Raw genomic sequence first — 55,136 nt, 5'->3', positions numbered from 1 at the left:
GCGCGGTTCAGCGTCGAGTTCGCTTTCCTCGCCGTCCTTGGCCTTCACTACATGCGGCACGAGGCGGCCCGCTTCCTTCATCCGCTGCACGATCAGCGCGCGCGCGTCGAAGCGGTCCATCCCGATGAACTCGTCCGGCACCAGCCCGTCCGCCGTCTGCACCACACGCGCTTCGGCATCGAACATGTTGAGCATGTCCGCCGCCTTGATCCCGGCGCGCTTGCCCACTTCGAAGTCGTTGAAATCGTGCCCCGGCGTGATCTTCACCGCGCCCGAACCCAGCTCCGGATCGGCGTGTTCATCCGCCACGATCTGCAAACGCCGCCCCGTCAGCGGCTGCACCACGAACTGGCCGATCACCGCCTTGTAGCGCTCATCCTCGGCGTTCACCGCCACCAGCATATCGGCCAGCATCGTCTCGGGCCGCGTGGTGGCGACTTCGATGAAGTCCAGCCCGTCCGCACGCACCGCGCCATCTGCCAGCGGATACTGGAAGCGCCAGAACGAACCCTTGATCTCGCGCGTCTCGACTTCAAGGTCGGAAATCGCGGTCTTGAGCTTGGGGTCCCAGTTCACCAGCCGCTTGTCGCGGTAGATCAGGCCCTGATTGTAGAGATCAACAAAGACCTTCACCACCGCCTTGGTGAAGTGCGGGTCCATCGTGAACTGCTCGCGGCTCCAATCCATCGAACAGCCCAGCCGCCGCAGCTGGCCAGTGATCGTGCCGCCGCTCTCGCGCTTCCAGTCCCACACCTTGTCGATGAAGGCCTCGCGCGCATAGTTGGTGCGCTTGTCGCCCTGCGCTTCCATCTGCCGCTCGACCACCATCTGCGTGGCGATCCCGGCGTGATCGGTGCCGACCACCCACAGCGCGTCCTTGCCGCGCAGCCGCTCATAGCGGATCACCACGTCCTGCAGCGTGTTGTCCAGCGCGTGGCCGATGTGCAGGCTGCCGGTCACGTTCGGCGGCGGGTTCACGATGGTGAAGGGCGCAGCATCCGGGCGCTCGGGCCGGAACAGGCCGCCCGCTTCCCAGTGGGCATACCACTTGGCCTCGAGCCCGGCAGGCTCGAACGTCTTGGCAAGCCCTGCGGCCTCGCCCTGCTCTTCAATCGTTGCGTCGGTCATGATGGCATGGGCCTTGCCATTCCGCAGGGCGGCCTGCAAGCCCGCGAACGGTTGCATAGGGCTAGCGGCGCGCTTGCGAGCGGGGGCGATTTCCCCCATGAAGCGCCTACCATGCGGGGGACAGCGGATTTTTTCACCGAGACGGGCGCTGATGGCAGCGCCACGCTGGTGCTCACCGGCCCGCTGCTGGTGTCCTCGATTGGCGCGATTGATCGCCGGTTGCGCGCGCTGGACGGGCCGATTGCGGCGATTGATCTGGCCCGCGCGGACAAAGTGGATACCGTTGGCGCGTGGACGGCGTGGAGCCTGTCGAAGCGGTTTGCGGCACCGATCACCGGAGCCTCGCCCGAAGCGGCGCGGCTGATCGCGGCGATCCGCGCGGCGGACGACAACACTGCGCCGATTGAGCACCCGATGCTTCCCATTCTGCTGCGGGTGCCCGAACATATCGGTCTGGTGGTGGCCGGGCTGGGGCGGGGTCTGCTGCTGGTGCTCGGTTTCCTCGGCCAGATCGTGCTGGCCAGCGGCACTTTGCTGCGCCATCCGGGCCGCTTCCGCCTGCGCGCGCTGGTGCACCAGATGGAGCTGATGGGGGTCAACGCCCTCGCCATCATCGCCTTGATGAGCTTCCTCGTCGGCATCGTCATCGCGCAGCAGGGCGCGGTGCAGCTGCGCCAGTTCGGCGCGGAAATCTACACGGTGAACCTCGTCGGCCGGCTCAGTTTGCGCGAGCTGGGCATCCTGATGACCGCGATCATGGTGGCGGGCCGTTCGGGTTCGGCCTTCGCCGCGCAGCTTGGCACGATGAAGCTGACCGAAGAGATCGACGCGATGCGCACCATCGGCGTCTCCCCGGTCGAAGCGCTGGTGATCCCGCGCCTGCTCGCCACGATGATCATGATGCCGCTGCTGGGCATCTATTCCGCCTCCATCGGGATCATCGGCGGCGCGGCGCTCTCCTCGCTCACGCTGGGCATCCCGTTCTTCACCTTCCTCGCGCGTATTCAGGAAGTGGTGCCGCTGCACGATGTGTGGGTGGGGCTGATCAAGGGCCCGGTGTTCGGCCTGATCGTCGCCATATCGGGCTGCTATCAGGGCCTGCAGGTGCGCAGCGATGCGGAGGAAGTCGGCACACGCACGACCGCGGCGGTGGTCATGGCGATCTTCATGGTGATCGTGCTCGATGCCTTCTTTGCGGTGTTCTTCTCGGAGATCGGCTGGGGATGAGCGGCGAGCCCACTTGCGCCGAACCTGCTGCCAGCGGGAGTGAGGCCGATCTCTTCCCGATCCGCGTGCGCGGCCTGCGTAATGCGTTTGGCGAGCATGTCATCCACGAGAACCTCGATCTCGATGTGCGCAAGGGCGAGATTATCGGCGTGGTCGGCGGATCGGGCTCTGGCAAATCGGTGCTGATGCGCTCGATCATCGGGTTGCAGATCCCCGATGCGGGCACGATCGAAGTGCTGGGCAGCGAAATCACCGACGCGCGCGATGATGACGATATCGATATCCGATGCCGCTGGGGCATCCTGTTTCAGGGCGGCGCGCTGTTTTCCACGCTGACCGTGGCGGAGAATGTCGAAGTCCCGCTGCGCGAGTTCTACCCCGAGATCACCGACGAGCTGCGCCACGAGATCGCGCGCTACAAGGTGCTGCTGTCCGGCCTGCCGGCAGAGGCGACGAGCAAGTATCCGAGCGAGCTTTCGGGCGGTATGAAGAAGCGCGCGGGCCTCGCGCGGGCGCTCGCGCTCGATCCCGAACTGCTGTTTCTGGACGAGCCGACTGCCGGGCTTGATCCCATCGGTGCGGCCGGGTTCGATCAGCTGATCCGCAGCCTGCAGCAGACGCTGGGCCTGACCGTGTTCCTCATCACCCACGATCTCGATACGCTCTACGAGATCTGCGACCGGGTGGCGGTGCTGGCAGACAAGCGCGTTATCGCGGTGGGCACGATCCCCGAACTCATCGCCACCGATCACCCGTGGATCACCTCATATTTCAATGGCCCGCGCGGCCGCGCTGCCCAATTGGCCAACGCGCGCAACGCTGCCCTTGGCACTTCAGCGGATGAAGCATAGGAAACGCCGATGGAAACGCGCGCCAATCATGTCTGGGTGGGGGTTGTCACCCTGCTGCTGCTGGCGGGGCTCGCGGCGCTGCTGATCTGGATTGCGCGGCTCAGCCAGCACGAACAGATCGATTACGATATCTTCTTCAAGCAATCGGTCGATGGCGTCGCGAAGGGCTCCGAGGTGTCGTATTCGGGCGTGCCGGTGGGGCAGGTGCGGGACATCGTGCTCTGGGAGAAGGATCCCAGCTTCGTGCGCGTGCGCATCAAGGTCGATCGCAAGGTGCCGATCCTGCAAGGCACCACCGCGAGCCTGCAAGGCAGCTTCACCGGGGTTTCCACGATCCAGCTGGCGGGCGCGATCAAGGGCGCCCCGCCGATCAACGAGCCGGGTCCGGCAGGCGCGCCGGTGATCCCGACCAAGCGCAGCGGGCTGGGCGAAATCCTCTCCAACGCGCCGCTGCTGCTTGAGCGACTGGCCACGCTCAGCGAGCGGTTGACGATGGTGCTTTCCGACGAGAACCAGAAGGCCTTCGCCAATATCCTTGCGCATACCGATCAGCTGACGGGCAATCTGGCAAGCGCTTCGCCCGAAGTGAAGAAATCGCTCGCCGAGCTGCAACTGACGCTGAAGCAGGCGACGACGACGCTGGCGAGCGTGGACAAGCTGGCCAATTCCACCGACGCCTCGATCAACGATCCGGCCAATGGTCTGGTGAAGCAACTGCGGGTCACGCTCAAATCGGCGCAAGCGGCGGCAGATTCGCTGCAGGCGACGATGAACGAGACCAAGCCCGCCGCGAAGCAGTTCAATGACCGCACCTTGCCCGCGTTCGAAGCGGCGCTGCGCGATATCGAGGCAACCTCGCGCTCGATCCGCGCGATGACCGACCAGATCGGCGACCGCGGCATCAGCAGCGTCGTGGGAAGCTCCAAACTGCCGGATTACAAGCCATGAGCGCCAAGATGACCCCTGAACCCAAACCGCTTTCCGGCCTGCGGGCCATCACCCTGCTGGGTCTGGCCGCCGCGCTAGGTGGGTGTGTCAGCATCGGGGCCAAAGTGCCGGCGAGCACCTTGCTCAGCCTGACATCGGAAGCGGCGCCCGCCGTGGGCAGCGGCAGCAGCGGCACGCTGGGCGAAGCGACCGTCGTGCTCGAACCCACGGCCGCGGCGGCGGTTTCGGTGCTGCGCATTCCGGTGCAGATCGATGCGGCCAACATCGCCTATATCAAGGGCACGCAGTGGGTCGAACGGCCTGCCCGCGCCTTCCAGCATTTGCTGGCAGACACGCTGCGCGCGCGCGGCAAGGGGCTGGTGGTCGAGACGGACCGCGCCACCAGCGGCACGCGCATCGGCGGGCAATTGCTGGCCATGGGCTTCGATGCACAGACCCGCAAAGCCATCGTCCGCTTCGATGCAATGAAGTGGCTGCCCGGCGGCCGGATCGAGACGCGGCGCTTTGAAAGCACCGTTTCCGGCGTCGATCCCGTGCCGGACGAGATCGGCCCTGCTCTCAACCGCGCCGCCAACAAGGTGGCGGGCGAAATCGCAGACTGGGTTTCCGCTCAATAGTTCCACTGCACCTGCGCGCGGAGGATATCGCCCTTCGCCCGGCCAGCGCGGCGCTCATCCGCTTCGTTGCGTGTCACGTTGGCGTAGCTGACAGTCAGCTCCAGCTCCTTCAGCGGCAGCCATTCCACGCCCACTTCGGTCTCGTCGGTTTCAAGCCGGGGCGCGTTGATCGCCGCCTTCCAGCCGCCGCGATAGTGCTGCCAGCGCACGAAGGGTATGATCTGGCCGACCGGCGTGTGCGCGGCGCGCAGCATGCCCATCACGTATCCGCCGGTGGTGCGACGGCTGACGATATCATTGATCGCGGGATCCCACTGCGGACCCTTGCCCCAGGTCCATTCGGCCTGAATGCCGAAGGGCTTGGGATAGATCATGCCGTGCACCGCCACGTGATCATCGCGGTAGGCCAGCGTTGAAACACCGCCGCTGCGCACTTCGGGCTTGAACTGGTTGCGCATGCCCGATGCGCCGAACTCCGCCACCTGACCTTCGAAAATGCCACCAAGCCCATCGAGCCGGATCGGGATCGACATCATCGCCACGGTCATCAGGCCGCCGGTTCGCTCGGTGCGATTGGTGCCTTGTCCGTTGAACACGCCCACGCCGAATGCGCCGTAGTTGCCAAACAGCTTCTGCCCATCCGCCGTCAGCGCATCCCAGATCTTCTGCAGCTTCACCGGGGTGAAATAGGCCACCGCGCCGATATCGCGCTCGCCCGGCACCGGGGCGTTGATGGCATCGGTTCGGTCAAGCGGAATGCGATTCGAGGACGACTGCATGTTCTCCCAGCCGAACGGCACTTTGGATTGGCCGAGCCGCAGTCGCAGCGTCTTCGCCTTGTCGAGGAACACATCGGCATAGGCATCGCGCATCTGGAAGAAGTTCTCGCGCCGCTCGGTGCCAGACTGGTTGCTGACCGCCGCCGCCAGATCGCCCTGCATGTAGAGCGAGACGCGGTCCGAAATATCGCCCTGCACGACGAGGCGGGCGCGGCGGATCGAGAAGCTGCCGTTTTCGTTGATCCCCGAATCCTGCACCGAACGCAGGCGCGAAATCCCGGCATCGGCCATCTTCGGTCCCGAGACGATCTCGTTCATGCGCAGCTGCGTATAGCCGCGCAGCATGATCTTCTCGTACCACGCCTTCTTTTTCGGGTGCTCGGAGTGGGCGGGGGCGGGGCTAGGGGCCGGTGCAACGGCTGCCGCCATTTGCACCGGAGCCGCTGCCGGAGCCGCTGCCGGAGCTGACGCTGATACGGGAGCGGCGGACGTTGCAGCAAGTGCGGGCGCGGCGCGGTTCGCGGCCTGCAGCGCCTCGACCATCGCGGTCAGCCGATCGACTTGTGCCTGCAGCGCCGCGATCTTCGCGTCCTGACCTGCCGCATCCGTCTGACCATGCGCAGAACCTGCCGCGCCGATAAGGCTGGTTGCCAGAAGTGCCGCGCGAAATGCCGTTGTGTTCATGCCCTGAGCTGCTCTCTGATCCCCGTTGACGGACCGGCAGCTAGGAGGATGGCATGACAGTTTTATGACATATTTCTTGCAACTATGACGGATTTCAGGCTGTTTTATAGCGCCAAATCATTGAAACATATAAGGCAGATGATCTGTTTGTGACAAATTGTTGCAAAACTTGTCACATATTGGAAGCGATGCCCGCAAGGCAGCTTCAGCCTTGCGCCAATACCGCAAACCTCGCGGCAGCAGCAAAGGCCGCATGGCGGCGGGCGCGGCGTTCCAGCGCTTCGTCGTCCTTGCCCCAGAGTTCGGCTTGCCAGTCCTCTTCCAGATTGGCCGCATCCCACAGCGCATCGATGTCGGCGTCAGGCTCGAAGGCCATCAGCCCCAGCACCAGCGAGGCTGCCAGCGAACTGGTGGTCTTGAGCGCCGCGAGCGCAAATCCGCTGCGCGCGGCGAGGTCTTCGCGCAGCCGGGCGAGCGTCTCGGGCGGCTGCGGGCGGTGCATGATCCCTGCCACGCGCACGAAGCGCACCTGCCAGCGCGCCTCCGCCGCAGTCAGCAGTGGTTCCCACACCGTGCGCTGGCGGATGCCCAGCGCTTCATCCGGCTCCGCGCGGTAGCACAGCGTGTCGGTCTCGGCGTAAGGCAGCAGTTCGTCGATCACCGCCGCCTTGCCGAGGGACACCACGTCGATCGCATAGTCCACCAGATCGCGATAGATGAACCCGGTCGGATCGATCTCCTCGCCCTGCGCCGACCATTCGGCGGCAAGAGCTTCGGCCAGCGGTGCGCTCGGCACGATCTGCGCGCGCCCGCCCACGGTGCGCAAGGGGCGGCCATCGAGCATGACCCGGTAGCCGCCACCGTCGACGGCGACCGTAACGGCCTTGTAGAACCGCTTCACGGCTTGCTCTTCCAGCGCCGCGCGAGGAGCATGGGGGCCACGAAGAAATCGGCAAGCCCCGCCGCGATCAGGACATAGCCCGCCGCTTCGGGCAGCGGCGGCAGCCAACTGACTTTGCCCGCGATGATCAGCACCCCGGCAAAGGCCAGCACCGCCCCCGAAAGGCGCACCATTTGCAGTACGGCAAAGCGCGCGCCCGCTGAAGCTGCGGCTGAATCGGGGGCGGGATCCTGTTTTGCGGCCTCGTTCATTCCATGCCTTTCAGCAGCAGGCGCAATTCGGCCATCGAACCGGCAACCGCCTCGGCCCCTGCCTCGGTCAGTTCGCGGGGGTGGTGATAGCCCCAGTCCACCCCGAGCGCGCGGACCCCGGCGTTGACCGCCATCGCCATGTCGAACGACGTGTCGCCGATCATCACCGCTGCGCTTGCTGCGGCACCGGTGGCGGCAAGGCAGGCCTCGATCATGCTGGGATGCGGCTTGGAAGGGTGGCGGTCGGCGGTCTGCAAGGTGACGAAATGGCCGGAAAGACCATGCGTTTCAAGGCAGTGGATCAGCCCCCGGTCGCTCTTGCCGGTGGCGACGCCGAGCAGCCAGCCCGCGCCTGTCAGCTCCGCGATCAGGTCGGCAATGCCGTCATAGAGCGGCTCCTCCACCTGGCCCGCCATGCGCCGTTCGCGGAAGGCATCGCGGTAAAGCTGGGACAGCATGGCGTGATCGTCGGCGGTGCCATCGGGGCGCAGGCGGCGCATCGCCTCGGGCAGTGAGAGACCGACCACGCGGCGAGTCGCATTGCGGTCAGGCGGCGCGAGCCCGGCAGCGGCAAAGGCCGCGTCCATCGCCGCGCAGATATCGGCCTGGCTATCGACCAGCGTGCCATCGCAATCGAAGATGGCGAGCGGTCCGGATGATGATCGGAGCGTCATGCCGCCAGCCTTTCCATCAGCGTGGCGAGCGCGAGCTTGCCTTCGCCTTTCAGCCCCTCGATCAGCCGCGCGCGTTCCTCGGGCGGCTTGTTTTGCGAAAGCTTCACCGTGGGCCGCCAGGCCTCGACCGTCAGTTCAAACCCCACGATCATGTCCATCATCCGGTCGCGCTTGATCGGGGCCATCTTGTCCATGGTCCACGGCGTGCCCTCGGCCACTTGTGCTTCGTGGTGGACAGACACGTCCTCCAGCAGCGCCAGCAGCTCGGCGCGGTCCATGCGCCGCACCGGGCCTTCCATTTCGAGCGCGAGGTAGTTCCACGTCGGCACCTGATCGGGATCGGCATACCAGCGCGCGGAGATATAGCCGTCCGGCCCATTGACCACAGCCAGCGCCCGCGCCCCATCGAGGTGGCGGGTGAGGGCATTGCCCAGCGCGAGGTGAAAGCGCAGCGTGCCCGCTTCCGTCAGCAACAGCGGCACATGCGCCACGCGCGGGCCATCGGGTGTGGTGAGGAACACCATGCCGAAACCGGTCTCTGCGATCACCGCTGCAAACAGCGCGCGCTCGTCAGGCAGCTGCTTTGGGCGGAAGGCAGGATTGGGATGCATCAGGGCTTCGGCCCTCGGCGCGGCGCTTTTCCTGCGGGCGGTTTCCCGCCGCCGGTCTTGCCCGGTGCAGGCGCGCGGCGCACCGGCTTGCCGCCATTGGCTGCACGCTCTGCGGCATTGCGTTCCGCCGAAGCCCGCCCAGCCGATGCCCGCGCAAGGGCTGTGCCGGTGGGGGCCTTGCTGCCCGGTCCCTTCTTCACGCCGGCGCGCGGTTTCGGCGCGCTGCGGCCGCTCGGCGGCGCATCGGCGCGCTTGCGGCGTTCGCCCCGGCGTTCCTTGCGGTATTCCTTGGCATGGGCCTTGGCTGCGCGCTTCTCGATCACCTTGTCGGGCACGAGCTTGACTTGCTCCAGCGGCAGGTCGCCGTCGGCTTCGTGGAAGCCCAGGTGCACCATGCTTGCCGCGAAGTGATCGGGCAGCGGCGCGGTCACGTCCAGCAGATCGCCCTCGGGATGTTCGATCCGCAGCCGCCGCGCGTGGAGGTGCATCTTACGGCTGATCGCTCCGGTCAGGAACGCGGCCTGCCCGCCATACTTGCCGTCGCCCACGATGGGATGGCCAATCGCCGCCATGTGCACGCGCAGTTGGTGGGTGCGGCCCGTCAGCGGCTGCAGCTCGACCCAGCACGCGGCATTGCCCGCGCGGCCGATCACGCGGTAGCGCGTGCGGGCAGACTGGCCATGCTCGGTCTCGTCGACCATCATCTTCTCGCCGCCCGTGCCCGGCTGCTTGGCCAGCGGCAATTCGATCAGGCCGTCCTTGATCTCGGGCACGCCGGTGATCAGCGCCCAGTAGATCTTGCGCGCGGTCCGCCCGGAAAAGCGCTTGGAGAAGAACGCGGCGCTGCCCGGCGTGCGCGCAATCAGCAGCACGCCCGAGGTGTCCTTGTCGAGCCGGTGGACGAGGCGCGGGCGCGGGCCTTTCTCGTCTGCATAGGCATCAAGCAGGCCGTCGACATGTTCATGCGTGCCGCTGCCGCCTTGCGTGGCAAGGCCCGGCGGCTTGTTGAGCACGATGGCGGCGCGGTCCTGCGTTAGCACCATGCTTTCGGCCAGCGTGATCTGCTCTTCGGTCAGCGGCTTCTTGGGCCGTGCGCTCTTGATCCCTGGCGGCGCAGAGCCACCCGGCGGCACGCGCAGGACTTGCCCTTTTTCCAGCCGCGTATCGACATCGGCGCGCTTGCCATCGACGCGCAGCTGCCCGGTGCGCGCCCAGCGCGAAACGGTGGCAAAGCCGACCGCCGGTAGATTGCGCTTGAACCAGCGGTCCAGCCGCACGCCGTCATCGTCCTTGGTGACGGTGAACTGGCGGACATCGCCATCATCCACGGAAGAGGCCGCGCTCATGCCGCCACCCGCATCAGCCAGAGGCCGCCGAACAGCGCGGCAAAGCCCGCCACCAGCGAAAGCGCAACATAAGAGGCAGCCAATCCCAGCGCGCCGCGTTCTACGAACACCGCAAACTCCAGCGCGAACGAGGAAAAGGTGGTGAAGCCGCCCAGCACGCCGACGCCAAGCAGCAGCCGCCACGGCTCGCCCCCACCGCCATGGCGCGCCAGCCAGCCAACGAGGAGCCCCATCGCGGCGCTGCCCAGAACGTTGACCGTGAGCGTGGCCCAGGGAAATGCGCTGGCCGAGGCAGGGCCGACGGCGGAAAGAAACAGGCGGCTGGTCTGGTGGCGCAGCCATGCGCCCAGCGCACCGCCTGCGGCAACAGCAAGGCCGGGCGGAACGCTGGCAAGCAAAGGCGAGGTTGATGTCATTGGGCAAGCCCCTAACGCAGGCCGATGCCAAATGCACGAGTTTGCTTGCCTTGCCGGGCCTCTTTTGGTAGCGGGCGCCCGGTAAGAGCCGATCCGCTCGGATTCGGCCCGTTTCGTATTTCTGCCATCTCCCGGCAGGGAGTGGTGCAAAATCAAGGCGATCCCCGCATGGGCGGGCTCTCGCCATCAGCATTGAGGTGTAGCGGTTTATGCAGATTCTCGTTCGCGATAACAATGTCGACCAGGCCCTTCGCGCGCTCAAGAAGAAGCTGCAGCGTGAAGGCGTGTATCGCGAGATGAAGCTGCGCCGTCACTTTGAAAAGCCGTCGGAAAAGCGCGCCCGTGAAAAGGCTGCTGCTGTCCGCCGCGCTCGCAAGATGGAGCGCAAGCGGCTTGAGCGCGACGGCGGCAAGTAAGGCGCTGTCCGGGGCGGCTGACACCGCCCTATAGCCTCTTGCGATAAGGGTCCGGCTGGGCCAAGAGGGCGCCGTATTCGCGGCGCCCTTTCGCTTGTCTGGCCCTTGCGGCCGGCCTGAGTCCGGGCTTGGAATCGGAGCCGTCCCGCAGGCTCCGTAAAAGGGGAAGTCATGTCGGAAATCACCCGCGTTCCGCTCCAGCCGGTTGGCAAGGGATCGCTCACCCGCATCTGGATCGGCGTGATCCTTGCGCTGCTGATCGGCGCAACCGCCGCCTGGTCGTCACGCTATCAGGGCCTCGTCGTTGAAACCCTCAAGGCGGGTTCCGGCCCTTCGCCCACGCTCGGCGATGTCGTGCTGGTGAACTATGCCGGGCACCTCGCCAGCGGCAAGGAGTTCGACAAGGGCGAGAAGGTCGCCATGCCGGTCGAGGGCGTGATCCCCGGCTTCAGCAAGGGGCTGCAGAAGATGCAGCGCGGCGGCAAGTACAAGCTCGTGATCCCGGCAGCCATGGCCTACGGCGCGGCCGAACAGAAGAACCCTTCCAGCGGTGAAGTGGTGATTCCGGCGAACAGCGATCTGACGTTCGATGTCGAACTGCTCGATTTCAAGAGCGCGGCAGAGATCGAGCAGCGCCGCCAGATGCTCCAGCAGATGCAGCAGCAGATGGGCAGCGCGCCGAAGGCCGGTGCTGGTGCCGGTGCCAATGCTGGTGCTGGCGCAGCACCTGAAGGCATGCCGCAGCCCTGATCTTCTTCCTGGCCAGCAGCGCGCCTGCTGGCCCCAGACTTTCGAAAGACAGCCATGTCCGTAGACACAGCCACGGTGGCCAAAATCGCCTCGCTGGCCCGCATCAAGGTGACCGATGATGAGATCGCGGCGATGGTGCCCGAACTCAACGGCATTCTCGCGTGGGTCGAACAGCTCGGCGAAGTGAACGTGGAAGGCATCGCGCCGATGACGGCGGTGATCCCCAACCAGCAGCGCCTGCGCGATGATGTGATCGGCGCTGATCCGCTCACCGGCGGCAATGTGCAGGGCAAGGTTCTCTCCAATGCGCCTGCCGGTGAACATGGCTTCTTCGGCGTGCCCAAGGTGATCGAGTAATGACCAATTTGACCGACCTCGGCGTCGCCGCGATCCGCGAGGGCGTGGCGAAGGGCAATTTTACCGCTGTGGAAGTGGCGGGTGCATTCAACACAGCCGTCGCGGAAGCGCAGCCTGCGCTCAACGCCTTCATCACGCTGACGCCCGAGAAGGCGCTCGAAGCGGCCGCCGCCGTCGATGCGGACCGCGCGGCGGGCAAGGCGCTGGGCAAGATGGCCGGCGTGCCGATCGGCATGAAGGACTTGTTCGCGACGACCGGCACCAAGACCACTGCCGCCTCGAACATCCTTGGCAACTTCGTGCCCCCTTACGAATCCACCGTTTCGCAGAAGCTGTGGGATGCGGGCGCGGGCATGCTGGGCAAGCTCAATCTCGATCAGTTCGCGATGGGCTCCTCGAACGAGACGAGCGCATTCGGCAATGTGATCTCGCCGTGGCGCCGCGAAGGCAGCACCGCGGAAATGGCCCCCGGCGGCTCCTCGGGCGGTTCATCGGCTGCGGTTTCCGCCCGCATCGCGCCTGCCGCGACCGGCACTGACACCGGCGGCTCGATCCGCCAGCCCGCCGCCTTCACCGGTATTTCGGGCATCAAGCCGACGTATGGCCGCTGCTCGCGCTGGGGCATCGTTGCGTTCGCCTCCAGCCTCGATCAGGCCGGCCCGATGGCGCGCGATGTGCGCGACTGCGCGATCATGCTGGAAGCGATGGCGGGCTTCGATCCCAAGGATTCGACCAGCCTCGATATGCCGGTGCCGGAGTGGGCTGCGAACTTGAACGCCGACCTACGCGGCAAGAAGGTCGGCATCCCGCGCGAATACCGCATGGACGGGATGGACGCCGACGTTGCCCGCGTGTGGGACGAAGGCATCGCCTGGCTGAAGGACGCGGGTGCCGAGATCGTTGATATCAACCTCGCGCACACCAAGTACGCGCTGCCTGCGTATTACATCATCGCGCCTGCCGAAGCCTCGTCCAACCTCGCGCGCTATGACGGCGTGCGCTATGGCCTGCGCGACCTGCCGCAGGGCGCAGGCCTGCAGGACATGTATGCCGCCACCCGCGCCGCCGGGTTCGGCGCGGAAGTGCGCCGCCGCATCCTGATCGGGACTTACGTGCTCTCGGCAGGCTTCTACGACGCCTACTACACGCAGGCGCAGAAGGTGCGCACCCTGATCAGCCGCGACTTCATGGATGCTTTCCAGACGGTCGATGTGATCCTCGCCCCCACCGCGCCGACCGCCGCCTTCGGCCTTGGCGAGATGGTTAGCGATCCGCTGGCAATGTACCTCAACGACGTGTTCGCGGTGCCCGCCTCGCTGGCCGGCCTGCCTGCGATGTCGGTGCCTGCGGGCCTCGACCGGCAAGGCTTGCCGCTGGGGCTCCAGCTGATCGGCCGTCCGTTCGATGAACAGGGCGTGCTCGATGCGGGTCTGGCAATCGAAGCCCGCGCGGGGTTCACCGCGCGTCCGGCCAAGTGGTGGTAAGATGAGCGACTATCGTATTCAGGGCGCAACCGGGGAATGGGAGGTCGTTGTCGGCCTCGAAGTCCATGCGCAGATCAGCACGCAGTCGAAGCTGTTTTCCGGCGCGGCCACCGCGTTCGGCGCGGAGCCCAACACGCAGGTCAGCCTCGTTGACGCAGCCATGCCCGGTATGCTGCCCGTGCCCAACCGCGAATGCATCCGGCAGGCGGTGCGCACCGGCCTTGCGATCAATGCGCAGATCAACAAGTGGTCGCGATTTGACCGCAAGAACTACTTCTACGCGGACTTGCCGCAGGGCTACCAGATCAGCCAGCTCTACCATCCCATCGTGGGTGAGGGCAGCCTTGAGGTGCAGCTCGACGACAAGAACCCCGAGAGCACCAAGACCATCGGGATCGAGCGCATCCATGTCGAGCAGGATGCGGGTAAGCTGATGCACGATCAGCACCCGACGATGTCCTATGTCGATTTGAACCGTTCGGGCGTGGCGCTGATGGAAATCGTCAGCCGCCCTGACATGCGTTCGCCCGTAGAAGCAGGGGCTTATCTCGCGAAGCTGCGCACGATCCTGCGCTATGTCGGCTCTTGCGATGGCAACATGGATCAGGGCTCGATGCGCGCGGACGTGAACGTGTCCGTCCGCAAGCCGGGCGAGCCGTTTGGCACGCGGACCGAGACGAAGAACGTCAATTCGGTGCGCTTCGTGATGGCCGTGGTCGAGCAGGAAGCCAAGCGCCAGGTCGCGCTGATCGAGGATGGCGGCAAGGTTGTGCAGGAGACCCGGCTCTATGATCCGGACCGCAACGAGACCCGCTCGATGCGCAGCAAGGAAGATGCGCACGATTACCGCTACTTCCCCGATCCCGATCTGCTGCCTATCGAACTCGACGACGCCTTCGTCGAGGAATGCCGCGCGAGCTTGCCCGAACTGCCGGACGCCAAGCGCCACCGCTATGAAACCGCGCTCGGCCTCTCGCCCTACAACGCGGGCGTGCTGACCGCCGAAGTGGAAACCTCGCGCTGGTTCGAGGCGCTGCTGGCGGCAAGCGCCGCGAAGCAGGCCAAGCCGGAAGGCGAAGTGGCCAAGCAGGCGGCCAACTGGCTGACCTCCGAACTGTTCGGCGCGCTGGGCAAGGTGGGCAAGAGCCTGCTTGAAAGCCCCGTCAGCCCCGATGCGGGCGGCGAGCTGCTGGCGCTTGTCGGCAAGGGCACGATTTCGGGCAGCACGGCCAAGCAGGTGCTCGAACTGATGCTCGAAACCGGTGACGCACCGGGCGTGATCGTCGAGCGCGAAGGCCTGACCCAGACGTCTGACACCGGCGCGATCGAAGCCGCTGTCGATGCCGTTCTGGCAGCGAATGCCGACAAGGTGGCGCAGTACAAGGGCGGCAAGGAAGCGCTGTTTGGCTTCTTCGTCGGCCAGACGATGAAGGCCATGCAGGGCAAGGGCAATCCGGGTCTCGTCAACGAGGTGCTGAAGGCGAAGCTGGCCTGAGGCCAGCGTTCGGACCCGGCCTGCTAGGCTCAATCTGGCGGTAATTGGTCTTTCGTTACGCTGCGTGATGTGCTGCAAACCTTCTCTGCAAATGTGTGTGGGGGGATTGTGCTGCGTCGATATGCTCTGACGGCTATGTTGGCTGTCGCCAGTTTTGGTGCTCCGTGCCTTGCGCAAGTTGACCCCGGCGCCGCCACGGCTGCTGCAGCGCCAGCACCTGCCGAGTCTGGTGCGCTGATCCCCTCGCCCGAGGGGCTGGCGATGCCAAAGCTCGATTTCACGGCCACGCCGGAGATCGAGGCGGACTTCGACAAGTACTTCTATTTCCATCGCGCCAACACGACGTTCGCTGAAGCCTATGCCGATATCCACGAGTGCGACGCGCTGGCGAGCGGCAGCAGCATCTATCTTGGCGGGAATGCGGCCACGGCCGGAGCAGTTGCACAGTATGGGGTGCTTCCCGCCGCCATTGGTAGCGCGATTGGCAGCGCGATCGCCGATGCCATTTTCGGGTCTGCGGCGCGGCGTGAACAGCGCCGGGTGAACCTGCGGAACTGCATGGGCTTCAAGGAATACAAGCGCTACGGCCTCGCGCGCGATTTGTGGACCGAGTTCAACTTCGAAGAAGGCATGGGCCGCAAGAAGGAAGACCGGCGCAATGATGCGCTGGCGCGGCAGGCGCTGGTCGCCTCCGGACCTGCACCGACGACCAAGGAGCTTGGGCTGTGACTTTCAATCATGTCAGGCTGACAGCCCTCGCCATCATCCTCGCGGCCACCGCTTCCGGCACGGCGCTCCACGCGCAAGGCTTGCTCGCGGCAGCAGCGAAAATCGAGCCGCGCGCCGTCGAGGAAAAGGACGTCGTCTCGGGCAAGACCAAACTTGACCCCGCCAAGGGCTATATCTTCATCAGCGGGGTAGCCCGCCAGTTCGGCATGTTTCTGCGCGTGCCGGATGAGGCGACGAGAGCGGAGTGGGAGAAGGACCGCGAGAAGGCATTCGGCAAGGCGCTCAAATCCTATCGATCCGAGCTTGCGCTGTGGCAGGCAAATGCGGCGCAGCTCAAAGAGCACAAGATGAAGAGCCCTGATGCGCCAGTCGAACCGGCGCTTGAGACCTTCCAGTTCGATCCGATCGATTTGCGCGATCAGGTCGGCTTCGGGCCCCAGTTTGTCTATGCCAAGGGAGAGACGGTCAGCTACATGCAAGCGGTCAAGCCCGGGACCTACATCTGGTACGGTCCGGTCCTCGGGGGCGCAGGCGTTCCTGCTGGCGGTGTCTGCACGTGCATGGGTACGGTTCGTTTCGACGTGAAGGCCGGAGCGGTGACGGATTTGGGCAACTGGCTGCTCGCCGCGCCCGAACCCGATGAAATCCACCGCCAAGTCATCCAGCAGGCCAATGATAAACGGATTGCCGCAGGCAAGAAGCCGCTACCTCCCGTCGAACGCCCCGAGATCAAGTTCGGCCTTCCGGCCAGCCTCAAGGACTGGCCCTCGGTGCAGGCCGAGTTCCACGCAAACGGCAAGCTGAACAATCTCTTCGGCATCATGATTTCGCGGCTGCTGCCGGTGCCCGGCGTGCTGGGCTATCACCGTGATACGATTGTGGACCTGCGCACCGGACAGGAAATCGAAAGTCCGACCCTGATCAGCCGGGCCAAGATCAAGAAGTGAGGGATCGGGGGAGCCCTTACTCCCCCTTCACCACCTCCACCGGCAGGCCAAGCCCGCCAAGCTGCGGCTTCACCTTGGCGGCATCGCCAACCACGACCCAGACGATGCGCTTGGGATCGATGGTGCTGCGTGCCGCCGCATCGAGATCGGCGGGCGTCATCGCCTTGTAGCGGGCGGCGAGTGTTTCGTACCAGGTGTCCGGCCGCTTGTAGGTTTCGATCTTGGCGACGCCATCGAGGACCGCGCGCGAGGTTTCGAACATGCCGGGCAGTTCGCGCGCGCTGCCTTGGGTGGCGAGGGTGGTTTCTTCGGGCGTTGAGCCCTTGGGGCCGAGGTAGCGGGTCAGCTCGCCGGTGAGTTCGCTGATCGAGGGGCCGGTCTTGTCGGTCTGCACCGGGGCGTAGAGCATGAACAGCAGGCGGTCGGCGCGGTCGTTGATTACGCTGGAGACGCCGTAGGACCAGCCCTTGGTTTCACGCAGGTTGGTGTTCATGCGGCTGAGGAAATCGCCGCCGAGCACATCGTTGGCGGTGCGCAGGGTGACGGTGTCGTCCGTGCCCTTCACCGGGATCACCGCGCCGCCCAGGATCATCGATTGCGGCGAGCCGGGCCGGTCGATCAGGACGACCCGGGGGGTGGGGGTGGGGATCGCGGCGGAGAAATCCTTGACCGGCGGGGCCATGCGGTTGCTCGGCCAATTGCCGAAGCTCTTTTCGAGCAGCGGGACGACATCGGCCAGCGTGGTATCGCCCACGACGTAGATCGCCGCGCGGTCGGGCCGCAGCCAGCGGGCGTGGAAGGCGGCAAGATCGGCGCGGGTCAGCTTGCTGACGACGTCTGCCTCACCCGTGCCGCTGGGGGCATAGCCATAAGGATGCGCGGGGCCATAGACTGCGGGATAGAGCACGCGGCTGGCGAGCGAATAGGGATCGTTGCGTTCGGCCTTGATCGCGGCAAGCTGCTGGGTGCGCACGCGTTCAAGTTCGGCCGGGGCCAGCGCGGGATGGCGCACATAATCCGCCAGCAGATCGAGCGAGGGTGCGAGGTTTGCCTTGAGCGCGCTCAGTTCGAACGCGGTCGAATCGGGCAGACCGATGCCCCGGATCGAAGCGCCCAGCGTTTCTTCGGTGCGGGCGAGCGCGGAGGAATCGAGAGTGGTGGTGCCCTCGTTCATCAGCTTGAGCAGCAGCGCGGTGGTGCCGCGCGCGCCCATGGGATCGGCGGCATAGCCCGCATCGAAGGCAATCCGCACCGAGACCACCGGCACCGCGCTGCGCCGGGCGAAGACGACCTTGATGCCGTTTTTGAGGGTTGTGCGTTCGATGGCGGGAAAATCGAGCGCGGGAACATCGCCCGCAGGCGGCAGCGTGCTGCGATCAGCGTCTGATGCTGCGGCGACAGGTACGGCGGCTTCTGGCGTCGCAGATACCGGGGGAAGGGCCGCATCGCCGCCGCGTTCCTCGCCGCCTGCGGTGCGATTGCCGGGCATCACGGTGAGCGCGAAGACCGGACGCGTGAGCCAGCGCGCCAGCGCATCGCGGACCATGGCGGGCGTGAGCCTGGCGGCGGCTTCGAGATCCTTGCGGTACTGCGCGGGATCGCCGGAATAGAGCAGCCCTTCGGCGAGCGTGGAGGCCTTGCCGCCGCTCGATTCGAGCGAGCGGATTTCGCTGGCGGCGTAGACCGTGGCGGCGCGGGCAAGCTCGTCGGCGGTGGGGCCATCCTTTATCAGGCGCGCGAGCTGGGCATCGAGCGCGGCGCCGACCGCAGCCGGATCGGTGCCGGGCTTCACATCGGCCTGCATGACGAACTGGCCCGCCTGCGCGAACACGCTGGCATTGGCCGAGGCCGCCACCGCGACTTGCGCGCCGCGCACCAGCGCATCATCGAGCCGCGAACTGGCAAGGCCGCCGAGGATCAAGCCGCCGACATTGAGCGGGAGGTTGTCCGGATTATCAAGCCCGGGTATCGCCCATATGCGATACACGCGCGGGGTGGCGATACGGTCCTGCACAGTGCGGACAACAGGGGCAGGCAAAGTCGGCACCGGGGCGCTGACCGGCTGGACGGCGGGGCCGGCCGGGATCGCGCCGAACCACTTTTCGACTTTCGCGCGGGCGGTGGCCGTATCGATATCGCCTGCGAGCACCAGCACGGCGTTGTTGGGGCCATAGTGATCGCGAAACCAGCCCTTCACATCCGCGAGGCTGGCGCTGTCGAGGTCGGCCATCGAGCCGATGGTGCTGTGGTGATAGGGGTGCCCGGCGGGGTAGAGCGTTTCGTACTGCTCGTATTCGATCAGGCCGAAGGGATCGTTGTCCCCTTGGCGCTTCTCGTTCTGGACGACGCTGCGCTGGTTATCGAGCTTCTCCTGCGTGACCGCGCCGAGGAGATGACCCATTCGGTCGCTTTCCATCATCAGCGCGCGGTCCAGCGCAGCGGTCGGCACGGTTTCGTAGTAGTTGGTCCGGTCGAACCAGGTGGTGCCGTTGATGTCGGTCACCCCGATTTCCTTCATCGGGCCGAAATAATCGTTGGGCGCGTTTTCCGAGCCATTGAACATGAGGTGTTCGAACAAGTGGGCAAAGCCGGTCTTGCCGCGCGGTTCGTTCTTCGAGCCGACTTTGTACCACACCGAGACCGCGACAACCGGCGCCTTGCGATCGGTGTGAACCAGCACGGTGAGGCCGTTTGGCAGGGTGAAGCGTTCGTAAGGGATGTTCACCGCATTCACGAGATCGGCGACCGGCGCGGCGGTGATCTGCGGGGCGGCCGGATCGGCCGCGAGCGCGGGCACGGCGGCGAGAAGGACAGGAAGCGCGAGAAGCGTGGCCATCAACGAACGGGGCATGGTGATCCTGCGGCTGGGGCGGCCCGCCGGGTGGCGGCCGCGCGGAGAAGGTTGATCGGGTTGTTTCAGAGCATGGCGCGGCTGAACAGAAGCAAAATCGATTCGCGGGCCGCTTGCCCCGAGGGGCGAGGCTTGCGGCCCTGGGGTTGACACAGTTGACACTGTCCTGAGGAATAATTGAACTCGATGAGTGGCGTTTTTTTGATCGACTGGCTCGATCAAGGGCTGGTGCGGGGAACCGGTGCCTGCGATCATGCCGCCAAGTATAGCGGGAATGGCTGGAGTAGGACACTGCAGGTGCAGGGAAGGGCTCCGGATGCAAGTCTGCGCGGGGATTTTTGATCCATGTCCTTGTGTGGCCGAAATGACACACTACCTTCGGGGCATCAGGAGGACGTTTGCACCATGAACCTCGAAAAATTCACCGACCGCGCCAAGGGCTTTTTGCAGGCGGCGCAGACTGTTGCCATTCGCATGAGCCATCAGCGGATTGGCCCCGAACACGTGCTTAAGGCCTTGCTGGAGGACAGCGAGGGCATGGCATCCGGGCTGATCCAGCGCGCGGGCGGCACGGCTTCCGTGGCGCTGGCCGAAGTGGACAAGGCGCTGGCAAAGATCGCTGCCGTTTCAGGCGGCGGGGCGCAGCAGACGCCTGGCCTCGATAACGATGCCGTGCGCGTGCTCGATTCTGCCGAGCAGATCGCGGCGAAGAGCGGCGATGCCTATGTGACCGTGGAGCGGATGCTCGTGGCGCTGACGCTGGCGACCACGACCACGGCAGGGCAGGCGCTGAAGACCGCGAATGTGACCGCGCAGGCGCTGGAAGCGGCGATTGCGGCCTTGCGCGGCGGGCGCAACGCAGACAGCGCGGGGGCGGAGAACTCCTATGACGCGATGAAGAAGTATGCCCGCGATCTGACCGAGGCAGCGCGCGAGGGCAAGCTCGATCCCGTGATCGGGCGCGACGAGGAAATCCGGCGCACGATCCAGATTCTGGCGCGGCGGACCAAGAACAACCCGGCGCTGATCGGCGAACCCGGCGTGGGCAAGACCGCGATTGCGGAAGGCCTTGCGCTGCGCATCGCCAATGGTGACGTGCCCGACAGCCTCAAGGACCGTCGCCTGATGTCGCTCGACATGGGCAGCCTGATCGCGGGCGCGAAGTATCGCGGCGAGTTCGAGGAGCGGCTCAAGGCTGTGCTCGACGAAGTGAAGGGTGCCGAAGGCGAGATCATCCTGTTCATCGACGAGATGCACACGCTGATCGGCGCGGGCAAAAGCGAAGGCGCGATGGATGCGGGCAACCTGCTGAAGCCGGCGCTGGCGCGCGGCGAACTGCACTGCATCGGCGCGACGACGCTGGATGAGTACCAGAAGTACGTCGAGAAGGACCCCGCGTTGCAGCGGCGGTTCCAGCCGGTGTTCGTGGGCGAGCCGACGGTGGAGGACACCATCTCGATCCTGCGCGGGCTCAAGGAGAAGTATGAACTGCACCACGGCGTGCGGATCACCGACGGTGCCATCGTGGCGGCGGCGACGCTGTCCAACCGCTACATCGCGGACCGCTTCCTGCCGGACAAGGCCATCGATTTGATGGACGAGGCAGCCAGCCGTCTGCGCATGGAAGTGGAGAGCAAGCCCGAGGAAATCGAGAACCTCGACCGGCGGATCATCCAGCTGAAGATCGAGGAAATGGCGCTCGCCAAGGAAAGCGATACGGCTTCGAAGGACCGGCTGGCGGCGCTGCGCGAGGAGCTGGCCAATCTGGAGCAGCAATCTGCCGAGCTGACGACGCGCTGGCAGAACGAGCGCGACAAGATCGCGGCCGAGGGCAAGATCAAGGAAGCGCTCGACGGCGCGCGGATCGAGCTGGAGCAAGCGCAGCGGCAGGGCGATCTCGGCAAGGCGGGAGAGCTCGCCTATGGCCGGATTCCCGAGCTGGAGAAGCAGCTCGCCGAAGCGCAGGGCATGGCCGAGAACGCACTGCTGCGCGAGGAAGTGACCGCAGACGACATCGCCGGTGTGGTCAGCCGCTGGACCGGCGTGCCGGTCGAGCGGATGCTGCAGGGCGAGCGCGAGAAGCTGCTCAAGATGGAAGAGATCATCGGCAAGCGGGTGATCGGGCAGCGCGATGCGGTGGTCGCGGTTTCCAAGGCGGTGCGCCGCGCGCGCGCTGGGCTGCAGGACCCGAACCGGCCTTTGGGCTCGTTCCTGTTCCTTGGCCCCACGGGCGTGGGCAAGACCGAACTGACCAAGGCGCTCGCGGGCTTCCTGTTCGACGACGACAACGCGATGGTGCGCATCGATATGTCCGAGTTCATGGAGAAGCATTCCGTGAGCCGCCTGATCGGCGCGCCTCCGGGCTATGTCGGCTATGACGAAGGCGGCGTGCTGACCGAGGCGGTGCGGCGGCGGCCCTATCAGGTCGTGCTGTTCGACGAAGTGGAGAAGGCGCATCAGGACGTGTTCAACGTGCTGCTGCAAGTGCTCGACGATGGCCGCCTGACGGACGGGCAGGGCCGCGTGGTGGACTTCACCAACACGCTGATCGTGCTGACCTCGAACCTTGGCAGCCAGTATCTGGCGAACCTCGAGGAAGGGCAGGACGTCTCGGTTGTCGAGCCGCAGGTGATGGATGTGGTGCGGGCGCACTTCCGGCCGGAGTTTTTGAACCGGCTGGACGAGATCATCCTGTTTCACCGCCTTGGCCACGAGCATATGGCACCGATCGTCGATCTGCAGGTGGCGCGGGTGCAGCAGCTGCTGAAGGACCGCAAGATCGTGATCGACCTGACCGAGGCAGCGAAGCGCTGGCTGGGCCGGGTGGGCTATGATCCGGTCTACGGCGCAAGGCCGCTGAAGCGCGCGGTGCAGCGCTATGTGCAGGATCCGCTGGCCGAGCGGCTGCTGGCGGGGGAGATTCCCGATGGCGCGGCGGTGCGGATCGACGAGGGGGATGGGGCGCTGACGTTCACGGTGGAGTGACCTCAGCGTTGGGGGAGGGGTGCGGCTTCTGCGGCTGGCGCAGCGCACCCCCACCCAGCCTCCCCCGAACGGGGGAGGGGCAGGTCAGCTTGAGGTGCAGGGGCAGCGTTCGCCCTTGGGCACCGCGCTGCCGCAGGCTTGGCAGAGGGTGTACTCGCCTGTCGCCAGGCCGTGGCCGAGGGCGACGCGTTCGTCGAACACGAAGCATTCGCCTTGCCAGAGGCTGTGTTCGGGCGGCACGTCCTCCAGATAGCGCAGGATGCCGCCCTTGAGGTGGTAGACCTCTTCCACGCCCTCGGCCTTGAGGAAGGCGGTCGATTTTTCGCAGCGGATGCCGCCCGTGCAGAACATGGCGACTTTGGGTTGTTTGCCCTGCCCGAGGAGGCGTTCGCGTTCGCGGCGGAACCATTCCGGAAACTCTCGGAAGGAGCGGGTCTCGGGATTGATCGCGTTCGCGAACGTGCCGATGGCGACCTCGTAGTCGTTGCGGGTGTCGATCACGATAGTATCGGGATCGCTGATGAGCGCGTTCCAGTCGTGCGGAGCGACGTAAGTGCCGACGCTCGCCAGTGGGTCAATTTCAGGCTGCCCCATCGTGACGATCTCGCGCTTCAGCCGTACCTTGAGGCGGCCGAAGGGCATTTCGGCGGCGGTTGAGTACTTTACGTCGAGATCTGCGCAGCCGGGCAAGGCGCGGATGTGGGCGATGACGGCGGCGATGCCCTCTGCGCTGCCGGCAATGGTGCCGTTCACGCCTTCGCGCGCAATAAGGAGCGTGCCCTTGATGGCATGCGCTTCGCCCAGCGCAAGCAGCGGCGCGCGCAGGGCTGGTGGATTATCGAACCGGGCGAACCGGTAGAGCGCGGCGACGGTGATGGGGCTGGCCATGCCGGGGCGCTAGCCGATCAGCCGTGCCGCGCAAAGAGGTGCGCGGCGCTATCCCCCCTTGCGGTCGAGTTCCTCATTCAGCCGCAGAGAGGTGCGCCAGAAGAAGAACGCCGGGACGAAGCCGATCAGCGCGGCTCCATAAAGCACCCAGCGCACGCTTTCGTCGCCTGCCATGGGCTTGATCCAGTCTGACAGCATGCCGAAAAACAGCGGGCCGAGGCCGAGGCCGATGAGGTTCTGGCTGAACAGCAGGACGGCGCTGGCCATGGCGCGGGCTTCGGGCTTGACCAGACCTTGCGCGCTGGAGAAGCACGGGCCGTAGTAGAGCGAATTGAGCATCGTGGGGGCCATCAGCAGCGCGAGCGCCCAGCGCCAGTCGGTCATGAAATAGGCGGCGATGGAGAGCGGCACGGCCAGCGCAAAGCCGACAGCCGGGGCGGTCATCACGTGGCGGCGGTTTACCTGGCCGAAACGGTCGGCCAGCCAGCCCCCGGCATAGGTTCCGATAATGGCTGCAATCCCGCCCCAGATGCCGAACCAGAAGCCAGTTTCGCCTGCGGTGAGGCCGTGGGTGCGCTGGAAGAAGATCGTCGTCCAGGTCGCCTTGCCATAGCTGAGAAAAGCCGCCGCCGATCCCGCCGCAACGAGCAGCACGTATGCGCGCGAGCCAAAAATTTCCGCCAGCGCCTCGCGGTTGGAGAGGGTGCGCGGCGGCTGGGCTGCGGCCCCGGCGCGCAGGGCCTTGGCGCGGCGCGGATCGCGGATCAGCAGCAGGACCGCGCCCGCCAGCAGGATGCCGGGCAGGCCGACCACGACGAACGCCATGCGCCAGCCGTAGCTATCGGCGAGCAGCCCGCCGATCAGCATGCCCAGCAGCGTGCCGATGGGGATACCCAGCGCATAGATAGCCATCGCCGAGGCGCGCTTTTCGGGCGAGGCGAGATCGGCGATCAGCGAATGGGCGGCGGGCGAGCATCCCGCCTCGCCCACGCCGACCCCGATGCGGGCCAGCAGCAACTGCACAAAAGTCTGTGCTTGTCCGCACAGCGCGGTCATGCCCGACCAGATGACGAGCGCGCCGGCAATCAGCCCGACGCGGCTGGTGGAGGGGTGATCGGCATAGCGCGCGATGGGGATGCCGAGGCAGGTGTAGAACGCGGCAAACGCGATGCCGGTCATCAGGCCGATCTGGGTATCGGACAGGCCGAGATCGCGGCGGATCGGTTCGGCAAGGATGTTGACGATCTGGCGATCGAGGAAATTGAAAACGTAGACGACGAGCAGGACCGCGAGGACGAGGCGCAGCGACTGGGGTTTGGGCAAGTGCCCGACCGGTTCTTCCATCCTCGTCCCTTCGCGGGGCTTGTGCCCGCTGCGCTTGGCATAGGGTGGCTTGCCGTGAAACGCCAGAGGGATGGGGGTGGCTGAGCCAGTGCGGATGGGCGGCTCCATCCGCACTGGCTGCTGCCTCAGAGGATCAGATCACCGCCGGAGACGGTGAAGCTGGCTGCGGTGAAGGTGCCGGTAAGCTCCACCGCAAAGTCTGCCCCGGCGGTGCCGTCGAGCCCGACGTGGATCGTTGTCACGCCCAGCGACGAACTAACCTGGACTTCGCCCGCGAGCGCGCCGGCACCGCTGCCGTTGCTGATCGCGCCAAGGGTGATCCCGGAGAGGCGGATGATATCATGATCCGCCGCATTGGCATCGGTGATCCGGTCGCGCCCGTCTGCGCCAGCATTCTCGAACAGGAACACGTCCCGGCCTGCACCGCCGGTCAGCGTGTCGTTGCCAGCAACACCTTGGAGAATGTCGTTGCCTGCCCGGCCCGAGAGGGTGTCGCTGCTGTCGAAGCCGTAGAGCCGGTCGTTGAAGTTGCTGCCCTCGAAGGTCAGGTGTTCGATCCCGGCGAAGTCGGCCTTGTAGGCGCCGGTGGCGGACACCGCCTCGGTCCAGCCGTTTCCGGCATAGAACATGTGGATGCCCGTATCGGCGGAGAGTGCGTCGATCGCGAGGGTATCCGATCCGGCCCCGCCATCGACCCATTCGGTGGTGCCCCGGCCGACATCGATCACGTCGTCTCCGCCAAGGGTGGCGATGTGATCGTTGCCGAGGCTGCTGGTGGCGAGCACTCGGTCGCTGTTGTTGCCGGTCGTCAGCGTGATATTCTCGATCCCGCTGATCTTCGTGAGCACCCCGTCAGTGCTGGTGAGCGAGCCTGCCCCGGTGTTCGAAACGGTGATCGCCATTGCGGCAGTCGAAGCCGAATAGTCGGCCGCCCAAGTGTCGTTGCCATCCCCGCCAGCGATCGTGTCGTTGCCGGAAACGCCATTGAGGACATCGTTGCCAAGCCCGCCGGACAGCACGTCGGCTTCGCCGCCGCCAACGAGGCTGTCGTTGCCCGCGCCGCCGGTGATCGTGAACTTCTCGATGTTGATGTAGTTGACGCGGGTGGTGCCGTCGGCCGTCCCGTACTGGTTCCAGCCGTTGCCGATGTAGGACGTGCCGACATCGGAGGCGAGGGAGCTGTAGTTGAGGACGAGGGTGTCAGTATCGCCCTGGCCATCGACCACATCGCGGCCGAGGCCGGGATTGATCGTGTCATTGCCGGATCCGGCGTTGATCGTATCGTCCAGGGCATAGCCCGCCATGTTGATTTTGTCCGCGCCGACGCCCGTGCTGATCGTGAGGGCTTCGATCCGGGTGACGCTGCTGCCCGAGGCGGTGGCTTGCGCGGTGGTCTGGCTGGCGGCGGCGTTGAACACGATGGCGGTGGTTTCCGCCGAGAGATCCGCCGCCCAACGGTCGTTGCCTGTGCCGCCATCGATCACCGCATCACCTGCAGCGCTATCGAGCCGGTCGTCGCCCGCGCCGCCGATCAGCCGGTCTCCCCCGCTACCGCCGAAGAGGCTGTCGCTGCCCGAGCCGCCGGTGACATCGAACTTGTCGATGTTGATGTAGTTGACGTGAGTCGTGCCATCGGCGGAGCCATACTGGTTCCAGCCATTGCCGATGTAGACGCTGGTGATCGGCGAGGAGAGCGCGGCATAGTCGAGGACGAGAGTGTCGGTCCCGATTCCACCATCGACGGTATCGACCCCGAGCCCGGACCTGATCGTATCGCGACCGCCGCCGGTGTTGATCGTGTCGTTCAGGGCAAAGCCCTTTGTATCGATCACGTCGTTCCCGCCGCCGGTCTGCAGCGAGACGGCTTCGATGCCGAGTACGCTGCTACCCGAATCGGTGGCCTGGGCCGTGGTCTGGCTGGCTGCCGCGTTGAACAGCACTGGCTTGGCTTCGGCGGAGAGGTCGGCCGCCCAGCGGTCGTTGCCCGCGCCGCCGTTGATCACCGCATCGCCGGTGCCGCTGTCGAGCGTGTCGTCGCCGCCATTGCCGCTGAGCGTATCCTTGAGCGCGCCGCCCACCAACGTATCCGCGCCGGCCCCGCCGCGGAGATCGAACTGTTCGATATTGATGTAATCGAGCTGATCGCCGCTGCGTGAGGAAAAGCGGTTCCATCCGTTGCCGATATAGGCGTTGGAGATGCCCTGAAGCGGATCGGCGATCGAACTCCAGTCCATGACCAGCTTGTCGTTACCGGTTCCGCCGCCGCCATCGACGACATCGATGCCGCGGCCGCTGGTGATCACGTCGGTCCCGTCACCGGTGGCGATGGTATCGTTGAACACGCCGGTGCCGGCGGTGACGGCATCGGCACCGATGCCGCCCGTGTAGTGGATCGCCTCGATGCCGGAAATAACGGCACCGGTGTTGGTGGTCTGCGTGACGAGATTGACCGTGGTGCCGGTGCGCGCGCTGTAATCGACCTGCCAGGTATCGTTTCCTGCGCCGCCGCTGATGGTATCAGCGCCCGCACCGCCATTGAGCCAGTCGTTGCCGGAATTGCCGACGAGCCGATCATTGCCCGCGCCGCCCGCGAGACTGTCGCCCGCGCTGCCGCCAGTGAGATCGAACGTATCGACGTTGATATAGTTCACGGACTGGGTGCGGGCCTTGTCGGCCAACTGGTACCAGCCATTGCCCTGATAGCTCTGCGAGACGGCAGTGACCGCGTCGGAATAGTCGATGATCATCCGGTCGTCCGAGCCGCCACCGGCATCGAAGCTGTCGAAGCCGCCGTTGGATTTGAAGGTGTCGTTGCCATCGCCGGTGGCAACGCTGTCGTTGCCGGTGACGGCGCGCGTGTCGATCACGTCGTTGGCGATGCCGGTGGTGATGGTGAGCGCTTCGATGCCGCTCACGGTGGCTCCCGTGGCGGCGACCGTGGCGGTGCCCGAAGCGAGCAGTTGGACCGTGACATCGCTGAGCAGCGAGCCGTAGGCCGCGACCCAGCGATCGAGGCCGCCGCCGCCGATGATCGTATCGGCTCCGAGGCCGCTGGTCAGGGTATCGGCACCGAGGCCGCCCGATAGCGTATCGGCGTTGTCTCCGCCGTTCAGGAGATCATCGCCCGAGCCGCCCTTGAGCGTGAAATTCTCGATGTTGATGAAAGTGGTGCCGGAGAGAAAATCGTCCGTCAGTGTGTACCAGCCATTGCCGGCATAGCGAAAATCGAGGCTGGTCGAGAGGCTGGAATAATCAACAGTAAGCTGATCGGTTCCTTCTTGACCATTGACGGAATAAAAACCTGCTGGGGTGACGGTTACTGCGTTATTACCGCCGTCTGTCGTGCCGGAAATGGGCATTTAACGCCTCCTCTAGAGATTTTTCCTAGATTTTTTCTAGGCATTGATTTTGATCTCATCGAGAAAGGTCCACATTGATTGTGGTCAAACTGTGGCAATATATTTGCGCATTGGGGCTTTCGGTGGAAAAAATTTGTTTTTAAAACAAATGTTTGTTTTGTGAATCCGGGCGCTGCGCGGATATTGGCTGGCTAAGTTGCGCTAGGACCGCGCTTGGTCACCCTTCTTGGCGCATCAGAAATCGGTAAGTATTGCGCCTTGCGCCAAGAGCATGGTCGCGCCACGAAGCGCCCGGCCATGCGGTCAGGGCATCAGGGTATTGGCTGCAGCGGGAGCGGGGCGCGGCTCCGGGAGGATCAGGCCCCGGCCTTCACCGCATAGTGCCATGCGGTGTCCGCCAGCGGACCGACACGGTCGGACATCGCGGCCGCGTGGGCGCTGCTGGCGGTGCCATCGAGGTAGCGCTTCTTGATGCCCTGGATGATGCCCGCAAGGCGGAAGTAGTTGTAGGCGAGGTACCAGTCCATGCCGACGATGCCGTCGCGGTTCGTCTTCTCGCAGTAGCGCGCGACCACTTCATCGAGTTCAGGGATGCCGAGCGCCTTGCGGTCGAGATCCTGTACGCCCGAGCGCCCGCCGTTGTCGGTGGACCACGCCATCGCGAAGTACGTGAAATCGGCGAGGGGATCGCCAAGAGTCGAGAGTTCCCAATCGAGCACGGCGAGCGGCCTCGGCGCACCGTGGGCGAAGATCATGTTGTCGATGCGGTAATCGCCGTGGACCACGCTGGTGCGGGTCTGTTCGGGCAGGGTGCGCGGGAGCCATTCGATCAGGCGCTCCATCGGCTCCATGCGTTCGGTTTCCGAAAGGCGGTACTGCTTGGTCCAGCGATCGACCTGGCGGCCGAAGTAGTTGCCGGGCTTGCCGAATTCGGAAAGGCCGACAGCATCGACGTCGACGCTGTGAAGCTGGGCGAGGGTATCGACCATCGCGAAGTAGGTGGCGCGGCGGTCTTCAGGCGTCGCGCCGGGCATGGCGCCATCCCAGATCGTGCGGCCATCGACGCAGCCCATCAAGTAGAACATCGCGCCCGCAACGCCATCATCGGTGCACAGGCCATATTGCGGGGCGACCGGGAAGCCGGTTCCGGCGAGCGCGGACTGGACCTTGAACTCGCGGTCCACCGCATGTGCGCTGGGGAGCAGCTTGCCCAGCGGCTTGCGGCGCAGCACATAGGGGCCGGAAGGCGCGTCGATCCGGTAGGTGGGGTTCGATTGGCCGCCCTTGAACTTCGAGACGCTGAGGGGGCCCTGAAAGCCCGCGACATTGGCCTCGAACCATGCGGTGAGCTTCGCGTCGTCGAGCTTGTCCGCGCCTTCGGGGATGACGGTGCCGGTGAAGGCAGCCTGAGCGTCGATTGCTTCGGTCATGGTTGCCGGCCTTACTGGTCGAAGACGATGACCGAGCGGGCGGCGTGGCCACCCTTCATCTTTTCGAAGCCTTCGTTGATGCCTTCCAGCGGGATGCGCTCGGCGATGATGCTGTCGAGATCGAGCAGGCCGCGCATGTAGAAATCGACAAGGCGCGGGAGATCGACCGGGAAGTGGTTGCCGCCCATGATCGCGCCTTGCAGCTTCTTGCCCGAGAGCAGATCGACCGCCGAGAGGCCGACCTTGTGGTTCAGCGGCATCATGCCGAGGATCGTGGCAGTGCCGCCGCGGCGCAGCGAGGCGACCGCGAGATCGCCCGAGGCGGGACGGCCAACGGCTTCGATGGCGTGATGGACGCCGCCCTTGGTCATTTCCTGGATCTGCTTGGCGGCATCGGGATCGAGCGCATCGATCACGTCGGTTGCGCCGAGCTTGATCGCCAGTTCGCGCTTTTCGGGCATGGGATCGGCAGCGATGATGCGGCCTGCGCCGGCAATCTTGGCGGCATTGATGGTGGCGAGGCCGACGCCGCCGCAGCCGATCACGGCGACGGTTTCACCCGGCGTGACCTTGCAGGCGTTGAAGATCGTGCCCGCGCCGGTGGTGACGGCGCAGCCGATGACGGCGGCGCGGTCGAGCGGCATTTCGGGATTGATCGCCACGCAGGCGTGTTCGTGGATCAGCATCATTTCGGCAAAGGCCGAGAGATTGAGCATCTGGTTGACCACGCTGCCATCGCTGGAGCGGGTGAGGCGCGCAGGCTCGCCGGGGCGGCGGCGGGTATCGCCGCCGAGGCAGAGCGACATGCGCCCCGTGACGCAGAATTCGCAGTGGCCGCAGAACGCGGAGAGGCAGGTGACGACGGCATCGCCCTTCTTCACCGTGCGCACTTCGCTGCCGACTTCCTCGACAATGCCAGCCGCTTCATGCCCGCCGACGCAGGGCATCGGGTGCGGGTAGGTGCCTTCCATGAAGTGCAGGTCCGAATGGCACAGGCCGCAAGCGGCGGTGCGGATCAGGACTTCGTGCGGGCCGGGCTTCGACACGGTGAGCTGGTCGATGACGAGCGGGGTGCCTGCAGCTTCGAGGATGGCGGCTTTCATGGGAAATCTCCGGTGGAATAAAGCCCCCGCGCAGCCCGGTGAGGCGGCGCGGGGGTGTCACGAGTGCTTTAGCGCGAGATCGCCATGTCGCCCGAGGTGAAGCCCGGGTCGCTCGGCAGATCGGTGTGGCGCGCATATTCGATGCGGGCGACGGCGCGGGCGTGGACTTCGTCCGGACCGTCCGCGAGGCGCAGCGTGCGCTGGTGGGCGTAGGCTTCGGCGAGGCCGTAGTCTTCCGAAACGCCGCCGCCGCCGTGGGCCTGGATCGCATCATCGATGATGCGCAGCGCCATGTTGGGGGCCTGCACCTTGATCATCGCGATTTCGAGCGCAGCGGCCTTGTTGCCGACCTTGTCCATCATGTCTGCGGCTTTGAGGCAGAGCAGGCGGGTCATCTCGATATCGATGCGGGCACGCGCGATGCGCTCTTCCCACACGGACTGTTCGGAAATCCGCTTGCCGAAGGCGACGCGCGACTGGAGGCGGCGGGCCATCTTCGAGAGCGCTTCTTCCGCAACGCCGATGGTCCGCATGCAGTGGTGGATACGGCCCGGCCCGAGGCGACCCTGTGCGATTTCGAACCCGCGCCCTTCGCCGAGCACGACGTTGCTGGCGGGGACGCGGACGTTTTCGAGCAGCACTTCCATGTGGCCGTGCGGCGCATCATCGTAACCGAAGACGGGCAGGTGGCGCAGGATGTTGACGCCCGGCGCGTCCATCGGGACGAGCACCTGCGACTGCTGGGCATGGCGCTTGGCCGAAGTATCGGTCTTGCCCATCACGATGGCGATCTTGCAGCGCGGATCGCCGAGGCCCGAGGACCACCACTTGCGGCCATTGATGACGTAATCATCGCCATCGCGCACCATTGAGGTTTCGATGTTGGTCGCGTCGGACGAAGCGACGAGCGGCTCGGTCATCAGGAAGGCGGAGCGGATTTCACCGTTCATCAGCGGGCGCAGCCAGCGTTCCTTCTGCTCGGCGGTGCCATAGCGGTGGAACACTTCCATGTTGCCGGTATCGGGCGCGGAGCAATTGAACACTTCGCTGGCCCACGAGATGCGGCCCATTTCCTCGGCGCACATGGCATATTCGAGGTTGGTGAGGCCGGGGCCTTCGAACTCGAACGTCTCGTCAACATGGTGGTGGCCGCCGTTGCGCGGGGGCATGAACAAGTTCCAGATGCCCGCAGCCTTGGCGCGGGCCTTTTCCTCTTCGACCACCTGCAGCACCTTCCAGCGACCGCCGCTGGCCTGCTCGGCCTTGTAGTCCTTGTGGCGCGGACGGACGTTGGTCTCGATGAAATCGCGGACGCGGTTGCGCCAGTAGACCTGCCGTTCGTTGGGTTCGAAATCCATGCTTGCTCTCCTGCGGTGCGGTGTGCGGCACCGTTTTTGTCTCTTGATTTAATCTGTCGGTTAAACCTTGCGCCAGATCAAGCGCAGAAAGTTCAGGATGCCTTTGCTTCTGCCGCTGCCTTCATCTGGCGCAGCGCTTCGAACAGGTCGGGCACTTCGGGATCCCACGAATGGCGCGGGCCGATGGTGAGGCCGCCATCGACGATGATCGAGGTGCCGTTCACGAAGCTGGCGGCTTCGCTGCACAGATACAGCACCGCCTCGCCAATATCGTTCGGCTGGCCGCCGCGCGCGACGGGCTGGGCGGCCTGGCTCATCATCGCGATGGCACCCTTGGCCTGCGCTTCGAGTTCGGCGGGCACATCGAGCGAAGTGGTGAAGATGTTGGTGTTGATGAAGCCGGGCTGGACGGCGTTCACGCGGATCTGGTGGCGCGCAAGATCGGCGGCGCTGGTCTTGGTGAGGTGGAGCACGCCAGCCTTGGCGACGGCATAGGCATTGGGCGAATAGCCGGGGCCGACGGCGGCGACGGAGGATGTGTTGACGATGGCCGCGCCCTTGCGGCCGATCATGTGCGGCACGGCATAGCGGATGCCGAAGGCGACCGAGCGCAGCAGCAGGTGCATCGTGCGGTCCCAGCCATCGGGCTCGATCTCGTCGATCTTGGCCATGTCGCCGCCCGCACCCGCGTTGTTGAACACGGCGTCGATCCCGCCGGTTTCGGCGGCGGCGCGGTCCATCAGGGCCTTGATGTCCTCGGTGTTGCACACGTCGCAGCGCACGGTGTGGACCTCGCCGTTGGATTCGGCGGCGGTCTGCGCGAGGCCCGCTTCATCGATATCGGCGGCATAGACTTTCGCACCCTCTGCCGCGAACAGCAGCGCGGTGGCGCGGCCGATGCCGGATGCCGCGCCGGTGACGACGACGGTCTTGTTGTGGAATCGCATGGGAACCTCTCCATCTGTTCTGATTTTGGCGCGAGCTTAGGCCCAAGCGGCTCTTCGTCAATGCCGATCGGCTTTACGCTACGGCATCCGGGGCCCGCGCGAGTGGCGGAAAACCTTGGCAAAATCGGCGCTTGCCAGCGCGCTGCGAGTCGCCTTAACCTCTCGATTAAGAGAGGAGCAAAAGCCATGTCAGAGCTTGAGGCATTCCGCGCGGAAATCCGCAGCTGGATCGAGGCGAACTGCCCGGAAGAGATGCGCCGCCCTGTGCAGGACGAAGGCGACATGTGCTGGGGCGGGCGCAATTTCGTGTTCAAGAACGCGGCGCAGAAGCAGTGGATGGAGGTCTGCGCGGCCAAGGGCTATACCGTGCCGGACTGGCCGGTGGCCTATGGCGGCGCAGGGATGAACCCGGCTGAGGCCAAGATTTGGCGCGAGGAAATGGCGCGCGCCGGTGCGCGGCCGCCGCTTTCGAGCTTCGGCATCTGGATGCTCGGGCCTGCGCTGCTCAAGTTCGGCACCGAAGAGCAGAAAGTCCATTATCTCGGGCAGGTGGCGCGCGGCGAAATCCGCTGGTGCCAGGGCTATTCCGAGCCGGGCTCGGGCTCGGACCTCGTGAGCTTGCAGACCTACGGCGAGGATATGGGCGATCACTGGGTGGTCAATGGCCAGAAAATCTGGACCAGCTACGCCGACAAGGCCGACTGGATTTTCTGCCTTGTGCGCACCGACAAGGCGAACACCTATCAGGGCATCTCGTTCCTGCTGTTCGACATGACGACGCCGGGCGTGACGACGAAGCCGATCAAGCTGATCAGCGGATCATCGCCGTTTTGCGAGACGTTCTTCGACAATGTGAAAGTGCCCAAGAGCCAGATCGTGGGCCAGCTCAACCGGGGCTGGGACGTGGCGAAGTATCTGCTGGGCCATGAGCGCGAGATGATTTCGGGCGCTGGCGGCGGCGAGCAGACGAGCACGATCGGCAAAGTGCTGACGCGCAATGGTCTGGATGATCCGATGCTGCGCGCGGAGCTTGCCCAGTTCGATATCGACGCGCTGGCCTTCGCGGCCTGCGGGGAGAAATTCCTTGATGAGATCAAGGTGGGCAAGGCGCATCCCGCCAAGCCGAACATGATGAAATATGCGGGCACCGAGCTCAACAAGCGGCGGCACGAGCTGCTGATGGCGGCGGGCGGCAGCACGGCGCTGGAGTGGGAGAGCGAGGAGACGCGCGGCGGTGCGCCTTCGCGTTCGTGGCTGCGGACCAAGGCCAATTCGATCGAGGGCGGCACGAGCGAAGTCATGCTCAACGTCGTCGCCAAGCGCATTCTCGAACTGCCGGGGGCCTGATCCGATGCCGCTGTATCATACCGAAGATCAGGCCATGCTGGCCGATAGCGTCACCGGCTTCATGGCCGATGAAGGCGGGATCAAGAAGCAGCTGCGCCATTGGCGCGACACCGGCTGCAAGGACGGCTTTGGCCACGGCCTGTGGAAGCAGTTTGCCGAGATGGGCCTGACGGGGATGCTCGTCGCCGAGGCCGATGGCGGCCTTGCCATGGGGCATGTCGAGGCGGGGATCGTGCTGGCCGAGATCGGGCGCAACCTCACGCCTTCGCCGTTCCTGACGACGTCTGTGATGGGCGTGACGGCGCTTTCGGAAGCCTCGGACGATCTGCGCGGACGCTGGTTGCCGGGGATCATCGCGGGCGAAACGGTGCTGGCCGTCGCCATCGATGAAGGCGCCAAGCACAAGCCGGAGAAGATCGCGTGCCGCGCCGAGAAGGCGGGCAATGGCTTCCGCCTGACCGGCGCGAAGGACTTCGTGATCCACGGCACCTCGGCCGATGCGCTGATCGTCGCGGCGCGCACGTCGGGCAGCGACAGCGATGCGGATGGCGTGACGCTGTTTGCGGTGCCCAGGGATGCGGCCGGGATCGGGCACAATGCGGTGCGGCTGGTTGATAGTTCCATCGCCAGCCATGTGCGGTTTGACGGGGTGGAGCTGGATGGCTCCTCGGTCATCGGCGAAGTCGATGGCGGGCGCACGCTGCTGAACAAGGTGCTGAGCGCAGGGCGCATCGGCGCGGCGGCGGAGCAGACCGGCGTGGGCGGCGGGGCGTTCGCGATGACGACCGCTTACCTCAAGACTCGCAAGCAGTTCGGCAAGCTGATCGGCGAGTTTCAGGCGCTGCAGCACCGCGCGGCGCATCTCTATTCGGAGTTGGAGATTGCCGAAGCGGTGGTGATCAAGGCGCAGCAGCTGCTCGATGGCGGTTCGGAGCGGGCGGAGCTGATGGTTTCGGTCGCTAAGGCCAAGGCGGCGCGCGCGTGCAATCTGGCGGTGCGCGAAGGCGTGCAGATGCACGGCGGCGTGGGCATGACCGACGAATACGACATCGGGCTCTACATGAAGCGCGAGCGCGCGCTGACCGAGTTCATGGGCGATGCGAATTATCATGCCGAGCGCGTTGCGCAGCTCAGCGGCTATTGAGGAACAGACAGATGGATTTTGCCAAGCTTTTCAGCCTTGAAGGCCGCGTTGCGGTGGTAACCGGCGGTTCGCGCGGGATTGGCCGGATGATTGCCGAAGGCTTCATCGCGGCGGGCTGCGCGCGGGTCTACATCACGGCGCGCAAGGCCGCGGTGGTGGCGGAAACCGCCGCCGAACTGGGGCCGAAGTGCATCGCGCTGCCGGGCGATATCTCGACCGTGGCGGGGATCGAGGCACTGGCCGAGGATCTGGCGCAGCGCGAGAGCCACATCGACATTCTCGTCAACAATGCCGGTGTGGCATGGGGCGCGGACTTCGAGGATTTCCCGGAAATGGGCTGGGACAAGGTGATGAACCTCAACGTCAAGACGCCCTTCTTCCTGACGCAGAAGCTGCACGGCCTGCTCAAGGCTGGTGCCAAGGACCATCCCGCCAAGGTCATCAACATCGCCTCGGTCGACGGCCTGCGCGTCAACCCGTGGGAGACCTACAGCTATCAGGCGTCCAAATCGGCGCTGGTGCACCTGACGCGGCGCATGGCGGCGCGGCTGGTGAAGGACAACATCATCGTCAACGCGATCTGCCCGGGCGCGTTTGCCTCAGAAATGAACAAGGCGGCGGCGAACAATCCCGAAGCCTCGGCGCGGGGCATCCCCTTGAAGCGCATCGGCAATCTGGAGGACATGGCGGGCGGCGCGATCTTCCTCGCCAGCCGCGCGGGCGACTATGTGATCGGCACGCCGCTGCCGATCGATGGCGGGATCGTGAACGCCTATATCCCCGAAAACCATATCAACCCGCTGGGGGAGTAAAGCCATGAGCCGCGCGGTCCGCCAACTTGCCGATGGGTTCCACTTCGGCGAGGGGCCGCGCTGGCATGAGGGGCGGCTGTGGTTCAGCGATTTTTACAGCAAGACCATCCGTTCGGTGGACCTTGCGGGGGATCACCGGATCGAGCTGGAACTGGATGACCAGCCTTCGGGGCTGGGCTGGATGCCGGACGGCTCACTGCTGTTCGTCTCGATGCGCAAACGGCAGGTGTGGCGGCGCTGGCCGGATGGGCGGCTGGCGATGCACGCCGATCTTGCCGCGCTGACTGCGCATCTGTGCAACGACATGGTGGTGGACGGCGAGGGCCGTGCCTATGTCGGCAACTTCGGTTTCGATCTGGATCATGAACTGCGCGGCCGGGGCGTGCCCTCGGTGCTGGCGGATCATCCCAAGGCCAATCTGGTGCTGGTGCAGCCGGACGGTTCGGTTTCGGTCGCCGCGCCCGACCTAAGCTTTCCCAATGGCACGGTGATCACGCCCGATGGCAAGACCTTGATCGTGGGCGAGACGCTTGGCGCGCGGCTGACGGCGTTCGATATCGGCGCGGGCGGGGCGCTTTCCGGGCGGCGGGTGTGGGCCGATACGTCCCCACGCATTCCCGATGGCATTGCGCTCGATGCCGATGGCGCGATCTGGATTGCCAACCCGGTAGCGCCGGAATGCGCGCGGATCGGCGAGGGCGGGGCGGTGCTGGAGGTCGTCTCGACCGGCGAGATGCCCTGCTATGCGTGCATGCTGGGCGGGCCGGAGGGGCGGCACTTGTTCATGCTCTGCGCGCCAAGCAGCGATGCCGAAGTGGCGAGGAGCGCGGCCAAGGGCGTGGTGCTGGTGGCCGAGGTGGACGCGGCGCGGGCGGGGTGGCCTTAAGGCTGCATCAGTTCCCGCACGAAGCCGATCAGGCCCGTCTGTCGGGCGCGCTTCATGCGTTCGGCGTCGAGGATTTCGCGCACTTTGGCGAAGCACTGGTCGATGTCGTCGTTGACGATGACGTAGTCATAGCCGTCCCAGTGGCTGATTTCGGCGCGGGCGCGTTCCATGCGGGCGGCGATGACTTCGGCGCTGTCGGTGCCGCGCCCGGTCAGGCGGCGGCGCAGTTCATCGATGCTGGGGGGCAGCAGGAACACGCGGACCACATCGCGTTCGAGCTTCTGGTAGAGCTGCTGCGTGCCCTGCCAATCGATGTCGAACAGGAAGTCCTGTCCATCGCGCAGGCCCGCCTTCACTTGCGCCTTGGGCGTGCCGTAGCTGTTGCCGAAGACGTGCGCCCATTCGAGGAATTCCTCGGCCTCGACCATGCGATCAAACTCCGCCTGCGTGACGAAGTGGTAGTCCTTCCCGTCAACCTCGCCGGGGCGCATGGGCCGGGTGGTCGCGCTAACCGAAAGGCGGATCGCGGGATCGGCTTCGAGCAACATGCGCGAGATGGTCGTCTTGCCCGCGCCCGAGGGCGAGGACATGATGAACATCAGGCCGCGGCGGTGGAGCGTATCGGGCGATGGGCTGCTGGACTGGACCATGCGCGCTGTTGGCGCATGGCGGGCCGGATGGTCAACCCTTACGGCTTTTCCGGCGATCATGAAGCGTCTTGGCGAGCAGCGCGCCGCCGACCACGATCGCGCCGGGGACCGAGCGCGTGGCGATGCGGGTGGCGGCGGCGGTGAGCAGGCGCGTCGTCAGGCTGCGCTTGGCTTTTGGCGCTTTGGCGGCGGCATCGGCGGCCTTGGCACCAGCCGCTTTCGCCGCAGATTTCAGCACTTCGGGCGCGGCCCCCAGGATGCCGCGATCCACGCTGCGCTTGAGCAGGCTGGAGCCTGCGCGCAGGGCAATGCCGGCGAGGATCGTGCGGGTTACCGGGCCGATGGGATCGGGGGCGGCAGGATCAGTGGCGGCGGGATCGGGCGATTCGGCAGCAGCTTCAGCCTCATCCGGCTTGCTGGCAGGCCGCTTCATTTCTTGCGGCCGAAATCCACGGTGACGACGTTGGAGCCATCTTCGGCGGTGACTTCGGGCAGGCCATCGGCGTCAGGCGAATCGTTTTCCGCATCGAAATCCGGTTCGTTCTCGATTTCGCCCGAAGTCTGGAACTGGAGGCCGAAATCGACTGCCGGATCAACGAACGCGGTGATCGCGCTGAACGGCACAACCAGCGTGGAGGGGATCTGATTGAACGACAGGCCGACGCTGAAGCCTTCGGGAGTGACCTTCAGATCCCAGAACTTGTTCTGGAGGACGATGGTCATCTCGTCAGGAAAGCGTTCCTTCAGGCGCGGCGGGATGGCCACGCCGGGCGCGCCGGTCTTGAAGGTGATGTAGAAATGGTGCGCGCCGGGGAGCGTGCCGCCGGTGGTTTCGACCTGACCGAGCACGCGGCCGACCACGGCGCGCAGCGCTTCCTGCACGATGTCGTCATAGGGGATCAGGCTGTCTGGCGCTTCACTCATCGTCCCTAGGGTGGCTTGGCTGCGCGCGCGGGTCAAGGGGGCGCGGTGTGCAGGCGATTGATTTTGCCCGGAAGCGCCGTATAGGCGAGCGCCATGCGCACCGGATCAATCGCCCGCACCACGCACGAGACCGATATTCAGGTTTCGGTCAATCTCGATGGCACGGGTGCCTTCGATGTCAGCACCGGGATCGGCTTTCTCGATCACATGATCGAGCAGTTCAGCCGCCATTCGCTGATCGACGTGACCTGCCGCGTGAAGGGCGACCTCCATGTCGACCAGCACCACACGACCGAGGACAGCGCGATTGCGCTGGGGCAGGCGATTGCGCAGGCGCTGGGCGACAAGAAGGGTATCACGCGTTACGGCACCGCTTATTCGCCGATGGACGAGGCGCTCGCGCGGGTTTCGCTCGATATTTCGGGCCGCCCCGTGCTGATCTGGAAGGCGAGCTTCACGCAGCCGCGCCTTGGCGAGATGGATACCGAGCTGTTCGAACACTGGTTCCAGTCGATTTCGCAGGCTGCCGGGATCACGCTGCATATCGAATGCCTCTATGGCAGCAACAATCACCACATCATCGAAGGTATCTACAAGGGCTTTGCCCGCGCGATGCGCTCTGCGGTGGAGATTGACCTGCGCAAGGGCGATGCCGTGCCGAGCACCAAGGGCATCCTCGGTGGCTGAAGTCCTGGCATTGGTGGACTATGGCGCGGGCAATCTGCGCTCGGTCGCCAATGCGCTGAAAGCGGCGGGCGCAGAAGGCGTGGCGGTGACGGCGGACCCCGATGTTGTGCGCGCGGCAGACCGGATCGTGCTGCCGGGCGTGGGCGCGTTCAAGGCCTGCATCGAGGCGCTGCGCGGCGTGCCGGGGCTGGTCGAGGCGATGGCCGAGCGCGTGCTGGTGGGCGGCGCGCCGTTTCTCGGCATTTGCGTGGGGATGCAGCTGCTGGCCGACCGGGGCATCGAGTTTGGCGTGACCGAGGGGCTGGGCTGGATCGGCGGCGAAGTACGCCCCATCGAGCGCACCGATTCCGCGATCAAGGTGCCGCATATGGGCTGGAACGATGTCGCCCCGATGCACCACAGCCCTTTGATCGTGCCGGGCGAGGCCTATTTCCTCCATTCCTACCACTTCGTGCCCGAAAGCGGCGCAAGCGCGGCGGCGATGACCGACCACGGCGGCGGGCTGGTTGCGGCGGTGGCGCGGGACAATGTGCTGGGCGTGCAGTTTCACCCGGAAAAGAGCCAGGACTACGGTCTGGCGCTGCTGGGGCGTTTTCTGGAGTGGCGCCCTTGATGGAGCATTCGGCATGATCGTTTTTCCGGCAATTGACCTCAAGGGCGGCCAGGTCGTGCGGCTGGCCGAGGGCGATATGGCGCGCGCCACGGTCTATGGCGATGATCCGGCGGCGCAGGCGATGCTCTTTGCCGAGGCGGGTTCGCAGTACCTCCATGTCGTCGATCTCGACGGCGCGTTCGCGGGCGAGGCGGTGAACCGCGAGGCGGTTGAGGGCATCCTCAAGGTGTTTCCGGGCCACGTGCAACTGGGCGGGGGCATCCGCAATCCCATCGCCGTCGATGGCTGGTTCGATCTGGGCGTGAGTCGGGTGGTGATCGGCACGGCGGCCTTGAAAGACCCGCAGTTCGTGAAGGATATGGCCAAGGCCTATCCGGGCGGGATCGTGGTGGCGGTCGATGCGCGCGACGGGATGGTTGCGACCGAGGGCTGGGCCGAGGTTTCCGACGTTTCGATCACCGACATGGCGCGGCGGTTCGAGGATGCGGGGGTGGCCTCGATCCTGTTTACCGATGTGGGGCGCGATGGCCTGCTCAAGGGCTGCAATATCGAGGCGACGCTTGATCTGGCGCGTGCAACGCGGCTGCCGGTGATCGCCAGCGGCGGGGTGAAGGGCATCGATGATATCCGGATGCTCAAGATTCACGAGGCTGACGGGATCGAGGGCGTGATTACCGGCCGGGCGCTGTTCGAGGGTCGACTCGATCTGGCGGCTGCGATTGCGATGGCGGAGGCGTAAGTGCAGCCTGACATCCCGAAGCCATCGTTCCTGAGCAGTCCAACGGCATTGCATTTGATGGGGCTATCGATCTTTGCCTATGCTTGGCAAACACGCGGTTTGGGAGTGGGACTGCTCTTTGCGGCGATTTTTTATGTCGGTGTCCCGGTACTAAATATGCTCGCGTTGGCGGGCTCCAAAAGTCTCCGACTTGGAACCTATCTCAGGCTGGCGCTGTACATTGGACTTATGCTTTTGATCGCCTCGTGGTCATCGGAAATCTGCGATTCCAGCGGTAACTGCAGGAGCGCATTTTGACCGTCCGCGTTCGCGTCATTCCCTGCCTTGATGTGCGCGATGGGCGCGTGGTGAAGGGCGTGAACTTCGTCGATCTGCGCGATGCGGGCGATCCGGTCGAGCAGGCGCGGGCCTATGACAAGGCGGGCGCGGACGAGCTGTGTTTCCTCGATATTTCCGCCACGCATGAGGGGCGCGGGACGCTGCTCGATGTCGTGGCGCGCACCGCCGAGGTGTGTTTCATGCCGCTGACGGTGGGCGGCGGGGTGCGGATGCCCGAGGATGCGCGCGCGCTGTTGCTCGCGGGCGCAGACAAGGTGGCGGTCAATTCCGCAGCCGTCGCGCGGCCCGAACTGGTGCGCGACATTGCCGAGCGCTTCGGCGCGCAGTGCGTGGTGGGTTCTGTCGATGCGCGGCGCGTTGCGCCGGGCAAGTGGGAGATATTCACCCACGGCGGGCGGCGGCCCACAGGGATCGATGCGCTGGCCCATGCCGAAAACCTCGCCAAGCTGGGTGCGGGCGAATTGCTCGTCACCTCGATGGATGGCGACGGAACCAAGGCTGGCTATGATCTGGAACTGACGCGGGCGATTGCCGACGCGGTGCCGGTGCCGGTGATCGCCAGCGGGGGGGTCGGCAATCTTGACCATCTCGTGGCGGGGGTGACCGAAGGCCATGCCAGCGCGGTGCTCGCGGCTTCGATCTTCCATTTCGGCACACACTCGATTGCCGAGGCCCATGCTGCCCTGCGTGCGGCGGGAATTTCGGCACGAGGCTAGGCGGCCGGCTGTCGGGTTTCTTGACAAATGGTGTATTTGCGCTGCGGCTGTTAACTAGCGAAACCTGCTTATATCCTTGATTTTCGGGCTGCTGGCACAGGGATTGCATTAACTTTTTGGTTAGATGCGTTTCCTTAGGAACTGCTGCGTGCCACGAATGATTTCCGCTCTAGTCCTGTTCGTGATGACTGCCGCTCCTGCGCTTGCGCAGGCGAGCGGGGGCACGGCCATTCCCGAGCCGACCGATGGTGCGCTGTTTGCCATCGGGCTTGCCGGGCTGATCATCGGCCGCAGGGTCGCCCGCCGCAAGGACGACTGAGAGCCCCGCTCTCTTGACCTTCCCGGGGCAGCGCGCCATGCCCGCCGGGATGGCAAACCTGACAGACTCCACTGCAATCCTCAGCCGGCTTGAAGCCACAATTGCCGCGCGCCGCGCAGGCGATCCTGATGCCAGTTATGTGGCGCGGCTCCATGCCAAGGGGCGCGGCAAGATGGCGCAGAAGGTGGGCGAGGAAGCCACCGAAGTGGTGATCGCTGCGCTGACTGGCGCGCCCGAGGCGCTGGTGGGCGAGGCGGCGGACCTCCTGTTCCACCTGCTGGTGCTGATGGGCGATTGCGGCGTTTCGCTGGCAGACGTCACAGCGGAACTGGAGCGGCGCGAGGGTCGTTCGGGGATTGCCGAAAAAGCCAGCAGGAGTTCGTGACGATGGCCGTGGACGCTACCCAGCCTTATGACGATCAGAACGTGTTCGCGAAGATCCTGCGCGGGGAAATCCCCTGCCGCCGGGTGCACGAAGACGAATGGACCCTCGCCTTCCACGATATCAATCCGCAGGCACCCACGCATGTGCTGGTGATCCCCAAGGGCGCGTATGTGAGCTGGGATGATTTTTCGGCCAAGGCGTCCGACGCTGAAATCGCCGGGTTTGTGCGCGCGGTGGGGCAGGTGGCGCACGCGGCGGGTCTGGTCGAGCCCGGATACCGGCTGCTGGCCAACACCGGGCCGAACAGCCACCAGGAAGTGCCGCATCTGCACGTGCACATCCTTGCGGGCCGCCCGTTGGGGCCGATGCTGGCAGCACTGTAGCCGGTACCGCTGTAGCCGGTACTGCCAGGCGCGCGCGGGTTCCACCGCAATGGGTTAACAAATTGCCGCGTTTGATCTTGCCTCGCGAGTCGCGGCAAGGCTAGGACAGCGCGGCATATGCCTGTTCCGCCCCCTCCTTCCGGCTGCTTCGACGGCGCGCGCCATTTTTATGCGGTACGCGTTTACTTCGAGGACACCGATCTTTCCGGGGTGGTCTATCACGCAAACTACTTACGCTGGTTCGAGCGCGGCCGTTCGGACATGCTGCGGCTGCTGGGGATCGACCAGCGCAGCGCGCAGGAAGCGGGCGAGGGTGCGTTTGCAGTGACCGACCTTGCGCTGAAGTATCTGCGGCCCGCACGGCTGGATGACGATGTGCTGATCGAAAGCACCGTTGCAGATGTATCGCGCGTCACCTGCAGCCTGGTGCAAAAGGCGCTGCGCGGCGGGGAACTTCTGGCCGAAGCGCAAGTGCGCGTGGCGTTCGTTTCGCCGCAGGGCCGCGCGCGGCGGCTGCCCGCGCAGTTCCATTCCGCATTCACGGCGCTCGTTGCGCCTCCCCCTGAAGGGCTCCACCATCCATGATGCTTTCCGTTCTTGCCGCTGCTGCCGCACCCGTCACGGCCGGTGTCACTGCAGGCATGCCGACCCGGCTCAACCCGGTGGCGCTGTTCCTCCACGCCGATATCGTGGTGCAGGTGGTGATGGGCGCGCTGGTGCTCGCCTCGGTGTGGGTGTGGACCATCGTAGTAGCGTTTTCGCTGCGCATGGGCAGCGCCGAGCGCAAGTGCGACCGCTATGAAACGGCATTCTGGGAAGCGCGCGATGTCGATGCGTTTCACAAGGAAAACGGTGGCAAGGATGTGCCGAGCGCGAAGATCGTGACGGCGGCGCTCGGCGAATGGCGGCGCTCCACTTCGGGCAAGACGATCGACCGCGAGGGCACGCGCCAGCGGCTCAATTCCGCGATGGAAAGCGTGGTGACGGCAGAGACCGACCGGCTGGCGGGGCGGCTCAATTTCCTCGCCACGGTGGGTTCGGTCGCGCCATTCGTGGGCCTGTTCGGCACGGTGTGGGGCATCATGGACAGCTTCTTCAACATCGGCGCGCAGCAGAATTCCTCGCTCGCGGTGGTGGCGCCGGGCATTTCGGAGGCGCTGTTTGCCACCGCCATCGGCCTGTTTGCGGCGATCCCGGCAGTGATTGCCTACAACCGCTTTTCGCACCGGGTGAACCGGTTTGAGACACGGCTGTTCCGCTTTGCCGACCGGTTTCACGCAACGTTGAGCCGCGAGCTGGAGCAGTAACGCCGTGGCAATGAACATGGCAGGCGGCGGCGGCGGAGGTCGGCGCGGACGGCGCGGGCGGCGCAGCGGCGCGATGAGCGAGATCAACGTCACCCCGCTGGTCGACGTGATGCTGGTGCTGCTGATCATCTTCATGGTGACCGCGCCGATGCTGACCGCAGGCGTGCCGATCGATCTGCCCGACAGCCGCGCCGAGGCGCTCAAGACCGAGCAGAAGGCGATTACCGTCAGCATGGACGGCGAGGGGCGCATCTTCCTCGATGATCAGGAACTTGCGCAGGGTGAGCTGACCGACCGGCTCAGCGGGCTGGCGGCGGAAGGGCCGGGCGGGAAAGCGCCGCTGGTCACGCTGCGCGCGGATCGCAGCCTCGATTATGGGCGCGTGGTGGCGGTGATGGGCGCGCTCAATGCCGCCGGGTTCAAGTCGATCTCGCTGGTCACCAATGGTTCAGTGACGGCTCCCTAAGCACATGGCGATGAGCGCCTCTTCGTCCTCTCAGGGCCTCACGCGGGAAGAAGCGCTGGCGCTCGTCGTCGCGCTGGCCGCGCATGTGGGGCTGATCGCGGCGCTGACGCTTTCGCCGCCGGGCAAATCCATCACCGCCCCGCCCGAGCGGATGACGGTGACCTTTGCCGACGAGATTGCCGACCAATCGACCTCGCCGCAGCCTGATGCCGAGACCGCGCCCGATGTGGCGCCGGTGCTGGGCGAGGCTGCGCCCGAGCCGGTGCCGCCGCAGCCCGTTCCGCAAGTGGCCCAGCCCCAGCCACGACCCGCGCCGCCGCCACCGCCGCCCCCACAAGCGCGGCCTGCGCCGCAGCCCAGACCGGTTCCCGTGCCGCAGCCGCGCGTGGCCCCAGCGCCGCCCAAGCCGGCGGCGAAGCCTGCCCCGCCAAAGCCTGCCGCCGCAGCCGCTGCGCCTGCGGATCAGCGCCTTCGCCGCCGCCCCGATGCGCCAAGCGGGGCGAGCCGGATCGGCACGGATTTCCTCAGCGGCATTGCCGGATCGAGCAAGCCGGGCACGGCGACCAATCCGCCTGCGGCGGCGTTCGGCCCCGAAGTGGCGGCCTCGCTCGTCAGCGGGATCGCGCGCCAGATCAAGCCGCACTGGACCGCGCCGCAGGGGGTGGACGCCGACAAGCTGGTGACGGTGCTGGCGTGGAGCCTGAACCCTGACGGGAGCCTTGCCGGGCGGCCGCAAGTGGTGCAGCAACTCGGCATTACCGATACGAACCGCACGCAGGCGCAGCGCCATGCCGAGCAGGCGATCCGCGCCGTGCAGCTGGCGGCACCGTTCAATCTGCCCGCGCCCTATTATGCCAAGTGGAAACGCGTCGCGAGTTTCCGGTTTGACAGGAAGTTGTCGCAATGAAGCTTTTCTCTGCCGCCCTCATTTCCGCCCTTGCGCTGGCCGCTCCGCTTTCGGCCCAGCAGACCGCGCCGAAAGCAGCACCCGCGCCCGCTGCTGCGCCGCCTGCCGATGAAGGCCTCAGCGGATCCGTCACCGACGAGAGCGAGTGGCAGGACCTGGGGATCGCCATCCCGACCTTCCCGACCAACGAGATGCTACCCACGGCGGCGGACGGCGGGAACACCGAGGCGCTGGGCCGCAATCTGGCGCGGGTGATCTATGGCGATCTCAAGAACAACGGCCTGTTCAAGCCAGTGGGGCCTGATGCGCTGCCGGCCATTCCTTATGGCGAAGTGGCCGCGCCCGCGTTTGCGAACTGGCGGGGGCGTTCGGCGGAAATGCTCGTGCAGGGCTTTGTGAAGTCTGCGCCGGACGGGCGGCTGACGGTGGGCTGCTATCTTTATGACGTGGCGCTGGGCAGCGAGCTGGCGCGGCAGGGCTATGTGGTTAAGCCCGAGGAATGGCGGCGCGCGGCGCACAAGTGCGCGGACATGGTCTATGCCCGGCTTTCGGGTGAGAGCCCGTTCTTCGACAGCAAGATCGCCTATATCGCCGAGACGGGGCCGAAGGGGAACCGGCGCAAGCAGCTGGCGATCATGGATTCCGATGGCGCGAACCACCGCTTCATCACCAACGGGCAGGCCACCGCGCTGACTCCGCGCTATTCGCCGGACTATTCGAAGATCGCCTACCTCAGCTACCTCAATGGCAACCCGCGCATCTATGTCTATGATATCGGCACCGGGCGGCAGACGCTGGTGACCGAAGGCAAGGGGCCGACGTTTGCGCCGCGCTGGTCGCCCGATGGCAAATCGATCCTCTATTCGATGGCGCTTGCGGGCAACACCGACATCTACCGCGTGCCCGCCACGGGCGGGGCTTCGGTGAAGCTGACCGATTCGCCGGGGATCGATGTGGGCGGAAGCTATTCGCCCGATGGCAGCAAGATCGTGTTCGAAAGCGACCGTTCGGGCAGCCAGCAAGTCTATGTGATGAACGCCGACGGGACGAACCAGAAGCGCGTGAGCTTCTTCGGCGGGCGCGCGGCGACGCCGGAATGGAGCCCGCGCGGCGATCAGATTGCCTTCACCCATATCGCGGGCAACTTGCGCATCGCGGTGATGAACCCGGGCGGCGGCGAGATGCGATACCTCACCGACAGCTGGCAGGACGAAGCGCCGACCTGGTCGCCCAATGGCCGCATCGTGCAGTTTTTCCGCACCGCCAAGAGCACCGGGCGCACCGGGATATGGCAGGTGGACCTGACCGGGCGGAACGAGCGCAAGCTCAATACGCCGGTGGATGGTTCCGATCCGGCGTGGGGCCCGGTGCTGCCTTAACCTGATTCCGAAACAGATTGCTGATTCGCCTTGTGCGATGCAGTCTGGCGCTGATTGTTCAAAGGAGACCGCTTCGTGAACCGCAAGATCCTGACTGCCCTGCTGCTCACCTCCGGCCTCGCGCTGGCGGGCTGCGCGACCAAGCCCAAGGAACTGCCGCCGCAGCCGACCGGCGCGACGACGACGACCACGACCACACCGCCCGTTAGCCAGCCGATGGGGCCGGTGCCGGGCAGCCAGGCCGATTACATGGCCTCGGTGCTGGGTGATACGATCCTGTTCGATACCGACCGCTACAACATCGACAGCGAGGACCAGGGCATCCTGCAAAGCCAGGCGCAGTGGCTCGGGCGCTATCCGGGCAAGCGCGTGACGATCGAAGGCCATGCCGACGAGCGCGGCACGCGTGACTACAACCTTGCACTGGGCGAACGCCGCGCCAATGCGGCGAAGAACTACCTCGTCAGCCTGGGCATCGATGCCTCGCGCATCACCACGGTGAGCTATGGCAAGGAGCGCCCGATCGCGCTGGGTTCGGACGAAGCAAGCTGGGCGAAGAACCGGCGTGCAGTGACGATCACAGTGCAGTAAGGGCACGGGTTCTCAAGGGGCCGACAGGGCCTGTTTTCAAAAAGAGCGCGCGGTTTCATGGCACGGCATGGCAGATCAGCCGATTGGGGCTTTCCGCGCTGGCGCGGCTATGAAAGCGCGCGCGAGGCCGCGCCCGTGCGCTTGTGCGACCGCGCGGGGTGCGATGCGAAGGGCGATTGCCCCGCGCCCAAATCGCCCAACAACCCGGATCGCTGGTATTTCTGCCCTACCCATGCGGCCGAATACAATTCGGGGTGGAACTACTTCGAGGGGCTCGACAAGGAAGAAGCCGAACTGCGCGAGAAGGCCGAGCGCGGCGAGGCTTCGGGCTATGCGCAATCGGCCTATCAGGCTTGGGCCGGGCCCGGCGATGGCAGCCGCAGCCGCGACGAGATGCGCGCGCTCGAAGCGCTGGAGCTGGACGTGGACGCCGATTTCGAGGCGGTGCGCAAGGCGTGGCGCAGCAAGGCCAAGCTGGTCCACCCCGATGTGCGCCCCGGCGATGCCGAAGCGGCAGCTGAGTTTCTGAAGCTGCAGACGGCCTATGAAGTGCTGCGCGCCGCCGAAGAACGGCGCGAGTGGAAGGGTTCAGGCGGGGGTTGAGCCTTCGCCGATGGCGGCTTCGAGCAGCGCCGGGATGGCTCCATCATCAAAGCCTTGTTCGACCCAGCGGGCCTCCACTGCACGCAGGATGCGGGCAACATCCGGACCTGCGCTGATCCCCCGCGCGACGACCATGCCCCCCTTGAGGGGGAACTGCGGAATATCCCAGCCATCGAGTGGTGCAGTATTGCCGCCAGTGATCAGCAGCCGGTCCAGCGCGGCAGCGCGGCCGACCTTGTAGGCCAGCGGGCGGGGGTCTGTTTCTGGCATGGTGCGCGCAGCGACGAGCGCGATGTGCTTGCGCTGCGCGAGGCTGAGCCGCAGGCGCGCGCCTACGAGTTCGGCGGTGGCGGGATCGGCGGGGAGCAGCGCGGCAAAGCGGCGCAGGGCTTCGGGTGGCAAGGCGTGCGCACGCTCGGCGGCGATCAGGGGGGGCAGTGCGGCAGAATCGGCTTCGGGCAGGATCACCGCCAATACGCCTAGTTCGGCCATCCGGGACACCGTTGGCGCGGGATCGGGCAGCGCGAGCAGCAGCAGCAGCTCGCTGGCGATGCGCTCACGCGAGAGGCCCTTGAGGCCGGGGGCGAGCGCGCTGCAGGCGGCTTCTGCCGTCGGATCGGCGGGCAGCGAGCCGAAGCGGGCCTGAAAGCGGAAATACCGCAGGATCCGCAGGTAATCCTCGCGGATGCGCGCTTCGGCATCGCCGATGAAGCGCAGGCGGCGGGCAGCGAGATCAGCGAGGCCGCCGAAGTAGTCGTGGACCACAAGGTCACGCGGATCGGCGTAGAGCGCGTTGATCGTGAAATCGCGGCGCGCGGCGTCTTCCTGCCAGCTTTGCGAGAAGGCGACAGTCGCGTGGCGGCCATCGGTGGAGACATCGCGGCGCAGCGTGGTGATCTCCACCGGTCCGCCCGCGGTAATCGCGGTGACGGTGCCGTGGGCCAAGCCGGTGGGCACGCTGCGGATGCCTGCGGCCGTGAGCCGCTCGATCACCGCTGGCGGCTCCAGCGGGGTCGCCATGTCGATATCCTTCACGGCGATACCGAGCAGCGTATCGCGCACCGCGCCGCCGACGTAGCGGACTAGGCCTTCTCCCGCAGGATCGAGTGCGGCGACGAGCGCGGCGAGGTCTGCGCGCCGGGTCCAATCGGCAGCTGGGAGCGTCTCAGCCATGCCAGCGGATCCGCTGCGCCAGATTGGCGATGATCCCGGCAGTGACGCCCCAGATGCGGTGCTCGTTCCAGAATATCTCGATGTAACTGCCCCGCCGGCCGGCCCATTCGCTGGTCTGGCGTGCGTGGTTGGCGGGATCGAGCACGAAGCCCAGCGGCGGTTCGAACCAGGCGGCTACTTCGGCGGGGTTGGGCTGGATCGGGAGATCGGGCGGGACCATCGCAAGGACCGGGGTGATATCGTAGCCGGTGCCGGTGCGGTACTGGTCGGTCGCGCCGATCACGTCGACGAGGGCGGGGTCGATGCCGAGTTCCTCGTTCGCCTCACGCAAGGCAGCTTCGATGGGGGTTTCGCCCGGATCGAGTTTGCCGCCGGGGAAGGCGGCCTGCCCCGGATGCGCGCGCATGTGCGAGGGGCGGTGGATGAGCAGCACGCCGGGACCTTCGGGATGGTCCGGGCGGTCGGTCACGGCGATCAGCACAGCGGCGGGGCGCAAGGGTGTGCCGGGCAGCGGACGCCAATCCTCATAAGCGGGGGGCACCGGATCGGCGTGGCCCACATCGAACAGATCGGCAAGGCGGGTGCGCAGGCTCATGCCGGGAGCAGGCCAAAGCGGGCGCCGCAGCTGTGAACCGCGAGGGCATCGGGAGCGGACACGGAGAGCGCGTGTTCGATCAGCTGGCCATACGTGCTGCGATTGAGCCGCGCCTCGGTGCCGTGGCGCACGGCGAGGTAGAAGGCGGGCACTTCTGGGGTGCCGCGCGCGATGAGCGGGTGATCGGGACCAGCGAGGATGACGTCGTCGGTGCCCAGGCGAAAGGCGATGACAGGCGCGCCAGCCTCATCGGTGCGGACTTCCATGTCGGTCGCGATGAAGGCGGCGTCTTCCACCTCGATGGACAGGCGCTCGTGCGGGGTCATCAGCCAGTGCTGGCCCTCGGCGCCGCGCATCAGCAGGCCGGAGAAGGCGCGGACCATCGCGGGGCGGTTGATTTTGCCGCCTTCGTGGAACCACGTGCCATCGGCGGCGATGCGCATGTGGCTCGGCCCGGTGTGTGCCGGGGTCCAGGCTGAAACCGGCGGCAGGCGGCGCGCGGCCACCGCCTCGGCCAGTTCGGCGAGGGAGAGCTTGGCGAGATCGGCGGGCGGTTCATATGGCACGAACCGCCGATGCCAGATCAGATCAGCCGCGCCAAGGGCCGAGCATGCCTTCGCCCGGAAGGACGGCGGGATTGGCGGTGCGGCAGAGCAGGCGCGCCGGGTCCCACGGCCCGGGCAGCTTCCATCCGGCCGTGTGCGCGGCGGAGAAGCCAAAGAAGCGGCCATAGTAGTCCGCATCGCCGATCATCACTTGCGGCAGCGGCGCGCGCGGGTCGATGGCGGTGAGGCTGGCGGTGACGAGCGCCTTGCCATAGCCCTTGCCCTGCAGGCCGGGAAGCACGGCGACCGGGCCGACCATGATCATCGGATGGGCGCGGCCGTTTGCGTCATTCAGCGCGACCGGCCAGCACTGGATCGTGCCCGCGATATGTTCGCCTTCATCGAGCGCGGCGAAGCTGAGGCCGGGCAGCCAATCGGTCCCTTCGCGCACTTTGTAGGCCGTGCGCGCAAAGCGGTCCGGCCCGAAGGCGGCATCGAGCACGTCCTCGATCAGTGCGGCATCGATATCGGCAAGCGGGATGAGCGTGGCCAAGGCAGGACTGGCTTTCTGGTGGGTCAAGGAAGGCGCGCCGATAGCGGGGGAGGGGCTTCAGAGCAAGCAACACGGCCAGAAACGCGTTTGGCGGGGGTTAAAGCACCACCTCGACCGGGGCGGGGGCGGCCATGGCGTGAAGATCCCAGAACCGTTCGGCAATGCGTTCAGACGACAGCACAGTGCCGGGGAGGATCTGGCCGGTGACGGTGACCGTGGCGACGCGGATGGGGCCGCCCTCCAGTTCCTTGTGCAGCGATTGCGCCAGATTGCGGATGCCCGCCTTGCCGATGGCGAGCGAGGAGGCGGCGGGCCAGCCGGTGGGATCGAGCGCGAGGCCGCCGCCGGTGAGCAGGATCGTACCCGCCCCGCGCGCCTGCATCAGCGGCAAGGCCGCGCGCACCGCCGCCAGCGCGCCGCCAACGTTGACGCGGAAATCCGCCATCAGCGCATCGAGCGCAAGCTGCGAGGGGAGCGCGGAGGTGGCGCTGTATGCGTTGTAGATCAGCACTTCGACCGGGCCGACTTGCGCATCGACCGTGCTGACCGCCGCCCCAAGGGCATCGAAATCATCGGCATCGACCGCGCGCAGATCGAGCGTGCGGCCTTGCGCCGCAAATTCGGCAGCGAGCGCGGCGGACTTTTCCGGGCCGCGCGCGAAGCCCGCAATGGCATAGCCCGAGGCGGCGAAGCGCCGGGCGAGCGCTGCGGAAAGCCCCGGCCCCATGCCGATGATCAGCGCGACGGGTGGTCTTGGGGGCACGGGGCTTTTCCTTTGGCTAACGCGCGAGCAGGCGCAGGCGCGAGTTGAACTCGCCGCGATCGACGTAGCAGCCGTGAAGGTGGCGGAAACCCGAGGCCGGATCGAAAGCTTCCCGGCCATGCAGCACGCGGCGGTTGTCGAACACTATCATTTCCCCGGCCTTGAGCTTGAAGGTGAGTTGATAGGCCGGATTACGGGTCATGGCCATGAAGGTGCGGTAGGCGCGGTAATAGTCGGGCATTACCTCTGGGGCCATGTCGAACGTGGCGGCGATATGGGCGTTCCAGCGGATTTCATTTACCGCTCCGGAGCGGCTTAGCGTGATGACCGGCGCGTGGGTGCGGATATCGGCATCGCCATCGTGGAAGCGGAAGGGGATGGCCACTTCGCTGAGCAGGCGGAAGGCCTCCGGATCGGCGCTGCGCAGGTCCTCCGCCAGCGCAAAGCCATCGGCGAACAGCGAGCCGCCGCCTTGCGCTTCGTTGGCGAGGCAGTGGAGGAACTGGAAGCCGGGCGGGACTTCCTGATTGGGCAGGTCCGTGTGCAGCGGCAGGGTGACGGCGGTATAGGCAAGGTTGTTGGGATCGGGCTTGCTGACGACCTCGAACGTCATGCCGAAGTTGGTTTCCCGCAGGAAACCGATGCGGCAGGCAATATCGACGCCCGCGTCGATCCGGTCATCGAGGCCATCGACGATGGCAAGGCCGACGGCAGCCGTTTCCTCCATCCAGAAGCGCAAGGCAGCGGGTTCGGCCATGATCTGCGCGGCGGCGTGGCGGGGGACGCCTGCGGGGGTGAGATCGGAGCGCCACAGGCGGGGCTTGATCGCGGCGGGATCGGCAGCCGTCTGGCCGGGGCGATGCGCGGCGAGCAGCGCGAGGGGCATCCGGCTGACATGGCCGTCGCCATAGTGGAGGACAAGCGTTTCGCCCGCCGGTTCTGCCCGCTGCAGCACGGGGGCAGGATCGAGCGTCAGCAGATCGAGCACGCGCTCTTCGGTCTGCGGGTGGAAGGCGCTGGGGCAATTGTCGCGCAGCCAGAGCGTGGGGTAGGTGGCCGGGGCGCCATCGGCCCAAGCGGCGAGGAGCGCGTCAGGGCGCACCTCGAGTCCAGTCAGTGTCATCGGAAAATCCCGTCATGTCGCAAGAGTGATCGCTGGTGGAGCGGATCACGGCTGCGGGGGCGGGCGCCAGTCCTGCACTTTGCCATAGCGAATCGACGCGGGGCGCCGGCCATGGACAAGATCGAGGCAGGAGAAGGTCATGGGATGGCAGCCTATGCCTTTGGCCCTGCGGCAACAAGCGCAAAACCGGGGCGAGTGGATTGCCACGCTTGGGCTTCCGTGCAACCCCTGCACCGGATGGATCATGCGCACGGCACGGCTGGCAGCCAGCAGGCGGACACCGCCCCTTTTCTCCTCACCCTGATCGGCATCGGCGCGGCGACGGCGGCGGCGCATATCGGCAACAATTTCACGACCTACCTCGTCGGCGGGCTGATGGACCGGTTCGGTTTCACGCCGTTTGCGATGGGCGCGTGGAACATGGCCGAGACGCTGAGCTATGCGGCGGCGATGTTCCTCGTGGCGCCGCGCGCGCGGGGGCTGGATGCGCGGGTGCTGGCGATGATCGCAAGCGCGGTGGTGATCGCGGCGCAAGCCGGATCGGCGCTGACGGGTGCCTATCCGCTGCTGCTGGCCGGGCGGATCGGCACCGGGCTGGGTTTTGGCTTGATGAACAGCGCGCTCAATCTGGCGGCGGGGCGCACGGGCAATCCGGCGCGGTGGATCTCGCTCGGCATTGCGGTGCAGACGCTGCTGTATAGCGGGATCGCCATTGTGGTGCCGATGATCGGGCGTGACTACGGCGCGGAAGGCATGTTCTTCGGCCTTGCCGGGATTTCGGTGCTGTTCGGCCTGTGTGCGCTGCTCTTGCCGGGGGGTAAAGGTGCGGTCGAGAACGGGGCGGAAGCGGCGGTGCCGATTGGCGCGGAAGGCTGGCGCGTGCTTCTGGCGATGGCGCTGTTCTCGTTCGGATCGCTGGCGATCTGGCCGTTCATCGAGCGCACCGCCCATGCCATCGGCATCCCGGCGACGCAGTTCGGGCTTTACCAGAGCGCGGCGGTGCTCGCGAGCGCGGTGGGCAATGCGGGCCTCGCGCTGGTGATCGGCCGCCTGCCGCGCGCGTGGCCCTTGGCGGCGGCACTGGGGGCGTGCGCTGCGATGTGCGGCCTGCTGACGACAGTGGGGAGCGCGCCCGCATTCGGCGCGGCGTTCGTGGCGTTCATGGTCAGCTGGTTCCTGACGTATCCGCTGCTGATCCGGCTGGCTTATGCGCAGCCGGCGGGCGAGCGGCTGGCGGTGATGACCTCGGGTACGTGGCTCCTGGCGCAGAGCCTCGGCAGCCTTGCGGCGGGCGCGATGGCGCAGGGTTTTGGTGCCTATACGCTGATCGGGCCGGTGGGCGGCGTCATCTGCGCGCTGGCGATTGCGGCGGCGCTGCCGGTGGCCAGAAGGCTGGACCGTGAGGCTGCCTAGCTCTCTGCGAAAGTGAAGGGTTCCGGCGTCTTGCGGTAGTCGTCCGGCAGGATTTCACGGCCCAGCGGCGGTTCCGCGCGGGCGGTGCAGGTGGCGCGGTTGCACAGGCGGCAGGTGACGCCGATGGGGGTCGCCGCCGGTTGCTCACCGCGCGCATAGACCAGTTTGGGCGCGTGTTCGGCGGCGCAGCCGAGCGCGATGGCGCGCAGAATGGCCGGGCGGCCATGCGCGCCGCCGCCCGAGGTGACCGAGCGCGCGACGCTGAAGAAGCGCTCGCCGCTGGGGAGTTCGAGCCACTGAGTCAGCACTTCGCCGGGGCGGCGGAAGCAATCGTGCAAAGTCCACAGCGGACAGCCGCCACCGTGCGCAGCGAAGGGGAAGCCCGCGCTGTCGAGCCTTTTGGAAACATTGCCGGCCGCATCGACGCGGATGAAGAAGAAGGGCACGCGCTCCTGTCCGGGGCGATTGAGCGTGGTGAGGCGGTGCGCGACTTGCTCGAAGCTCGCGCCGAACTGGCCGGAGAGCGCTTCGATATCGTAGGCGCGCGCTTCCACTGCGCGGGCGAACCGGTCGTAGGGCATGATGAGCGCGGCGGCGCCATAGGCGGCGAGCGCGCGGCGGACGAGCTGCGCGGCGGTCTCGCTGGCGAAGCTGGCACCGCGCACCATCGCCGCGATCTCCGGGCGTAGCGCGGTATAGGCGATGTGCAGCGCCATCTGCCAGCGCCGCGCCTGCGGGCTGAGTGTTTCGTCGATCAGCAGCTGTTCGGCGTGGCGATCATAGCGGCGCAGCGCGTCCATCATGATGTCTGCGGGCATGAGGCGCACGCGCAGGCCCTGCCCGCGCAAGTATTCGGCAAGGCCGCCTTCCTGCAGGCCGCCCAGCTTTTCGATTTCCT

Annotated in this window: 58 protein-coding genes (2 of these 58 running past the window's edge); 32 read left to right on the top strand and 26 right to left on the bottom strand. The window is 65.9% G+C overall.

Annotation, left to right across the window (positions count from 1 at the left end):
• On the bottom strand, nt 1–1,128 hold the start of the coding sequence (locus tag CFE35_RS14935; protein WP_292931642.1) for a valine--tRNA ligase. It extends 1,593 nt beyond the left edge of the window; 1,128 of the gene's 2,721 nt are visible here — the first part of the coding sequence; its start codon is at nt 1,126–1,128; its stop codon lies beyond the left edge, outside the window.
• A 111-nt stretch (nt 1,129–1,239) separates the two neighbouring features.
• Between CFE35_RS14935 and CFE35_RS14930 the strand changes: the two genes are divergently transcribed.
• From CFE35_RS14930 to CFE35_RS14915, 4 genes are read left to right on the top strand one after another with little or no spacing between them, the layout of a single operon-like run.
• Nucleotides 1,240–2,355, top strand: coding sequence for an ABC transporter permease (locus tag CFE35_RS14930; RefSeq protein WP_292931641.1), 1,116 nt, complete (start codon nt 1,240–1,242; stop codon nt 2,353–2,355).
• The gene (locus CFE35_RS14925) at nt 2,352–3,206 is read left to right on the top strand and encodes an ATP-binding cassette domain-containing protein (RefSeq protein ID WP_292931639.1); all 855 of its coding nucleotides are present in this window, start codon (nt 2,352–2,354) and stop codon (nt 3,204–3,206) included. Before CFE35_RS14930 ends, CFE35_RS14925 begins: the two co-directional genes overlap by 4 nt.
• Before the next feature lie 9 nt (nt 3,207–3,215).
• Entirely contained in the window at nt 3,216–4,154 is a 939-nt protein-coding gene (locus CFE35_RS14920; protein ID WP_292931637.1) for an MlaD family protein, read from the top strand.
• Complete coding sequence (locus CFE35_RS14915; protein WP_292931635.1) at nt 4,151–4,771, top strand: ABC-type transport auxiliary lipoprotein family protein; 621 nt, start codon at nt 4,151–4,153, stop codon at nt 4,769–4,771. Before CFE35_RS14920 ends, CFE35_RS14915 begins: the two co-directional genes overlap by 4 nt.
• Here CFE35_RS14915 and CFE35_RS14910 read toward each other — a convergent pair.
• The 7 genes from CFE35_RS14910 to CFE35_RS14880 all read right to left on the bottom strand — a co-directional run bounded on the left by CFE35_RS14910 (nt 4,765) and on the right by CFE35_RS14880 (nt 10,433).
• Nucleotides 4,765–6,234: a porin gene (locus CFE35_RS14910; RefSeq protein ID WP_292931634.1), complete on the bottom strand. Its 1,470-nt coding sequence runs from the start codon at nt 6,232–6,234 to the stop codon at nt 4,765–4,767. The genes CFE35_RS14915 and CFE35_RS14910 overlap by 7 nt on opposite strands.
• 205 nt (nt 6,235–6,439) lie before the next feature.
• On the bottom strand, nt 6,440–7,135 hold the full coding sequence (locus CFE35_RS14905) for an ATP12 family protein (RefSeq protein ID WP_292931632.1): 696 nt from the start codon (nt 7,133–7,135) through the stop codon (nt 6,440–6,442).
• Nucleotides 7,132–7,386, bottom strand: a complete 255-nt coding sequence (locus CFE35_RS14900) for a hypothetical protein (RefSeq protein WP_292931630.1) — start codon at nt 7,384–7,386, stop codon at nt 7,132–7,134. Before CFE35_RS14900 ends, CFE35_RS14905 begins: the two co-directional genes overlap by 4 nt.
• On the bottom strand, nt 7,383–8,060 hold the full coding sequence (locus CFE35_RS14895) for an HAD-IA family hydrolase (RefSeq protein WP_292931629.1): 678 nt from the start codon (nt 8,058–8,060) through the stop codon (nt 7,383–7,385). The genes CFE35_RS14900 and CFE35_RS14895 overlap by 4 nt, the downstream gene beginning before the upstream one ends.
• Nucleotides 8,057–8,671, bottom strand: a complete 615-nt coding sequence (locus CFE35_RS14890; protein WP_292931627.1) for an FMN-binding negative transcriptional regulator — start codon at nt 8,669–8,671, stop codon at nt 8,057–8,059. The genes CFE35_RS14895 and CFE35_RS14890 overlap by 4 nt, the downstream gene beginning before the upstream one ends.
• The gene (locus CFE35_RS14885) at nt 8,671–10,017 is read right to left on the bottom strand and encodes an RluA family pseudouridine synthase (RefSeq protein WP_292931625.1); all 1,347 of its coding nucleotides are present in this window, start codon (nt 10,015–10,017) and stop codon (nt 8,671–8,673) included. Before CFE35_RS14885 ends, CFE35_RS14890 begins: the two co-directional genes overlap by 1 nt.
• Nucleotides 10,014–10,433 (bottom strand): CrcB family protein, encoded by a 420-nt coding sequence (locus CFE35_RS14880; protein ID WP_292931623.1) that lies wholly within the window; start codon nt 10,431–10,433, stop codon nt 10,014–10,016. Before CFE35_RS14880 ends, CFE35_RS14885 begins: the two co-directional genes overlap by 4 nt.
• A 209-nt stretch (nt 10,434–10,642) precedes the next feature.
• On the opposite strand from CFE35_RS14880, the gene rpsU reads away from it, so the two are divergent.
• The 7 genes from rpsU (at nt 10,643) to CFE35_RS14845 (ending at nt 16,611) form a co-directional block, all read left to right on the top strand.
• Nucleotides 10,643–10,849 carry a 30S ribosomal protein S21 gene (rpsU, locus tag CFE35_RS14875; RefSeq protein WP_054121618.1) on the top strand — a complete coding sequence of 69 codons (207 nt, stop codon included), beginning with the start codon at nt 10,643–10,645 and terminating at the stop codon, nt 10,847–10,849.
• Nucleotides 10,850–11,020: 171 nt separating this feature from the next.
• Entirely contained in the window at nt 11,021–11,599 is a 579-nt protein-coding gene (locus CFE35_RS14870; RefSeq protein WP_292931621.1) for an FKBP-type peptidyl-prolyl cis-trans isomerase, read from the top strand.
• Nucleotides 11,600–11,653: 54 nt separating this feature from the next.
• Nucleotides 11,654–11,956: an Asp-tRNA(Asn)/Glu-tRNA(Gln) amidotransferase subunit GatC gene (gene gatC, locus CFE35_RS14865; RefSeq protein ID WP_292931620.1), complete on the top strand. Its 303-nt coding sequence runs from the start codon at nt 11,654–11,656 to the stop codon at nt 11,954–11,956.
• On the top strand, nt 11,956–13,440 hold the full coding sequence (gene gatA, locus CFE35_RS14860; RefSeq protein ID WP_292931618.1) for an Asp-tRNA(Asn)/Glu-tRNA(Gln) amidotransferase subunit GatA: 1,485 nt from the start codon (nt 11,956–11,958) through the stop codon (nt 13,438–13,440). The genes gatC and gatA overlap by 1 nt, the downstream gene beginning before the upstream one ends.
• Before the next feature lies 1 nt (nt 13,441).
• Nucleotides 13,442–14,935 (top strand): Asp-tRNA(Asn)/Glu-tRNA(Gln) amidotransferase subunit GatB, encoded by a 1,494-nt coding sequence (gene gatB, locus CFE35_RS14855; RefSeq protein ID WP_292931616.1) that lies wholly within the window; start codon nt 13,442–13,444, stop codon nt 14,933–14,935.
• A 138-nt stretch (nt 14,936–15,073) separates the two neighbouring features.
• Nucleotides 15,074–15,664 carry a hypothetical protein gene (locus CFE35_RS14850; protein ID WP_292931614.1) on the top strand — a complete coding sequence of 197 codons (591 nt, stop codon included), beginning with the start codon at nt 15,074–15,076 and terminating at the stop codon, nt 15,662–15,664.
• Nucleotides 15,661–16,611: a hypothetical protein gene (locus CFE35_RS14845; protein WP_292931613.1), complete on the top strand. Its 951-nt coding sequence runs from the start codon at nt 15,661–15,663 to the stop codon at nt 16,609–16,611. Before CFE35_RS14850 ends, CFE35_RS14845 begins: the two co-directional genes overlap by 4 nt.
• Nucleotides 16,612–16,627: 16 nt before the next feature.
• Here CFE35_RS14845 and CFE35_RS14840 read toward each other — a convergent pair whose 3' ends face one another.
• Nucleotides 16,628–19,447: a pitrilysin family protein gene (locus CFE35_RS14840; RefSeq protein WP_292931611.1), complete on the bottom strand. Its 2,820-nt coding sequence runs from the start codon at nt 19,445–19,447 to the stop codon at nt 16,628–16,630.
• Nucleotides 19,448–19,867: 420 nt separating this feature from the next.
• Between CFE35_RS14840 and clpB the strand changes: the two genes are divergently transcribed.
• Nucleotides 19,868–22,447, top strand: a complete 2,580-nt coding sequence (clpB, locus tag CFE35_RS14835) for an ATP-dependent chaperone ClpB (RefSeq protein ID WP_292931609.1) — start codon at nt 19,868–19,870, stop codon at nt 22,445–22,447.
• Between the two features lie 84 nt (nt 22,448–22,531).
• Here the strand turns inward: clpB and CFE35_RS14830 are convergent, their stop codons facing one another.
• From CFE35_RS14830 to CFE35_RS14800, 7 genes are all read right to left on the bottom strand, one after another.
• Nucleotides 22,532–23,335, bottom strand: a complete 804-nt coding sequence (locus CFE35_RS14830; protein WP_292931607.1) for a rhodanese-related sulfurtransferase — start codon at nt 23,333–23,335, stop codon at nt 22,532–22,534.
• A gap of 48 nt (nt 23,336–23,383) precedes the next feature.
• Nucleotides 23,384–24,679, bottom strand: coding sequence for an MFS transporter (locus tag CFE35_RS14825; RefSeq protein ID WP_292931605.1), 1,296 nt, complete (start codon nt 24,677–24,679; stop codon nt 23,384–23,386).
• Between the two features lie 125 nt (nt 24,680–24,804).
• On the bottom strand, nt 24,805–28,038 hold the full coding sequence (locus CFE35_RS14820; protein WP_292931603.1) for a calcium-binding protein: 3,234 nt from the start codon (nt 28,036–28,038) through the stop codon (nt 24,805–24,807).
• A gap of 356 nt (nt 28,039–28,394) precedes the next feature.
• A complete protein-coding gene (locus CFE35_RS14815; RefSeq protein WP_292931601.1) occupies nt 28,395–29,468 on the bottom strand; it encodes a phosphotransferase family protein in 1,074 nt (357 codons plus the stop codon).
• 11 nt (nt 29,469–29,479) lie between these two features.
• Nucleotides 29,480–30,571 (bottom strand): Zn-dependent alcohol dehydrogenase, encoded by a 1,092-nt coding sequence (locus tag CFE35_RS14810; RefSeq protein WP_292931600.1) that lies wholly within the window; start codon nt 30,569–30,571, stop codon nt 29,480–29,482.
• 68 nt (nt 30,572–30,639) lie between these two features.
• Nucleotides 30,640–31,929, bottom strand: a complete 1,290-nt coding sequence (locus tag CFE35_RS14805) for an acyl-CoA dehydrogenase family protein (RefSeq protein ID WP_292931598.1) — start codon at nt 31,927–31,929, stop codon at nt 30,640–30,642.
• 92 nt (nt 31,930–32,021) lie between these two features.
• A complete protein-coding gene (locus tag CFE35_RS14800; protein WP_292931596.1) occupies nt 32,022–32,876 on the bottom strand; it encodes an SDR family oxidoreductase in 855 nt (284 codons plus the stop codon).
• Between the two features lie 186 nt (nt 32,877–33,062).
• On the opposite strand from CFE35_RS14800, the gene CFE35_RS14795 reads away from it, so the two are divergent.
• From CFE35_RS14795 to CFE35_RS14780, 4 genes are read left to right on the top strand one after another with little or no spacing between them, the layout of a single operon-like run.
• Nucleotides 33,063–34,223, top strand: a complete 1,161-nt coding sequence (locus tag CFE35_RS14795) for an acyl-CoA dehydrogenase family protein (protein ID WP_292931595.1) — start codon at nt 33,063–33,065, stop codon at nt 34,221–34,223.
• Between the two features lie 4 nt (nt 34,224–34,227).
• Nucleotides 34,228–35,367: an acyl-CoA dehydrogenase family protein gene (locus CFE35_RS14790; RefSeq protein ID WP_292931593.1), complete on the top strand. Its 1,140-nt coding sequence runs from the start codon at nt 34,228–34,230 to the stop codon at nt 35,365–35,367.
• A gap of 11 nt (nt 35,368–35,378) precedes the next feature.
• The gene (locus CFE35_RS14785) at nt 35,379–36,179 is read left to right on the top strand and encodes an SDR family oxidoreductase (RefSeq protein WP_292931591.1); all 801 of its coding nucleotides are present in this window, start codon (nt 35,379–35,381) and stop codon (nt 36,177–36,179) included.
• A gap of 4 nt (nt 36,180–36,183) precedes the next feature.
• The gene (locus tag CFE35_RS14780) at nt 36,184–37,065 is read left to right on the top strand and encodes an SMP-30/gluconolactonase/LRE family protein (RefSeq protein WP_292931589.1); all 882 of its coding nucleotides are present in this window, start codon (nt 36,184–36,186) and stop codon (nt 37,063–37,065) included.
• Here the strand turns inward: CFE35_RS14780 and gmk are convergent.
• The 3 genes from gmk to CFE35_RS14765 are packed head-to-tail and all read right to left on the bottom strand — an operon-like array spanning nt 37,062 to nt 38,639.
• Nucleotides 37,062–37,715, bottom strand: coding sequence for a guanylate kinase (gene gmk, locus CFE35_RS14775; protein ID WP_292931588.1), 654 nt, complete (start codon nt 37,713–37,715; stop codon nt 37,062–37,064). The genes CFE35_RS14780 and gmk overlap by 4 nt on opposite strands.
• Before the next feature lie 31 nt (nt 37,716–37,746).
• Nucleotides 37,747–38,148, bottom strand: coding sequence for a hypothetical protein (locus CFE35_RS14770; RefSeq protein WP_292931587.1), 402 nt, complete (start codon nt 38,146–38,148; stop codon nt 37,747–37,749).
• Complete coding sequence (locus CFE35_RS14765; RefSeq protein WP_292931586.1) at nt 38,145–38,639, bottom strand: ClpXP protease specificity-enhancing factor SspB; 495 nt, start codon at nt 38,637–38,639, stop codon at nt 38,145–38,147. Before CFE35_RS14765 ends, CFE35_RS14770 begins: the two co-directional genes overlap by 4 nt.
• Nucleotides 38,640–38,732: 93 nt before the next feature.
• Between CFE35_RS14765 and hisB the strand changes: the two genes are divergently transcribed.
• The 15 genes from hisB (at nt 38,733) to CFE35_RS14690 (ending at nt 48,073) form a co-directional block, all read left to right on the top strand.
• Nucleotides 38,733–39,326, top strand: coding sequence for an imidazoleglycerol-phosphate dehydratase HisB (gene hisB, locus CFE35_RS14760; RefSeq protein WP_292931585.1), 594 nt, complete (start codon nt 38,733–38,735; stop codon nt 39,324–39,326).
• On the top strand, nt 39,319–39,939 hold the full coding sequence (hisH, locus tag CFE35_RS14755; protein ID WP_292931583.1) for an imidazole glycerol phosphate synthase subunit HisH: 621 nt from the start codon (nt 39,319–39,321) through the stop codon (nt 39,937–39,939). Before hisB ends, hisH begins: the two co-directional genes overlap by 8 nt.
• Nucleotides 39,940–39,952: 13 nt before the next feature.
• Nucleotides 39,953–40,678: a 1-(5-phosphoribosyl)-5-[(5-phosphoribosylamino)methylideneamino]imidazole-4-carboxamide isomerase gene (gene hisA / locus CFE35_RS14750; RefSeq protein ID WP_292931581.1), complete on the top strand. Its 726-nt coding sequence runs from the start codon at nt 39,953–39,955 to the stop codon at nt 40,676–40,678.
• Entirely contained in the window at nt 40,679–40,975 is a 297-nt protein-coding gene (locus tag CFE35_RS14745) for a hypothetical protein (protein ID WP_292931579.1), read from the top strand.
• Entirely contained in the window at nt 40,972–41,733 is a 762-nt protein-coding gene (gene hisF / locus CFE35_RS14740; protein ID WP_292931578.1) for an imidazole glycerol phosphate synthase subunit HisF, read from the top strand. The genes CFE35_RS14745 and hisF overlap by 4 nt, the downstream gene beginning before the upstream one ends.
• Before the next feature lie 184 nt (nt 41,734–41,917).
• On the top strand, nt 41,918–42,052 hold the full coding sequence (locus CFE35_RS14735; protein ID WP_292931577.1) for a PEP-CTERM sorting domain-containing protein: 135 nt from the start codon (nt 41,918–41,920) through the stop codon (nt 42,050–42,052).
• 49 nt (nt 42,053–42,101) lie between these two features.
• On the top strand, nt 42,102–42,437 hold the full coding sequence (locus tag CFE35_RS14730) for a phosphoribosyl-ATP diphosphatase (protein ID WP_292931575.1): 336 nt from the start codon (nt 42,102–42,104) through the stop codon (nt 42,435–42,437).
• A gap of 2 nt (nt 42,438–42,439) precedes the next feature.
• On the top strand, nt 42,440–42,820 hold the full coding sequence (locus CFE35_RS14725; protein ID WP_292931573.1) for a histidine triad nucleotide-binding protein: 381 nt from the start codon (nt 42,440–42,442) through the stop codon (nt 42,818–42,820).
• 117 nt (nt 42,821–42,937) lie between these two features.
• The gene (locus CFE35_RS14720; protein ID WP_292931571.1) at nt 42,938–43,405 is read left to right on the top strand and encodes a YbgC/FadM family acyl-CoA thioesterase; all 468 of its coding nucleotides are present in this window, start codon (nt 42,938–42,940) and stop codon (nt 43,403–43,405) included.
• Nucleotides 43,402–44,127: a protein TolQ gene (gene tolQ / locus CFE35_RS14715; protein WP_292931569.1), complete on the top strand. Its 726-nt coding sequence runs from the start codon at nt 43,402–43,404 to the stop codon at nt 44,125–44,127. Before CFE35_RS14720 ends, tolQ begins: the two co-directional genes overlap by 4 nt.
• A 4-nt stretch (nt 44,128–44,131) precedes the next feature.
• On the top strand, nt 44,132–44,593 hold the full coding sequence (tolR, locus tag CFE35_RS14710; protein WP_292931568.1) for a protein TolR: 462 nt from the start codon (nt 44,132–44,134) through the stop codon (nt 44,591–44,593).
• 10 nt (nt 44,594–44,603) lie between these two features.
• Entirely contained in the window at nt 44,604–45,500 is an 897-nt protein-coding gene (locus CFE35_RS14705; protein ID WP_292931567.1) for a hypothetical protein, read from the top strand.
• Nucleotides 45,497–46,879 carry a Tol-Pal system beta propeller repeat protein TolB gene (tolB, locus tag CFE35_RS14700; protein ID WP_292931566.1) on the top strand — a complete coding sequence of 461 codons (1,383 nt, stop codon included), beginning with the start codon at nt 45,497–45,499 and terminating at the stop codon, nt 46,877–46,879. Before CFE35_RS14705 ends, tolB begins: the two co-directional genes overlap by 4 nt.
• Before the next feature lie 75 nt (nt 46,880–46,954).
• Complete coding sequence (gene pal, locus CFE35_RS14695; RefSeq protein ID WP_292931564.1) at nt 46,955–47,470, top strand: peptidoglycan-associated lipoprotein Pal; 516 nt, start codon at nt 46,955–46,957, stop codon at nt 47,468–47,470.
• Between the two features lie 57 nt (nt 47,471–47,527).
• The gene (locus tag CFE35_RS14690; RefSeq protein ID WP_292931562.1) at nt 47,528–48,073 is read left to right on the top strand and encodes a J domain-containing protein; all 546 of its coding nucleotides are present in this window, start codon (nt 47,528–47,530) and stop codon (nt 48,071–48,073) included.
• Here CFE35_RS14690 and CFE35_RS14685 read toward each other — a convergent pair.
• From CFE35_RS14685 to CFE35_RS14660, 6 genes are all read right to left on the bottom strand, one after another.
• Nucleotides 48,059–49,246, bottom strand: a complete 1,188-nt coding sequence (locus tag CFE35_RS14685; protein WP_292931560.1) for a CCA tRNA nucleotidyltransferase — start codon at nt 49,244–49,246, stop codon at nt 48,059–48,061. The two genes, CFE35_RS14690 and CFE35_RS14685, sit on opposite strands and share 15 nt — an antisense overlap.
• Nucleotides 49,239–49,841 carry a CoA pyrophosphatase gene (locus tag CFE35_RS14680; protein ID WP_292931559.1) on the bottom strand — a complete coding sequence of 201 codons (603 nt, stop codon included), beginning with the start codon at nt 49,839–49,841 and terminating at the stop codon, nt 49,239–49,241. The genes CFE35_RS14685 and CFE35_RS14680 overlap by 8 nt, the downstream gene beginning before the upstream one ends.
• On the bottom strand, nt 49,838–50,407 hold the full coding sequence (locus CFE35_RS14675; protein ID WP_292931558.1) for a DUF1285 domain-containing protein: 570 nt from the start codon (nt 50,405–50,407) through the stop codon (nt 49,838–49,840). The genes CFE35_RS14680 and CFE35_RS14675 overlap by 4 nt, the downstream gene beginning before the upstream one ends.
• 22 nt (nt 50,408–50,429) lie before the next feature.
• The gene (locus tag CFE35_RS14670) at nt 50,430–50,939 is read right to left on the bottom strand and encodes an N-acetyltransferase (RefSeq protein WP_292931556.1); all 510 of its coding nucleotides are present in this window, start codon (nt 50,937–50,939) and stop codon (nt 50,430–50,432) included.
• Between the two features lie 97 nt (nt 50,940–51,036).
• Complete coding sequence (locus CFE35_RS14665) at nt 51,037–51,702, bottom strand: SDR family NAD(P)-dependent oxidoreductase (RefSeq protein WP_292931555.1); 666 nt, start codon at nt 51,700–51,702, stop codon at nt 51,037–51,039.
• Between the two features lie 16 nt (nt 51,703–51,718).
• Nucleotides 51,719–52,825 (bottom strand): TauD/TfdA family dioxygenase, encoded by a 1,107-nt coding sequence (locus tag CFE35_RS14660; RefSeq protein ID WP_292931554.1) that lies wholly within the window; start codon nt 52,823–52,825, stop codon nt 51,719–51,721.
• Between the two features lie 237 nt (nt 52,826–53,062).
• Here CFE35_RS14660 and CFE35_RS14655 point away from each other — a divergent pair, with 237 nt between their 5' ends.
• Complete coding sequence (locus CFE35_RS14655) at nt 53,063–54,238, top strand: MFS transporter (protein WP_292931553.1); 1,176 nt, start codon at nt 53,063–53,065, stop codon at nt 54,236–54,238.
• Here CFE35_RS14655 and CFE35_RS14650 read toward each other — a convergent pair.
• Nucleotides 54,235–55,136, bottom strand: the 3' portion of a protein-coding gene (locus tag CFE35_RS14650) for a short-chain fatty acyl-CoA regulator family protein (RefSeq protein WP_292931552.1). Its footprint extends 496 nt past the window's final position; only the last 902 of its 1,398 coding nucleotides appear in the window; the start codon falls outside the window, past its right edge; the stop codon is at nt 54,235–54,237. The genes CFE35_RS14655 and CFE35_RS14650 overlap by 4 nt on opposite strands.

Source organism: Novosphingobium sp. PASSN1, assembly GCF_002278815.1.
The sequence above is the reverse complement of the archived record's forward strand: the minus strand, read 5'-3'. Positions and strand labels throughout refer to the sequence as shown.

Coding starts and splice junctions, on each gene's coding strand:
- CFE35_RS14915 (WP_292931635.1), top strand. CDS start 4,151: ATGAGCGCCAAGATGACCCCTGAACCCAAACCGCTTTCCGGCCTGCGG.
- CFE35_RS14805 (WP_292931598.1), bottom strand. CDS start 31,929: ATGGATTTCGAACCCAACGAACGGCAGGTCTACTGGCGCAACCGCGTC.
- CFE35_RS14885 (WP_292931625.1), bottom strand. CDS start 10,017: ATGAGCGCGGCCTCTTCCGTGGATGATGGCGATGTCCGCCAGTTCACC.
- CFE35_RS14720 (WP_292931571.1), top strand. CDS start 42,938: ATGCCTGTTCCGCCCCCTCCTTCCGGCTGCTTCGACGGCGCGCGCCAT.
- hisB (WP_292931585.1), top strand. CDS start 38,733: ATGCGCACCGGATCAATCGCCCGCACCACGCACGAGACCGATATTCAG.
- CFE35_RS14925 (WP_292931639.1), top strand. CDS start 2,352: ATGAGCGGCGAGCCCACTTGCGCCGAACCTGCTGCCAGCGGGAGTGAG.
- CFE35_RS14655 (WP_292931553.1), top strand. CDS start 53,063: ATGGATCATGCGCACGGCACGGCTGGCAGCCAGCAGGCGGACACCGCC.
- CFE35_RS14660 (WP_292931554.1), bottom strand. CDS start 52,825: ATGACACTGACTGGACTCGAGGTGCGCCCTGACGCGCTCCTCGCCGCT.
- gatA (WP_292931618.1), top strand. CDS start 11,956: ATGACCAATTTGACCGACCTCGGCGTCGCCGCGATCCGCGAGGGCGTG.
- CFE35_RS14780 (WP_292931589.1), top strand. CDS start 36,184: ATGAGCCGCGCGGTCCGCCAACTTGCCGATGGGTTCCACTTCGGCGAG.
- CFE35_RS14705 (WP_292931567.1), top strand. CDS start 44,604: ATGAGCGCCTCTTCGTCCTCTCAGGGCCTCACGCGGGAAGAAGCGCTG.
- CFE35_RS14795 (WP_292931595.1), top strand. CDS start 33,063: ATGTCAGAGCTTGAGGCATTCCGCGCGGAAATCCGCAGCTGGATCGAG.
- CFE35_RS14725 (WP_292931573.1), top strand. CDS start 42,440: ATGGCCGTGGACGCTACCCAGCCTTATGACGATCAGAACGTGTTCGCG.
- hisA (WP_292931581.1), top strand. CDS start 39,953: ATGATCGTTTTTCCGGCAATTGACCTCAAGGGCGGCCAGGTCGTGCGG.
- CFE35_RS14890 (WP_292931627.1), bottom strand. CDS start 8,671: ATGCATCCCAATCCTGCCTTCCGCCCAAAGCAGCTGCCTGACGAGCGC.
- CFE35_RS14840 (WP_292931611.1), bottom strand. CDS start 19,447: ATGGCCACGCTTCTCGCGCTTCCTGTCCTTCTCGCCGCCGTGCCCGCG.
- CFE35_RS14790 (WP_292931593.1), top strand. CDS start 34,228: ATGCCGCTGTATCATACCGAAGATCAGGCCATGCTGGCCGATAGCGTC.
- CFE35_RS14910 (WP_292931634.1), bottom strand. CDS start 6,234: ATGAACACAACGGCATTTCGCGCGGCACTTCTGGCAACCAGCCTTATC.
- CFE35_RS14735 (WP_292931577.1), top strand. CDS start 41,918: ATGACTGCCGCTCCTGCGCTTGCGCAGGCGAGCGGGGGCACGGCCATT.
- CFE35_RS14770 (WP_292931587.1), bottom strand. CDS start 38,148: ATGAAGCGGCCTGCCAGCAAGCCGGATGAGGCTGAAGCTGCTGCCGAA.
- gatC (WP_292931620.1), top strand. CDS start 11,654: ATGTCCGTAGACACAGCCACGGTGGCCAAAATCGCCTCGCTGGCCCGC.
- CFE35_RS14685 (WP_292931560.1), bottom strand. CDS start 49,246: ATGGCTGAGACGCTCCCAGCTGCCGATTGGACCCGGCGCGCAGACCTC.
- CFE35_RS14920 (WP_292931637.1), top strand. CDS start 3,216: ATGGAAACGCGCGCCAATCATGTCTGGGTGGGGGTTGTCACCCTGCTG.
- CFE35_RS14870 (WP_292931621.1), top strand. CDS start 11,021: ATGTCGGAAATCACCCGCGTTCCGCTCCAGCCGGTTGGCAAGGGATCG.
- CFE35_RS14895 (WP_292931629.1), bottom strand. CDS start 8,060: ATGACGCTCCGATCATCATCCGGACCGCTCGCCATCTTCGATTGCGAT.
- tolB (WP_292931566.1), top strand. CDS start 45,497: ATGAAGCTTTTCTCTGCCGCCCTCATTTCCGCCCTTGCGCTGGCCGCT.
- CFE35_RS14900 (WP_292931630.1), bottom strand. CDS start 7,386: ATGAACGAGGCCGCAAAACAGGATCCCGCCCCCGATTCAGCCGCAGCT.
- CFE35_RS14785 (WP_292931591.1), top strand. CDS start 35,379: ATGGATTTTGCCAAGCTTTTCAGCCTTGAAGGCCGCGTTGCGGTGGTA.
- CFE35_RS14830 (WP_292931607.1), bottom strand. CDS start 23,335: ATGGCCAGCCCCATCACCGTCGCCGCGCTCTACCGGTTCGCCCGGTTC.
- gatB (WP_292931616.1), top strand. CDS start 13,442: ATGAGCGACTATCGTATTCAGGGCGCAACCGGGGAATGGGAGGTCGTT.
- CFE35_RS14880 (WP_292931623.1), bottom strand. CDS start 10,433: ATGACATCAACCTCGCCTTTGCTTGCCAGCGTTCCGCCCGGCCTTGCT.
- CFE35_RS14765 (WP_292931586.1), bottom strand. CDS start 38,639: ATGAGTGAAGCGCCAGACAGCCTGATCCCCTATGACGACATCGTGCAG.
- CFE35_RS14730 (WP_292931575.1), top strand. CDS start 42,102: ATGGCAAACCTGACAGACTCCACTGCAATCCTCAGCCGGCTTGAAGCC.
- CFE35_RS14800 (WP_292931596.1), bottom strand. CDS start 32,876: ATGCGATTCCACAACAAGACCGTCGTCGTCACCGGCGCGGCATCCGGC.
- rpsU (WP_054121618.1), top strand. CDS start 10,643: ATGCAGATTCTCGTTCGCGATAACAATGTCGACCAGGCCCTTCGCGCG.
- CFE35_RS14690 (WP_292931562.1), top strand. CDS start 47,528: ATGGCACGGCATGGCAGATCAGCCGATTGGGGCTTTCCGCGCTGGCGC.
- CFE35_RS14810 (WP_292931600.1), bottom strand. CDS start 30,571: ATGAAAGCCGCCATCCTCGAAGCTGCAGGCACCCCGCTCGTCATCGAC.
- CFE35_RS14815 (WP_292931601.1), bottom strand. CDS start 29,468: ATGACCGAAGCAATCGACGCTCAGGCTGCCTTCACCGGCACCGTCATC.
- CFE35_RS14930 (WP_292931641.1), top strand. CDS start 1,240: ATGCGGGGGACAGCGGATTTTTTCACCGAGACGGGCGCTGATGGCAGC.
- CFE35_RS14825 (WP_292931605.1), bottom strand. CDS start 24,679: ATGGAAGAACCGGTCGGGCACTTGCCCAAACCCCAGTCGCTGCGCCTC.
- CFE35_RS14680 (WP_292931559.1), bottom strand. CDS start 49,841: ATGAGCCTGCGCACCCGCCTTGCCGATCTGTTCGATGTGGGCCACGCC.
- clpB (WP_292931609.1), top strand. CDS start 19,868: ATGAACCTCGAAAAATTCACCGACCGCGCCAAGGGCTTTTTGCAGGCG.
- CFE35_RS14820 (WP_292931603.1), bottom strand. CDS start 28,038: ATGCCCATTTCCGGCACGACAGACGGCGGTAATAACGCAGTAACCGTC.
- gmk (WP_292931588.1), bottom strand. CDS start 37,715: ATGGTCCAGTCCAGCAGCCCATCGCCCGATACGCTCCACCGCCGCGGC.
- tolQ (WP_292931569.1), top strand. CDS start 43,402: ATGATGCTTTCCGTTCTTGCCGCTGCTGCCGCACCCGTCACGGCCGGT.